We start from the raw sequence: 54,051 nt of genomic DNA, 5'->3' as shown, positions 1-54,051 counted from the left end.
TCGACCGACGGGTTCGTCGCCCTCGGGACGACTCAGCTCACAGCAGGCCGAGCTTGGCCGCGCAGCCGGGCCACTGGCCCCAGCCGGACTGCGCCTGGAGCGCCTGGGCGCGCTGCGTCTGCTCGGCGGCCGAGGCGTCCGAGGGCAGGCCGCTGCCGCCCATGGCCACCCAGGTCTGCGCCGAGAACTGGTAGAGGCCGTAGTAGCCGTTGCCGGTGTTCGTCGTCGGGTCGCCGCCCGACTCGCACTCGGCGAGCTGCGCCCACACGCCCGCAGGCGCGGAGCCGCCGGAGGAGGATGACGAGTCGTCGGAGGAGGACGAGTCGTCGGAGGTGTCCTCGACGGGCGCGGGCTCGGGCTCCGGCTCGGGCTCGGGGCGCTCCTTGGTGCCCTCGACCACGACCTCGGTGACCGGCTTCGTCGTCACCTTGTCCGAGAGCTTCTCGCGCTCGGTGACCTTGCCGTCGACGGTCGTCACGCGGAAGACCTTGGTGCGCTCGCCGTCCTTGCCCTCCTGGCTGACGGTGCTCCCCAGGTCGGCGTACCGGTCGGCGTCGGTCTCCGTGCGCGACTCGTGCTCGATCGCGCTCTTCTTGGCGACCTTCTTCGTGTCCACGCGCTCGATGACGACCCGCACCGAGGGATCGCCCTCGGCCATCGCGGCCTGGCGCTCGACGTAGACGTTGTCGTCGCGGTCGACCGTCAGGTCGAGCCCGGCAAGGATCCCCTCCAGCCCGACGCTGCCGTCGTCGACGACGGTCGTGGTGCCGTCCGCGACGATCGCGACCGGCTCCTGGGCGTCGAGGCGCAGCGGCAGCGAGGCGCGGTCGCCGGACCGGGAGGCGACGAGCGCCACGTCGGAGCCGCGGGCGTCGAGGCCGCGCAGCGCCTCGTCGGCGTCGAGCGCGGTGACCCACACGTCGTCGCGCTCGCCGTCGACGTCCACGGTGAGCTCGCGCCCGTAGCGGACGACGACGTCGGAGCCGTCACGCAGCGCGGCGTCCGCGCCGGGGGTGACGGCGTCGCGGTCGCCGACGCGGACGCCCTCGGACTCCAGCAGCCCGGCGACGGACCCGGAGTACGTGTCGACGGTGCGCGTGGCGCCGTCGATGTCGAGGGTGACGGTCTTGTGGGCCTGCCCGTAGGCGGCGGCTCCGCCGCCGGCCAGGACGATCGCTCCGGCCGCGAGGCCCGCTACGAGGGGCCAGCGCCGCCGCGTCCGGGTCGAGGTCTCGGCGGTGGCGGTCTCCTCGGGGGTCGGCGCGGGCGGCGTGGTCGGGGTGTCGTTCGTGGGGTTCACTCGGGTCCAGTCGTCGCGGGTTCCGGTCACGACGGCGGGGTCCCGGCTGGCGGTCGGGTCCGGCATCGATCCGGTGGCACCGACCGACCGTAACCGGATCGTGACCATCTACCAAGCCCGGGTGTGGTAGAGATGCCCGCCTCTGTCATGCGCTGTCCGGAAAGTGAGTGCGTCCGGCGACGCCTGCGCCGCCCTGAGCCTGCCGAAGGGTCGAGACCATGTGGTCTCGACAGGCTCGACCGACGGAAGGTCAGTACCAGCCGACGTCGACGGAGTGCGACCACGCTCCGCAGGGGGTGCCGTAGCGGCCCGCGATGTAGCCCAGCCCCCAGGAGATCTGCGTGGCGGGGTTGGTCTCCCAGTCGGCCCCGGCGGTCGCCATCTTGGAGCCCGGCAGCGCCTGCGGGATGCCGTAGGCGCTGCTGGCGGGGTTGTCCGCGTTCCAGCGCCAGCCCGACTCCTTGTCCCACAGCTGCTCGAGGCAGGACCACTGCGAGCCGGCCCAGCCGCGCTCGGCCGCCATCGCCTGCCCGATCGCCTTGGCCGAGCCCGGGTCCGGGGTGGCCGTCGAGACGTCGAGGGTCCCGATCAGGATCTCCTCGTCCACCGGCTCGCGGGTGACCTCCCGGGACTTCACCGTGCGCTCGATCTCGGTGCCGTCCAGGGTCTTCACGGAGTAGGTCGTGACCCGCTCCCCCGGCACGCCCGCCGTGCGGACCACCTCGTAGCCCTCGGGCAGCTCGTCCGACTCGATCGTCGTGGACTCGAACGGGATGACCTCGGTGACCGTGTCCGAGCCCGCGTCGCCCCGGCTCACCAGCACGACCATCCCGTCGACGGCGGCACCGTCCAGCGGCGCGGAGGTGCGGTCGTGCTTGCCCAGCGTGATCCCGGCGACGTCGAGCACGTCGCGCACCGTCGACTGCGACGTGCGGATGGGCAGCACCGAGCCGTCGACGGCCACGTGCACCGTCTTGACCGTGGACACGCGGACCGGGTCGCGGTCGAGGACCGAGGAGCGCGACGCGGACGTCACCGCCCCGTCCCCGCGCGGGCCGAGCGCGGCCAGCAGCTCGCCCACCGTGTGCGCCGTCGTGGCGAACGTCGTCGTCGCGCCGTCGATCTCGACCGTCACCTCGCGGCTGGTGCGGACCACGACCTCGCCGCCGTCGCGCGCCGGCCCGTTCGGCGCGGGCTGCACGAGGTCGTCGGGGCCGACGGCGATGTGGTGGTAGGCGAGCAGGTCGCCCACGGAGTCGCCGTACGCGTCCACGGTGGCGACGTGCCCGTCGTAGTCGATCGTCACGGTCTTCTGCTCGTGCGTGACGGCGAGGGAGCCGCCCACCAGGGCGAGGAGGACCACGCCGTGCACGACGTGCCGGGAGCCCGAGGGCAGCGGGTCGCGGCGTCGCCGCGGGCGACCACGCCCCGTCGTCCCGCTCACCCTGGCCACGAGCACCAGACCGTAGCCGAACCGTGACCTCGGGGGGAAGCCCCGGTCACGCGCCGGGCGGCCGGACCGCCACGCGGAACCCCGCCCGGCTCACCACGGGCCGTAGACCTGCTCGGACGTGGCCGAGACCGCGGCGCACACCGCGTCGAGCGGCCGGTCGAGGACCTCGGCCATCGCCCGCACCGTGAAGGCGGCGACGTAGGGCGCGTTGGGCCGGCCCCGGTACGGGTGCGGCGGCAGGTACGGCGCGTCGGTCTCGACGAGCACGAGCTCGAGCGGCACCGCCCGGAGCGCCGCCCGCAGGTGGTCGTTCTTCGGGTACGTCACGGGTCCGGCGAAGGACAGGTACCACCCGTGCTCCGCCGCGAGGGCGGCCATCTCCTCGTCGCCGGAGTAGCAGTGGAAGACGGTGCGCTCGGGGGCGCCGTCGCGCAGCAGGACGTCGATCACCTGCGCGTGCGCGTCGCGGTCGTGGATCTGCAGCGCGAGGCCCAGCTCCTTCGCGAGCGCGACGTGGGCGCGGAACGCCTCCCGCTGGGCGACCTCTCCGCGCGGGCCCGTGCGGAACAGGTCCATGCCGGTCTCGCCGATCGCGCGCACCCGCGGATTGGCACGGGCGACGTCCGCGACCCGCGCGAGGGCGTCGTCGAGCGACGTGGCGTGGTGCGGTGCGGGGTCGGGCTCGAGGCCGTCGGGACCCACCTCGCGCACGCCCGCGTGCAGCACCGCCTCGTTGGGGTGGATCGCCACGGCTCCCAGCACACTCGCCGCTCGGGCCCCCGCCGGTCGAGCCCCCGCCGGTCGAGCCTGTCGAGACCCGGTCTCGACAGGCTCAGCCAACGGGGTCTCGACAGGCTCGACCGACGAGGCGAGGGCGCGCAGGAGGGCGTCGGTCCACTCGATGCCGGGCAGGTCGCAGCCGACCTGCACCACCCGGTCGACGCCCGCCGCCGCGGCGCACGCGAGGTGCTCGGCCACGGCGGGCGCGACCACGCCGTCCGGCAGGACGCCTGCGATCGCGTCGAGGTGCGTGTGGTTGTCGACGACGGGCAGGGGCAGCGGCTCGGGGTCCGGCGGGAACCCGCGCTCGCGCTGGCGCGCCACCCGGTCAGGCCTTCTCGCGCAGCCGCTCGAGCTCCTCCTCGACGATCGAGTCGTCGAGCTTGGTGAACACCGGCACGGGCTTGTCGATCGGCGTGCCGGGCACGACCGCGCGCGACGTCCAGGCCGGGAAGCCGGCCTCGCCGCGGTAGTCGCCCGTGATCACCGGGTACTGCCGCGAGTCGTCGTCGAGGTCCGTGACCTCGTCGATGCGCGGCTGCGGCGCGAACGTGCCGGCGCCGCCGAGGGTCTCGTGGACCTTCTGCGACGAGTGCGGCAGGAACGGGCTCAGCAGGGTGTTGCAGTCGCTGACCGCCTGGGTCACGGTGTGCAGCACGGTGGCGAGCCGGTCGGGGTCGGACTTGAGCTTCCACGGCTCGGTCTCCGACACGTACCGGTTGACGTCGCCGACGACGCGCATCGCCTCCGCGACCCCCGCCCGCTGGCGGTTGGACTCGACGAGCGAGCCGATCGTCGTGAACGCCTCGTTCGTCGACTTGAGGACCGCGCGGTCGACGTCGGCCAGCTCGCCGGGCGTCGGGATCTCGCCGAAGTTCTTGTGCACCATGCTCGCCGTGCGGTTGACGAGGTTGCCCCAGCCGGCGACCAGCTCGTCGTTGGTGCGCCGCAGGAAGCCGTCCCACGTGAAGTCGACGTCCTGGCTCTCCGGCCCGGCCGCGGCGACGTAGTACCGGAACGCGTCCGGCTGGTAGCGGGCGAGCATGTCGCGCACGTAGATGACGACGCCGCGCGAGGAGGAGAACTTCTGCCCCTCGACGTTGAGGAACTCGCTGCTCACGACCTCCGTCGGCAGCTGGAGCCCGCCGTACTGGCCCGGCGCCCCGCCCTTGTTCCCCAGCCCGTCGTAGCCGAGCAGCTCCGCCGGCCAGATCTGGGAGTGGAACGTGATGTTGTCCTTGCCCATGAAGTAGAACGACCGGGCGTTCTCCTGCGTCCACCAGGCGCGCCACGCCTCCGGGTCGCCCGAGCGGCGGGCCCACTCGATCGACGCGGACAGGTAGCCGATGACGGCGTCGAACCACACGTACAGCCGCTTGGTGGGGTTGTCCTCCCAGCCCGGCAGCGGCACCGGGATGCCCCAGTCGATGTCGCGCGTCATGGCGCGCGGGCGCACGTCGTCGAGCAGGTTCCGGCTGAACTTCAGCACGTTGGGCCGCCACCCGGAACGGGTGTCGAGCCAGGAGCTCAGCGCGTCGACGAACGCCGGCAGGTCGAGGAAGAAGTGGTTCGACTCGACGAACTTCGGCGTCTCGCCGTTGATGCGGCTGCGCGGGTTCACCAGGTCGATCGGGTCGAGCTGGTTGCCGCAGTTGTCGCACTGGTCGCCGCGCGCGCCGTCGTAGGAGCAGATGGGGCAGGTGCCCTCGATGAAGCGGTCGGGCAGCGTGCGGCCCGTCGACGGGGAGATGGCGCCCATGGTCGACTTCTCGACCATGTAGCCGTTCTTGTGCACCGTGCGGAACATCTCCTGCACGACGGCGTAGTGGTTGCGCGTGGTGGTGCGCGTGAACAGGTCGTAGGACAGGCCGAGCGACGTGAGGTCCTCGACGATGACGCGGTTGTACCGGTCGGCCAGCTCCTGCGGGGTCACGCCCTCCTGCTCCGCCTGCACGAGGATCGGCGTCCCGTGCTCGTCGGTGCCGGAGACCATCAGCACGTCGTGACCCGCCATCCGCATGTACCGGCTGAAGACGTCGGAGGGAACGCCGAAGCCGGCGACGTGGCCGATGTGCCGCGGGCCGTTGGCGTAGGGCCACGCCACGGCCGAGAGGATGTGGGTCATGCGGGCGATTCTATGGGGCCCGCGTGGCCGGTTCGCCCGGCGCGGGGGTCGCGTCCGGCGACGGGACGTCGAACGCGGCCACGACGTCGTCGGTGCACCGGTCGGTCCCCGCGTCGCAGAGCCGGTAGGTGAGCGAGTCCCGGTAGCCCGGTCCCAGGTCGGTGTACCGCCCCGTGTTGGGCACCGTCGCGACCACCCTGCCGTTGCGCACCACGTCGACCTCGGCCGAGGTGGCGCCCTCCCACTCGAGGTCGACCCAGCGCAGCCCGTGGAGCTCGTGCGCCGCGGCACGGGCCACGAAGCGGGCGCCCACCCGCACCTTGACCACCCTCCCCGGCGCCGTCTGGGTCCCGAAGTAGGCGTGCTCGCCGCGCGGGTCGATCACTGCGGAGACCAGGCCGTCCTCGCCGTCCGGGAGCGCCACCGAGCCGACGGGTTCGAACCGCTCGAGGTCGACCGTGACGACACGTCCGTGCGTGGCGAACGACGCGAAGTCGCCCTGCGGATCCATCACCGCCGAGAACAGAGCGCCGGCCTCCAGGTTCAGCGCGGCGTCCCGCTCGAACGATCCGAGGTCGACCCGCACCACCCGGCCGCTGGTGCCCTCGCCGGTGCCGAAGTAGGCGTGCTCGCCGTCCGGATCGACGACCGCCGAGCGCAGGTAGCGCTCGCCGGGCTCGAACGTGACCGTGCCGGCGTGCTCGAAGGTCTCCAGGTCGATCCGCACCACCTGCCCGGCCGGATAGGTCATCGTGCCGAAGTAGGCGTACTCGCCGCTCGGATCCATGACGGCGCTGGCGAGGAACTCCGCACCCGGGCCGAGCACGACGGCGCCGACCCTCTCGAACGTGCGAAGGTCGACCTTCACCACCCGTCCGGGGTTCGTACCGGTCCCGAAGTAGGCGAACTCCCCGGCGGGGTCGATCACCGCCGACCGCACGTTCACCTCGCCCTCGCCGAGGACCAGGATCTTGTCGAGCGTGAACGTCTCGAGGTCGATCCGCACCACCCGGCTCGGAGAGGTGGCGACCCCGAAGTAGGCGTACCGGCCCGCGGGATCGATGACGCCGTCCTGCAGGCGCCGCTGGCCGACGCCGACCGACACCGCGCCCACGCGCTCGAAGGTCTGCAGGTCGACCTTCACGACGTAGCCGGGCAAGGGGTTGGAGACCCGGTCGGTGCCGAAGTAGGCGTATCTCCCGGCGGGGTCGATCACCGCGGAGCCGAGGTTCTCCTCGAGACTGCGGGCCTGCACCGCCCCGATCCGCGCGGGGACGGTGGTCCCGCTGCCGCGGAGCGAGACCGCCGCCGGCCGCCCGCCGTCGCTCAGCACGGAGAAGGTCGCCTCGACCGGCTCCTCGGCCGTCGGCCGGAACGAGTACTCGAGGGTGCAGCTCTCCAGCCGCCCGAGCCGGAACGGCAGGTGGTCGCAGGTGCCGCCGGACCGGACGAAGCCGGACCCGGGCCGGGACACCCACGCGACGGTCACCGGGCGGGAGCCCGTGCTCGTCAGCGTCACGCTCATCGGCCCGCCGGCCGTCCCGATCGGCACCGTGCCGAAGTCCAGCGACGCCGGGCCGACGTCGAGGCCACGACCGGCCGGGGCGGCCAGCGCGAGGTCGCGCGAGGTGGTCGCGTCCTGCACGACCGACGTCGCCGCCGTCCCCGTCACGTACGCGAGGGCGGAGGCCGCGACCGTGTAGTCGCCGACCGGCAGCCGGACGTCGTAGCGCCCGTCGGCGTCGGTGCTGCGGGGCAGCCCGACCGGGCCGGAGGCATCGGCGACGGTCACGGTCGCGCCGGCGACCGGCGCCCCCGTGGCGGCGTCCGTGACCACGCCGGTCACCAGGCCGGCCGGCCCCCGCGGCGCGCGGTCCACCGCCGCGTAGGCGTCGAGCCTGCCCTCGCCCCAGACGTTGTTGTTCCCGGCCGTGCCCCCGCAGGTCCGGTCGTCGACGTCGGCCGCGGTCCGGTCCAGCAGCAGCCGGGTCTCGACGACGTCGCGGGAGACGGCGGGCGCCGCGGACCACATCAGCGCCACGGTGCCGGCCACGTGCGGCGCGGCCATCGACGTGCCGTCCGAGGCCGCGTAGCCGTCGCCGGGGACCGACGACCGCACCGCCACACCCGGCGCGGCGATGTTCGGCTTGACCAGGCCGCCGAACTCCGACGGCCCGCGGCTCGAGAACTCCGCGATGGTGCCGTCGGCGGCGTACGCGCCCACCGCGTAGCTCTCGGGCATGTTGCCCGGGTTGCCGTCCGTCCCGCACACGGGACCCTCGTTGCCGGCGGAGAACACGGGGAAGATGCCCGCGGCGACCCAGGCCCGGACGGTCTCCTGGAACCAGGGGTCGTCGGCGGCGGCGGCGCTGCCCCAGGAGTTGTTGATGACGTGGGGCCGCAGCGCGGGGTCCGGGTCGTCGCCGTCGATCTCGGTCGGCGCGAGCATCCACTGGCCGCTGGACAGGAGCGCGTTCTGGGTGCAGGACCGGCCGGCGCAGCCCTTCGCGGCGATCCACCGGGCGCCGGGCGCGACGCCGATGTGGTTCTCGCCGTCGTCGCCGACCATCGTCCCCATCGTGTGGGTGCCGTGCCCGGCGCTGTCGCACGGGGTGCGCCCCAGGATGCCGCAGCTGCGGGTCGCGTCCCACCAGTTGTGGTCGTGGTCGACCGTGCCGTCGCCGTTGCTGCCGCGGTACTGCGCGACCAGGGCGGGATGGTCGTACTGGACCCCGGAGTCGATGTTGCCGACGACGATGCCCTCGCCGGTCACGCCCCACTGCTCCCAGACCCGGGGTGCCCCGATCTGGTCGACGCCCCACTCGACGCCCGCGGCCGCCGTCGGCGCGTCGGCCGTCGGCGCGTCGGCCGTCGGGGTCGGCTCCGGCAGCTCGTAGACCCGGTCCGCGGCCACCGTGGCCACCTCCGGCAGCGCCACGATCCGCTCCAGGAGCCCGGCGTCACCGGTGACCTCGACGGTGTTGGCGATCCAGAACGTCTCGTAGTCGGCGCCCTCGGCGTCCAGCAGCTCGACGAGGTCCGCCTGGCTTTCCTCGGCAGCGGCGGTGAGCCGCTGGTAGACGACGCGACCCTGGCGCGAGCGGCCGTCGATCGCGGCCGCGCCGCTGAGGTCCGCCTCCTCCTTCAGGTAGACCCAGAACGTGGTGGCTCCCCCGTCCTCGAGCTCCGCCGTCACCCGCCGCTCGACCGTCGGCTCCGCGGAGGGGGCGGCCGGGTCGGTGCCGGCCTGCGCGTCGGTCGCGACGGCGGCGGGCTCGGCCGCCGCCGGCGCTCCCGCCGCGAGCACTGCCGCGCACCCGACGGCGAGGACCGACGCTACCGACCGATGCAGGCGGTCTCTGGTGAGTCTCACGGGGGTTCCTCTCGCGCGCCGGCCACGGTGGGTCGGAGCGGCACGACGTGGTCGACGTCGACGCTCCGGCGCTTCAGCGTCGCCGCGACGCCGCGTACGGCGCGAGTGTGCAGATGACCCATCAATTACCCGGGCCCGGTCGGGGGCGTCAGCGCAGCGCGACGCGCACCAGACGGTCGTCGCCGCCCGCCGGCGAGCCCCGGCCGTCCGTGTTGCTCGTCAGCACCCACAGCCCGTCGCCGTCGCCCGCGCCGACGGCGACGACGGCGCGCAGGCGGCCCAGCTCGCCGGCGAGCAGCGCCTGCGGCCGCCCGAGGCCCGGGCTGTCGCCGTCGGTCTGCACGTCGGTGCCGGCGTCGGCCGTCTCGAGGAACGGCACCCGCCACAGCGTCTCGCCGCGCAGCCCCGCGAGGTAGACGGCGTCGCGCGTCACCGCAAGGCCCGACGGCGACGCCTCGGCGGGCGCCCACCACGCCACCGGGTCGACGAAGTCGCCGTCCCCGCCGCCCGGCCCCTCGACGTCGGGCCAGCCGTAGTTGCCGCCGCGCTCGATGACGTTGAGCTCGTCGTAGGCGTTCTGCCCGAACTCGCTCGCGAACATCCGCCCGCCCGGGTCCCACCCGAGGCCCTGCACGTTGCGGTGCCCGAGCGTCCACACCGGCGAACCCGCGTCCGGGTTGCCGGGGGCGGGGTCGCCGTCGGGCTCCAGGCGCAGGATCTTGCCGCCGAGCGAGCCCGGGTCCTGGGAGTTCGCCGGGTCGGCGGCGTCACCGGTGCCCACGTAGAGGTAGCCGTCGGGGCCGAAGGCGAGGCCGCCGCCGTCGTGGTTCCCGGCGCGGGGGATGCCGTCGATCACCGTGGTGAGCTCGCCCAGGGTCGTGCCGTCGAGGCTGCCGCGCAGGACGGCGTTGTCGTCGGCGCCCGTGCGGTAGACGAACACCTCGCCCGGCCGGTCGGCGTCCGGCGGAGCGATCGCGACCCCGAGCAGGCCGGCCTCGCCGCCGGGCACCGTCTCGGCGGCGAGCAGGTCGGCGCCCGGGCCGGTGACGTCGGTCGTCGTGCGGGCGGCGGGGTCGACCACGACGAGCCGTGCGGCGTCGCGCAGGGTGACCAGCAGCGTGCCGTCGCCGAGCGGGGCCAGTCCCCACGGGACGTCGAGCGACTCGACCACCGTCTCGGCCACGGCCCGCGGCGCGGGCTCCGCGTGCAGCGTCGTGGAGGTGCCCGTCGGCTCGGGCGACAGCGGCGTCTCGAGCGTCGGCCGCACCGGGCTCCGCGTCGTCCCGTCCTCGGGCGTGTCGCCCGGGCCCGAGCAGCCCGCGGCGGCCAGGACCGCGAACGACGACGCGACGACGACGCGGCCGAACCGGGACGGGGAGCGGGTCATGGCCCCATCCTGGGGCCTCGCCCACCGACATCGGGCGGAAGCGCGCCGCGCCACCACGCGGGCGTCGTGCGCAACGTCGGCATCGTGCGCTACGTCGCCGGGGATCCGGTGAGCTCGACGCCCGCCGCGGCGAGCTCCCGCCGGGCCAGGACGCCCTGCTCCGCGCTGACGGGGATGGTGAGGTCGGTGAGCACGCGGGTGGCGAAGCCGAGCCCGACGGCGTCCAGCGCGGTGCGCTTGACGCAGTGCGACTCCACCAGCCCGACGACGTCGACCGCGTCGACGCGGGCGTCGCGCAGCGCCTGCTCGAGCGTCCGCCCGTCGCCGTCCGTGCCCTCGAAGCCGGAGTAGCCGTGGGCGTACTGGCCCTTCTTCACGGACACGTCGGGGTCGAGGTCGGCCAGCGCCGGGTGAAGCTCGGCGTTCGGCGTTCCCGCGATGCCGTGCGGCGGCCAGGAGTCGACGAAGTCGGGGGTGTCGCTGAAGTGGTCGCCGGGGTCGACGTGCCAGTCCTGCGTGGTCACGACCAGCGCGTACCGGCCGCGGTGCGCCGCCACGTACGCCGCGACGTCGTGCGCGACCCGGTTCCCGCCGTCGACGGCGAGCTCGCCGCCCTCGCAGAAGGTGGGCTGCACATCGACGACGACGAGGGCGCGGCGCGTGGTCGGCGGGGTGGCCGTGGTGTCGCTCATACGCCCACTGTGCCACCGTCCGACCAGGTCGGGCTGGGACGGGCGTGGTCGGGCGACCTCAGTAGGCGCCGTACCCCCCGACGTCGGGGGGCCGCAGCGGCTCGACGCACATCGTCCCCGCCATCGGCCGCGCGCCGTCCGGGGCGGGCGGGACGAACGGGACGTCACGGGGGCGCTCGAGCGGCGGCTCCTTCGCCCGGCGGAACCAGGCGCGGATGCGGCCTGCGATACCTCGGTCGTCACCCATGTGGACCTCCGTCTTTGGCACGGTCTTGACCTCAGCCTGCCAGGACCTCGACCCGCGGTCCACCGCGACCGGCCGAACCCCCGCTACCTCGCGGCGAGCGCGGCGGCGTAGAGGTCGCGCTTGGGCACGCCCGCCGTCGTCGCGACGTCGGCGACCGCCGCCTTGAGCCGCTCGCCCGCCTCCACGCGCGCCAGCACCTCGGCGACGAGGTCCTCGGCGCTCGGCGCCGCGGCGGCCGGTGCCCCGCCGACGACGACGCAGATCTCGCCGCGCAGCCCGTCGCCGTCGGCGTCCCGCGCGTCCACGAGCGCCACGAGCTCTCCGAGCGGCCCGCGCAGCGCCTCCTCGTAGGTCTTGGTCAGCTCGCGGCACACCGCGGCGGGGCGGCCGTCGCCGAACGCCTCCGCCATCGCCCGCAGCGCCTGGCCGATCCGGTGCGGCGCCTCGAAGAACACCATCGTGCGGTGCTCGTCCGCGAGCGCCCCGAGCCAGCGTGCCCGCTCCCCAGCCTTGCGCGGCACGAACCCCTCGAACGTGAACCGGTCGGTCGGCAGCCCGGACAGGGCGAGCGCGGTGAGCACCGCCGACGGCCCGGGCGCGGCCGTCACGCGCAGGCCGCGCTCCACCGCGCGCGCCACCACCCGGTAGCCGGGGTCGGACACGGCCGGCATCCCGGCGTCCGACACGACGACGACGGTGCCCCCGCCGGCGACGACGTCGAGCAGCTCGTCCGCGCGGGCCGCCTCGTTGTGCTCGTGGTACGACGTGACCCGCCCGCCCACCGTGATCCCGAGCCGGGCGACGAGGGCGTGCAGCCGGCGGGTGTCCTCGGCGGCGACGACGTCGGCGTCCGCGAGCAGCCTCCGGAGCCGGGGCGACGCGTCCTCGACGTTGCCGATCGGGGTCGCCGCCAGCACGATCGACCCGGCCTCCGGCGTCGGGCGGCCTCCGTCGCCGGCGCCGGGGCCGGACGGCGGGGCGGGGGCGGGGCGGTCGACGGGCGGCTCGGGGGTCATGGTGACCAGCGTCCCACGCCCCTACGATGTGCCGGTGACCGACCCCGACGCCGCACCCGCGCCCGGAGAGCAGCCGTCCTTCGACGCCGAGCCGCCCGCCGACGCGGAGAGGCCGGTCGAGGCGGAGCCGCCCGCCGAGGGCCGCCACCTCGCCACGGACGACGGCACCCCGCCGCCGGACCCGTGGGCGCGGCCCGCGCCGCCGTTCGCCAGCACGGCGGACGCGCCCGCCGACGAGCGGTCCACCGAGACGCGGCTGCTGGAGCGGCTGCTGGGACGCCGCCGCATGCAGCTCGACCTGCGCCGCCGCGACCGGTTCTGGGGCTGGTTCGGCACGATCGTCGTGACGCTGTTGGCGGCCGCCGCACGGCTGTGGCAGCTCGGCCAGCCGCACGCCCTCGTCTTCGACGAGACGTACTACGTCAAGGACGCCTTCACCCTGGGCGAGCTGGGCTTCGCTGCCCAGTGGCCGGACGAGCCGAACCCCGCGTTCGAGGCGGGCGACGTCTTCACGTTCCTGGAGAAGGCCGCGTACGTCGTGCACCCGCCGGTCGGCAAGTGGATGATCTGGCTCGGCATGGAGGCCGGCGGCGGCGCCACGAGCGCGTTCGCGTGGCGGCTCGCGAGCGCCGTCGTCGGGGTCCTCGCCGTCTTCCTGCTGGTGCGGATCGCGCGACGGCTGTTCTCGTCGTCTCTGATGGGGGTGGTGGCAGGGCTGCTGCTCGCCGTGGACGGCGAGGCGATCGTGCACTCACGCGTCGCGCTGCTGGACCAGTTCCTCATGTTCTGGGTGCTGGTGGCGTTCGGCTGTCTCGTGATGGACCGGGAGCAGGCCCGACGGCGGCTCGCCTCGCGCGTGGCGGCCGTGGTCGACGCGGGCGGCGTCGTCGGCCGGTACGGGCCGCGGGTGGGCTTCCGGTGGTGGCGGCTGGCGGCCGGCGTGAGCCTCGGCCTGGCGTGCGGCACCAAGTGGTCCGGGCTGTGGTTCGTCGCGGTGTTCGGCATCCTCACGGTGCTGTGGGACCTGGCCGCGCGCCGCCAGGTCGGCGTCGGGCGCTGGTGGGAGGACGGCCTCGTCGTCGACGCCGTCCCCGCCTTCCTGACCATCGTGCCGACGGCGTTCGTCGTGTACGTGGCGTCGTGGTGGTCGTGGTTCGCGCACCAGGGCGCCTACCTGCGGCAGTGGGCGGCCGAGAACCCCGGCGAGGGCGTGACCTGGCTGCCCGCCCCCCTGCGCAGCTTCGTCGAGTACCACCGACAGATGTGGGACTTCCACACGGGGCTCGACTCCGAGCACAACTACGCGGCGCACCCGCTGGGCTGGATCGTGCAGTGGCGGCCCACCTCGTTCTTCTGGGAGAAGGAGGCCCCCGGCCAGGGCACGTGCCCCGCCGACGCGGCCGAGGCCTGCACCCGGGCGGTGACGTCGCTCGGCAACCCGCTGCTGTGGCTGCTGGCCGCGCTGGCGATCGTCGCGACGGTCTGGCTGGGCATCCGGTTCCGCGACTGGCGCGCCGTCGCCGTGCTGTCGGGCACCGTCGCGGGCTGGCTGCCCTGGTTCGCCTACGCCCCGCCGTTCAGCGACCGGACCATCTTCACGTTCTACTCGATCGCGTTCGCGCCGTGGGTCGTGCTCACGCTCGTGTACCCGATGGTGGTGGCGCTGGAACGTACGGAGGGCCGGCGCGGCCGGGGTCGGGTCGTGGCGGTGATCACGATCGTGCTCACGCTGATCGTCGCCGTCTCGGTGGCGTTCTACCCGTTGTGGTCCGGCCTGCAGGTGCCGTATTCGTACTGGCAGACGCTGATGCGCCTCGAGTCCTGGATCTGACGTCATCGGTGGTTGAGCTTGTCGAAACCACGGACCGGGTTTCGACAAGCTCAACCAGCGGGTCCTACCAGTCGACCTGGGGGGTCGGGTGGAACTCCCATCCGACGGCGCGCCAGGCCGGGGCCTGGGCGGCCGTGCGGGCGCGGAAGCCGTCCCAGTCCTTGCGCTCCGGCGTCGTCCACGCCACCTCGGCGACGGCGCCCAGGCGTGGCAGCAGCATGGAGAACAGCTCGTCGCGGGTGCTGATCGTCTCGGTCCACACGGCGGCCTCGACGCCCTCGACGGCGTCCGCGGGCAGGCCGTCGATCACCTTGGTCGGCTCCCACTCATAGGAGTCGCGCAGCTCGACGTACCCGGCCCAGTGCAGGCCCAGCGGGTGCTCGGGCGTGTACTTCATGTCGAGGTAGGCGTGGTTGCCGGGCGACATGACGAACCGTGCCCCGGCCCGCGCCGCGCCGACGAACCGGCCGAACTCCTCGCCCTTGGGCTCCCAGTACTGCAGCAGCGTGCCGGGCTCGACGGGGCCGCGAGCGCCCTCCTGCCAGAAGATCGGCGTCTTGCCGGCCTCGCGCACGATCCGGCCCGCGAGCTCGACGAACTTCGCGAACTCCTCGAGCTCCATGGTGTGCACCTCGTCGCCGCCCACGTGCACCCACTCGCCGCGCGTCATCGCGGCCACGTCGCCGATGACGTCGCGCAGGAACGGCTCCGTCGCCGGGTTGTCGAACCACAGGCGCGAGAAGCCGACCTCGATGCCGTCGTAGGAGTCGGTGGCCAGCCCGTCCTTCGTCAGGCCGCCGTAGACGTGCGTCGCGGCGTTGACGTGCCCCGGCATGTCGAACTCCGGCACGATCGTCACGAACCGCGCCGCGGCGTAGTCCTGCAGCTCTCGGTAGTCGTCGACGGTGAGGAAGCCCGCGGTGCCGCCGCCCACCTGGTTGTCCGACGCCTTCTCCAGCTCCGGCCGCGACGGGATCTCGAGGCGCCAGCCCTGGTCGTCGGTGAGGTGCAGGTGCAGCACGCGCAGCTTGAACGCCGCGACCAGGTCCACCACCGCGCGGATGTCGTCGGGGCCGAACCAGTGCCGCACGACGTCGAACGACAGCCCGCGCCACGGGTAGCGGGGGGCGTCGTGCACGACGACGGCGGGCACGGACCGCGGCTCGGCCGCGACGCCGGCCTGCGTGGCGGGGCCCGACGCCGCGGGCACGAGCTGGCGCAGCGTGCGGACGGCGTGCAGCAGGCCGACGCGCTCGGGCGCCGTCGCGACCACGCCGTCGGCCGACACCCGCAGCGTGTACCGCTCCGGGTTGTCCGACCCGTCGGGGCCGGCCGCCTCGTCGAGCCGCAGCACGACGTCGACGGCCCCGTCGGCGTCCGCGCCGTCGGCCTGGGCGACCGGCAGCCCGGCGGCGGCGAGCTGCTCGGCCGCCAGCGCCGCGAGCTCGTCGTCGGGCGCGGCGACGTGCACGGCCCTCGCTCGTAGCGCGGGCCCGTCGTGCTGGTCGACGACGGTGGGCCAGGGGATCAGCGGCAGCAACGCGATCAGTCTCCAGACAGGGGTGGGCCAGGGGCGGAAGGCAAAACGTTAGTGAGCCTGCCGAATCGCTGTCAACGAGCCGGGGCGGGTCGCCTCACGACGCGGCGACGAGCACGGGCGCGGGCTCCGACGGAACCGACCCGGCCACCCCGGGGTACGGGTACTCCGGGCCCGACCATCCGAGGTGCACGCCCGGGGGCACGTCGGCGGTGACCTGCTCCCACACCCACTCCCCGGTCGTGGTGCCGCCGGTGCGGTCGGCCGCGAGCACGACCTCGACCTGCGGCGCCGGCCGCAGCGCCCCCCGGTCCGTGACGGACTCGGGCCGGGTCTGGTGGACGACGAGCAGGGTCGGCGGCAGGCCCTCGCGCGTCATCGTCTCTGCGAGGAGGTCGATCACCGCCTGCACCTCGGCGGCCGTGACCTCGTGGCTCGGCGTCGCGTACCCGTCGCCGAGCCGTCGCTCCGGGTGCACCGCGATCCCGACGCCGGGGTCGCGCAGCAGCGGCTCGACGGCGCGCACCTCCTCGACCAGCGGCGCCGACCCGGCGCCGACGTCGAGCAGCACGTACAGCCCCGCGGCGCGCGCCGCGTCGAGCAGCGGCCCCAGGACGTCGAGCTCCTCCTCGTCGACCCAGTCGCCGTCCTCCCCCGGGACGGACGACGACGTGCTCGCCGTGACGACGAGCGTGGGCACCACCGGGCCGGCGTCCTCGGCGGCATCGTCACCTTCGGCGTCCTCGGTCGCGTCGCCGTCGACGGCGGAGTCGTCGTCCTCGGACGCGTCCTCCGCGGATGCCGGGTCCGCGCCCTCGTACGCGGCGGCCGCGGCCTGGGCCCGGGCGACGGCGGCCTCCGGGTCGTCCCACCGGTCGGCGGTCGTCGTGACGTACCGCGCCGGCAGCAGGTGCTGCGAGCCCGTCGGGAGCACCGCCGCCCGCTCGGCGGCCGCGACCCGCCAGGCGAAGTCGCCCGGGTCGCCGAACGACGGCCCCACCCCCACGACGGTGAGCGCCTGCGCCTCGTCGAGTGTCTGCACCGCGTGCAGGGCACCGAGGTCGCCGCCCGCGACCTCCGACGCGACCGCGCCCGCCGCCCGCAGGGACGCGATCGCGGCCTCCTGCCCGGGCATCGGGTCGACGACGACGAGCACCTCGCGCAGCAGCTCCGGGTCGGCCGCGCCGTCCTCCCCCGCCAGGGCCACCGGCGCGCCGACGACGTCCTCGAGGTCCGCGCGCAGGTCCGCCAGGTCGTCGTCGTCGAGCGCCGGGTACCCGCCGGCGTCGGCGTCCGGAGAACCGGCCGGCCCCACGACGTCGGCCGCGACGTTCACGACCTGCACCCCCGCCGCCTCGGCGGCCACCGCCGCAGCGCTGTCGGCGTCGCCGACCACGACGGCGGCGCGGGCGCCGAGCCGCTGCAGCTCCTCGCCGAGGCCGCCGTCGGCGCCGTCCGCCCGCGCCAGCAGGGCGGGTCCTCGCACGGCGACGGCTGCCGCGGCGAGAGCCCCGCGGGCGTCGGCGTCCTCGGCGTCGGCGAGCACCACCGTCTCGGCGCGCGCGTACACGGTCTGGCTCGCGGTGAGCGCGAGCTCCGCCGGGTCGGCCGAGTCGAGGAGGACGGCGTGCTCCTCGATCTCGCGCACCGCGACCGACGGCGCGGACTCCTCGGGCCGGGCGGCGTCGTCGGGATCCGCCGCGCTGCACCCGCCGAGCGTCAGGGCACCGGTCGCGACGAGGGCAGGCAGGACGAATCGGACGTTCCGGAGGGGCACGACCCACATCTTTGCGTATCCGACCGCCCCTGGTCGACGGCCTCGAGAACCTGGGCTCGCCGCAGCAGCGCGAACTTCTCGAACTTGGGCATGCACACCCCTTGAAGGGCGAGCCGTGCCCAGCGATCGTACGGTTGACCGGGTCACGTTCCAGGCCGCCGACGCTGGGGGCAGAGATGCACACGGCCATGATCGTTCGACGTATCGGCTTCGGCATGCTCGCAATCGCGGCGGCCACGGTCTTCTTCGTCGCTGCACCGGAGAGCGTCGACACGGGCGGCCATGCCGGCGAAGTGGCCAGCATCGAGGCCGAGGACGATCTCAACAACGCGTCGGCAGAGGGCGCGCCTCAACAGGCTGTGGTGAACGGGTGGACGACGAACCGCTATCTCGGGCTCCTCACCGACCAGATGGACGACCAGCTCCAGCGGCCGGTCGGCGACCCCCGACTACCGGCGCTTCTCCTGGTCCTCGTCCTTGGTGCCTGCCTGCACTGGGGCACCTCGGACACCACACGCTCCCCGGCCCGCACCGCGAAGCCGGGTCTGGCCGACATGCCAGCTCGTCCGGACCCGGCAGGGCCCCGCGCGCCAAGGCTCGACCAGTCCGACTGAGCCGCGGACCCACATGGGGCCGGTGACGATTCGATGGTTTGAAATCTCGCTGACAACGAGGCCGTACCAAAACGACGAAGGCCGCCGACCTGACGGTCGACGGCCTTCGCTTCGGTGGAGCTAGGGGGATTCGAACCCCCGACCTTCTCATTGCGAACGAGACGCGCTACCAACTGCGCCATAGCCCCGAGAGCGGTGCCAACATTAGCACCACGGCCCCGCAGGTCGCCAAATCGGCGTCACCCCGCCGCCCGGCGTCGGGCCAGGATCTGCTCGAGCGGCAGACCGAGCGTCTCCGTGCGTGGCCGGGGCTCGTCGCCGGCGTGGGACGACCCGCCGTCGGAGGGATGCTCGGGGGCCGTGCGCGCGGGCGTCACGGTCGGGCCGAGCGCCTCGTGCATGGTGGCCGCGAGCGATGCGGCGGCCGACCCGGTTCCCGCGGACGGGACGGCCGGGAGCGGCCTCGGCTCGCGCCGCGGCGCCGAGGGCTTGGTCACGTAGGTGGGCAGAGGAACGGGCACGGGGTCCCACGGCTCGCCGCCGACGGGCGCGCGTCCCGTCGTGGTGGTCGCCGCGCCGGGCTGTGGCCCTCGGTCGACGTCGCCGCCGTCGGTCTCCGCGCGGTCCCCGACCGCGGCCGTGGCCGGCTCGCGACGCGCCGGCCGGGCCTCCGCCGGCGTCACGACGTCGATCGGCACGGGCGTCCCCGCCCGGACGTCGACCCGGAACCCCTGGTCGGCGCGCGCCGACGACGGCGCCGGCACCCGCGGGATCATCTGGGTGTGCGCGGCCGACGGGCGCACGGCGTGACCCGTCACCCGGGCACGGTTGCGCGGCGCGTACGGGCCGCCGTTGGCGAGGGCGCGCGCCTGCGTGGCCTCGCGCTGCGCGGTGCGCCGCTCCGCCGTCCAGCGCGCGTCGGCGCGGCGCGCCGAGCGGGCCGCCAGCCGTCCGAGAGCCAGCACGACGAGCAGGAGCGCCGACGGCACTGCGCCCGCGTACCAGTCCACGAGGCCCGTCGCGACGACGGCCCAGCCCGCGATCGTCGCGAGCAGCAGCAGGACCGTGAGCAGCAACCGGCGGCGGGCCCGGGCGGCCCGCAGCTCGAGCTGCGCCAGGCGAGACGCGCGCTGCTCGGGGCGAGGTCGCGCGTCGGCGGCTCCGCCCTCGCCGGGCGGCGCGCCGCGCGACGCGCCCGGACCGCGCGACGCGTCCCTGTGCTCGTCGTGACCCATCGGTCGCTCCCCTCCTGCGTCGTCCGACGACGGGCCGGGCGCCAGGAGCGGCGCCGACCCGCCGGGCAGCATCGTCGAACCGGTCACGGGCCCCGGCGCTGCCCCGCGCTGTCCTGAGCCCGCGTCGTCCTGAGCCCGTCGAAGGGTCGAAGGGCCGTCGGCCACCGCCAGCACCCGCAGACCGGTGGAGAACCTGTCGTCCACGCGGGAGTCGAGCAGCTGCTGGCGGAGCCGCAGCCGGTGCGGCACCCAGAACCCCAGCCACAGGACGAACAGCGCGAGCGCTGCTACCCCTGCCGCCGACGATTCCACGTCACGACGGTAGGGGACGCCACGACCACACCGACGGCACCCGGGGCGGCGTGTCCGGTGTCGGTGCCGGCGGCGTCTCGTGCTGCGTCGCGTGCTACACGGCGTCGCGGGTGGCCTGCCAGCGGGCGAGCAGCCCCTCCGGGACGTCCTCGGTGGTGAGCGCGAACGTGCGGTGGTCGCGCCACTCCCCCTGGATGTGCAGGTAGCGGCGGCGCACGCCCTCGTCGCGGAAGCCGAGCTTGGCCACCACGCGCAGGCTCGGGGCGTTCTCCGGCCGGATGTTCACCTCGATGCGGTGCAGGCCGAGCACGCCGAGGCAGTAGTCGCCCGCCATGGCGACGGCGGTGGGGATCACGCCACGCCCGGCCACGTCCTGCGACACCCAGTACCCGATGCTCGCCGAGCACAGGGACCCGTACGAGATCTGGGAGACGGTCAGCTGGCCCACGAGCGCGCCGTCCAGCTCTACCGCGAACGGGAGGGTGGTCCCGGCGCGGGCCTGCGCCGACAGGGCGCGCAGGTACTCCCCGAAGGTCGCGACGCTCGGCCGCTCGCCGGGGCTGGTCGCCTCCCACGGCTCGAGCCACCGCGCGTTCTCGCCGCGCAGGCGCAGCCACTCGGTCCCGTCGCGACGGCGCAGCGGACGCAGCACGACCGCGCCCGCTGACCCGTCCTCGCGCAGGGTGACCGGCCAGGGCCGCGACACGGTCAGCCCCCGGACGTGCTTGTGCGTCATGCCACCCCGATCCGCCGGTCGTCCCGGCGCTCGATCCCGTGCCCGATCCTCTGCCCGATCCCGGAGAGCCCTGTGATCCGGGCCACCTCGGCGTCGCCCGGCGCGGGCCGGGCCCCTCGGCACGGGACCCTGCCACAATGGCCCCATGCGCGGCGACCGCAAGGGATCCTCACTCCATCAGCCGTACCCGCTCCTCGCCGGGATGGAGCCCTCCGAGGCGAAGGAGGAGCTGCGCAGGGCCGTCCGCGCGCACCGCGCGGAGCGCTCGCCCCGCCTGCGGGAGGAGGCGGCCGTCGCCTTCGCCGACGTGCTGGACACGCTGCCGGCCGTCCGCGACGCACAGACCGTCGCGACCTACGTCTCGCGGCCCACCGAGCCCGGCACGGGCGAGCTGCTCCGACGTCTCGAGGCGCGCGGCGCCCGCGTGCTCCTGCCCGTGCTCGGCGCGGGTCTGGCCCGCGACTGGGCGGAGTACGCCGGCCCCGACGACCTGCTCGAGCGCGCCCCCGGCCGCCCGCCCGAGCCGTCCGGACCCACCCTCGGCGCCGACGCCATCACGCAGGCCGACGTCGTCGTCGCCCCCGCGCTCGCCGTCGACAACCGCGGCGTGCGGCTCGGACAGGGCGGCGGCTGGTACGACCGGCTGCTGAAGATGCGGCGCCCCGACGTGCCGGTGGTCGTGCTCGTCTTCCCCGAGGAGGTCTACGACGCCGCCGCTCGGCCCCTGCCGCAGGAGGACCACGACGTGACCGTGCACGCCCTCGTCACCCCGGCCGGCTGGCAGCCGCTGCCGGCGCCCGCTCCCGCCCCCGCTGGTTGAGCCTGTCGAAACCGGGTCTCGACAGGCTCGACCGACCGGATCGTCAGGGCGTCAGGGTCGTCCGCACGTCCGTGGCGGCCTCGACGGCCCCGCGCGAGAACGGCCAGGCGAACGTCTCCCCCGCCGCCCACTCGTCGAGCTGGTCGTCGTAGTGGGACGACGCCGGGTGCCCGGCGGTGCCGGTCGCCGTCACCCACGTCGAGGCGTCCAGGTCGGCCAGGTCCACGACCATGCGCATCGACGGCCCGGTCGTGACGGCGAAGCTGCCGGAGCCGGCGTCCCACCCGGTGGCGTTGACGATCGACGACCCACCGGGCATCCGCACCGGGTCCGGGTTCACGTAGTCGCGCACGAGCCCCGGCACGCCCGGCCCACCGAGCACCGGGTGCTCCAGCGCGAGGGTGTGCAGGCTGCCCCAGTCCCAGTCCTCGGGCTCCTTGGACAGCTCGACCGTCAGGTCGCGGCGGGCCGTCGTGAGCGCCCGCGTGAGAATCTCGTCCCGCGTCTCCACGACGTTGACCGTGGTGCGGTCGTCCCAGAACGTGTCGTCGGGGCGCTCCAGCATGGACTGCACGACCTGGAGCCACTGCGACCCGCCGGACGGGCGCATGCTCTCCGGCAGGTCGTCCCAGAACGTCTCGGCGAGCAGGTTGCGCCACACGGCCGCGAAGTAGGCCGCGGCCGGCGAGTCGGCGCCGGTCCGGTAGTCCCAGTCCGCCAGCAGCTCCTGCCCCGCGGCGTCGAACGAGTCGTCCACCTCGAGGTCGAGCAGCACCGGGACGAGCATCCCGGCGAACGGCGACCAGTCGTCGTTTTGGATGCGGTTCATGTCCGCCGCGTCGAACGGGCGGCCGGCGTCGATCTGCTCGGTCAGGAGGGTGCGGATCCGCTCCGAGCGGTAGCCGAAGTCCCAGTCGGACGTGAGGTACGGCCCCGATCCGCCTGGCAGCACCGCCTGGTTCGCGGCGACGATGAAGCCCTTCTCCGGGTCGAGGGCGCGCGGCATCTCGTCCGACGGCACCCAGTCCTGCCAGTCGTAGCGCGGGTCCCAGCCGGGTCGCGGCCAGGTGCCGTCGGACGGCACGGGGCCCTCGACCTCGTCGCGCACCGGGATGCGGCCCGGGGCCTGGTAGCCGATGTGCCCGTCGGCCGTCGCGAAGACGATGCTCTGCGCGGGCACGTCGAACTGGGCGGCGGCGTCCTGGACGTCGCCGGCGTCACCGGCGGCGTCCATCGCGAAGATGGCGTCCGCGGTGCGGCCCGGCTGCAGGGCGGTCCACTGCAGCGCGACGTCGTACTCGCCGAACTCCGTCCCGGACTCGGTCGGCGACCCGACGACGTCCTCGACGCCGAGGACGTCGGACACGAGCGGTCCGTGCGTCGTGCTGCGCACCGTGAGGTCGACGGGGCTGGCGCCGGCGACCCGGATGGTCTCGGTGCGGACGTCGAGCGGCTCCCACTCCTCCGCCTGGGCGTCGCGCAGCCACGTGTCGCCGCGGACGCGCTCGACGAAGAAGTCGGTGACGTCGGCGCCCATGTTCGTCAGCCCCCACGCCAGGTCGGCGTTGTGCCCGATGACGACGCCGGGGAAGCCCGCGAAGGAGAAGCCCGCCACGTCGAACGGGCAGGCGTCGCTCACCTCGTTGCAGTGCAGGCCCACCTGCGACCAGATGCCCGGGGCGGACAGCGCGAGGTGCGGGTCGTTGGCGAGCATCGGCTCGCCGGACGCCGTGTGCTCGCCCGAGACGACCCAGGAGTTGGACCCGGCCGCGTCGCCGCGCCCCACCAGCACCGGTACGGAGTCCAGTGCCGTCCGCGCGGCGTCGACAGCCTCCTGGACGCCGGCGGAGGCGTAGTCGCCCACGGAGCCGGTCGTGACGTCGTCGGGCGACGCCTCCGCGGAGTCGCGGTTCGCCAGGTCGCGGGAGCGCAGGATCGGCGCGTTCCCGCTCTCGTCGTAGGCGGGGAAGAGCTCGTCGACGAGCTCGCTGTCGCCGAGCGTGCTGTACGCGAGCGCCCGGTCGAGCTCGGAGTCGTAGTTGCCGCGCAGGTCCCAGGCCATGGCCTTGAGCCAGGCGAGCGAGTCCACCGGGTCCCACGGCTCGGGCTCGGCGATCTCGACGTTCGCCCCCAGCACGGTGTACTCGACGGCGAGCTCCTCGGGGTCGCGGTCGTCGAGGTAGGCGTTGACGCCCTCGGCGTAGGCCTGCAGGTAGGCGCGGGTGGAGTCGGACACGAGGCGCCACTCCTCCTCGGCGACCCGCCGCCAGCCGAACGTCCGGGTGACCTTGTCCGCCTCGATCGCCTCCGGGACGTCACCGACGAGCTCGGCGAGCCGGCCCGCGGTCACGTGACGGCGATAGTCCATCTCGAAGAAGCGGTCCTGCGCCTGCAGGTAGCCCTGGGCGCGGAAGAGGTCCTCGGCGGAGTCGGCGTAGACGTGCGGAACGTCCTGCGCGTCGCGGCGGACCTCGACCGAGGCCGACAGGCCGGGCACGGTCTGGGTGCCCTCGTGGTCGGGCAGCGGCCGCCGGACGGTCACCACGGTGAAGGCGGTGGTGGCCACGACCGCAAGGACCACGACGACGGCGACGCCCACGGCGGCGCTCCGCAGCCGCGACCGACCGCGCGGCGCGAGCTCCTCGTCCGCCCGTTCCTCGTCCAGGTCGAGGTCGGTGTCGAGGTCGGGACCGAGGTCGGCGCCGAGGTCCGTCGGCGCCGACGTCGGGTCGTCGTCGGGAGAGCTGCCGGGTGCTGCGGGGTGGGCGGTCGATGACACGCAGGCGAGACTACCGCCCGCGTATGCTTGGCACTCGCATGACTTGAGTGCCAGCGATCCCCGCGGTCGCGGCGTCCGCCCCGAGGAGATCACGTGCCCACCTACGCGTACCGGTGCGCCGACTGCAACCACGTCTTCGACGTGCACCAGGCGTTCACCGACGAGTCCCTTACCGTCTGCCCCGAGTGCGGCGGAAGCCTGCGCAAGCAGTACGGCTCCGTCGGCGTGACGTTCAAGGGATCCGGCTTCTACCGCACCGACTCGCGCAAGGGGGCGTCGAGCTCGACCGCCTCGTCGAGCTCGTCCGGGTCGTCGTCCAGCGCGTCGACGTCGTCGTCCGGGTCGGGTTCGTCCGGGTCGGGTTCGTCCGGGTCGTCGTCGTCCGGGTCGTCCGCCGGGTCCGGCAAGGCCGCGTCGGCCTGACGGCCGGCCCCGAACCCGTCCCCAGGCGAGCGTCGTCCACAGCCGTCCGGCACCGCTCGCCTCCGGAGCTCAAGGCGCCCCTACCGTCGCGGCCATGCCCGACCGTAGCCCGCGCCCCCGCTCCCCCCGCACCCGCCAGGCCCCCGGCCGCGACCCGGCCGCCCGCCGGCGTGCCGCGCGCCGGCTGCGGTCCGTGCTCTGGCGCACGCGGTTCGTCCTCGCGGCAGCCTGCTGCGGCCTCGCGGCCGCCGTCGTCGTGCAGGCGTTGCGGCCCGAACCCCCGCCCACCGTCGACGTCGTGGTGCCGGCGCACCCGCTCGCCGCGGGGGAGCCCGTGCAGCCCTCCGACCTCTCGACCAGGACCGTCCCGGCGGAGCTCGTCCCCCCGGACGTGCTGACCGAGCCCGGCGCCGTCGTGGGCCGCGCGCCCGCCGTGCCCCTCCCCGCCGGCCTGCCGCTGCACGCCGACCTGCTGCCCGGCGGCGGGATCGTGGCGCAGGCGCCGAAGGGCGCCGTCGTCGTGCCCGTGCGTCTCGACGAGACCGCCGCCGGCTGGCTGCGCCCCGGCGACCGGGTCGACCTCCTCGCCCGGGACGACGGCGGCGTCGTGCCGGACCCGGGCACGGACGACGACGGTGCCGACGACGACGGCGACGTCTACCTCGCCCGCCGGGCGCTGGTGCTCCCGGGGCCTGGCACGCCCACGACCGACGGCGGCGGGGGCGGACTCCTCGGCGTCGACGACCCGGCGTCCGCGGCGCGGGACGTCACTCTCGTGGCCGTCGCGCCCGACGACGCGGTCCGGCTGTCCGCCGCGTCCGGGTGGGGCACCGTGGGCGCGGTCCTGGTGCCCTGAGGCTTGGTGCCCTGAAGCCTGGTGCCCTGAGGCGTCCCCTCGTTGCGGTCCGTGCCGAGCCCGGCGAGAATCGGCCACCGTCACCCAGGCAAGCGTCCGGCGTCCGCGCCGGCGACGCCGTCCGAGGCCGACTCCCAGGGGGAATCACATGAAGAACGTGCTGTCCGGGTTCAAGGAATTCATCATGCGGGGCAGCGTCGTCGACCTCGCCGTCGGCATCATCATCGGCGGCGCGTTCACCGCCGTGGTCACGGCGCTCGTCGACAACATCCTCAACCCGATCATCGGGGCGATCTTCGGCAAGCCCGACCTGACGAGCCTGTGGAACATCACCCTGCGCGCCGAGCACGACGGCATCCCGGCGTCGGTCCTGTCGGTCGGCGGCTTCCTCGACGCCGTGCTCAACTTCCTGATCATCGCGGCCGCCCTGTACTTCGCCGTCGTGCTGCCGCTGAACAAGCTGGCGGAGCGACGGGCCCGGGGTCAGGAGCCCGAGCCGGAGCCGCTGGCGCAGGACGTCGTGCTCCTGCAGGAGATCCGCGACCTCCTGGCCGCGCAGGCCGGCCGGCAACAACCCTGACGCGCCCGGCCCGTCCCCGTCCGGTCACGCCTCGCACGGTCGAAGGGTCCGTGCCTCCTCCGAGCGAGGTTGCCTCAGGTCCGGCCCGACGCCGTCACCAGTGGGGCGGGACGTCCCGGTGCAGCCGCTCGTCGTTCGACCCGTGGCCGCCGCGCTCGTCGTTGGTCACGCCGAAGCCCGACTCGCGCTCGGTCCCCCGACGCACGGCACGACGCGGTCCGCGCCGGCGCGCCGGCGGCGTGTCGCCGGGCGCGCGGCCGCTCTCGGTCCCGTTCTCCTGCTCGGTGTCGCGGTCGCTCACCGCACCATTCTCCACCCGCACCCGAACGCCTCCGAGAACGGGACAGGTCCCGCCGTCGAGCCCCGCGACGCGACCGGTCCCGTCCTTCGGAGCCGTCCCGTCGGTGGCGGCTCAGTCGGTGGCGGTTCGGTCGGTGGCGGTTCGGTCGGTGGCGGCGTCGCGGCGCCGCTCGGCCAGGGGCTCCGGCGTCTCGCCCGACGCCGTCTGCGCCTCGTCCTCGGCGGTGGCGTCGTCGGCGGTGGCGTCGTCGTCTGCCGTGGCCTCGGCGGCGGCCGCGACCTCGCCGTCGGCCGCGACCTCGGCGCTGCCCTCGACCACCTGAACGTCGGGCTCGACGACCTTGTCGTCGGGCTCGCCCTCGGGCACGACCTCGTCCTCCGCGGGGGGCCCGTCGGCAGGTGCACCCTGGGCCACGACCCCGCCGTCCACGACCCCGCCGTCCACGATCCCGCCGTCCATGACCTCGCCGTCGACGACGACGCTCAGCGGCTCGCCGTCCCGCTCGTCGTCCTCCTCGTCCGGGAGCACCGGCACGACGACCTCGCGCGGCGGCACGACGCCGCCGGCGGTGCCGACCCGCTCGTCGCGCACCCGCTGCACGAGGGCGCGCACGCGGTCGGCCTCGCTCGCGGGGTCGAGGAACGCGGCCGCCGACCAGACCTGCGTCACGACCCACCCCACGCGCTCGAGCCGCTGGGCGAGCTGCCGGTCGCGCACCCGCACGGACGGCTCGGCCACGTACGCGGCGTCGTCGGAGAGCACGGCGACGAGCAGCTCGCCCGGCAGGTCGGGGTGCCCGACGACGAGGGGGATGCGGTCGCCGTCCTCGGCGCCGTAGTCGGTCTCCACGAGGTAGCCGAGCTTCCAGAGTCGCTCGCCCAGGTCGACCAGGAGGCGGTCCGGCACCCGCCCGACGTCCACCCCGTTGCCGAGACGCACCTGGTCGGCGACGCCGGAGCGCCGCTCGGCCAGGTCGAGCACCTCGGTGAGCAGCCGGGGCCCGGCCCCGCGCAGCCGCTCGGGGTCGAGCGCGTCGGCGCGGAAGCAGGTGACGACGTGCAGCCGCTTGCGCGTGGCGCCGAGCGCGCCGAGCAGCATGGCCTCTCCCCCCGCCTCGCCGAGCACCCCGAACCGGTGCAGCACGCGGCCGTGCGGCGTCCGGCCGAAGCCCACGGACAGCAGGATCGTGTCGCGGGACAGGCCCGCCACCCCGGTGATGTCGGCGACCACCACGGGCTCGGGGCGCGACCCGGAGAAGAAGGGTGCGAGCGCGGGGTTGGCGCGCACCTCGGCGAGCAGCGCCTCGCGGACCCGGTCGGCGTGCGCCGCGGTCACGGTGACGATCGCGAACGTCTCTTCGGGCCGGGTCAGGGCGTGCTCGATCGACGCCTCGACGACCCGCTCCACCTCGGCCTGCGTGCTCTCCACGCTCCCCGAGACCGGGTCGGGCATGCCGGTGCCCTCGACGACGTCGAGGTGAACGAGCTCCTCCGCCCGTGGCAGCGGCGCCGGGCGCAGCAGGCCCTCGTAACCGTGCGCGGCGAGCAGCCGCGTCAGCTCGGGGTCGCGCCGGTTCTCGTACGGCTGCAGGGTGACCGCGGGCAGCAGGGCCGCGAGGTCGTGCACGCTCGACCCGGACGCCGAGCGCGGGTCACCGACGACGACGACCTGGCGGCCGCGCGCGAGGGCCGGGACCACGACCTCGGTGGGCACGTGCTGCACCGCGTCGAGGATCACGAGGTCGGCGGTGCGGTGCGCCGGCAGCAGGTGCGGCACGAGGGTGGGCGTCGCGACGAGCGCCGGCCGCAGCCGCCGCAGCACGTCGCCGTGCCGGTCGGCGAGGTCCCGCAGCGTCGTCAGGCGCCCCTCGATGAGCTCGGTGAACAGCGCCTCGGCCCCTTCGCGGTCCTCGCGCATTGCGGTGCCCAGGTGGGCCCGCGCCGCGACGCGCACCGGCTGGGAGAGCGCCGCCAGGTGCTGCCGGTCGAGCTCGCGGAAGCGCCCCGCGAGCGCGTCCAGCCCGGCGCCGTCCTGCCCGGCCAGCGCCGGGTCGGCGGCCAGGAGCTGCTCGAACACCGACGACCACCACGCCAGCTCGATCTCCGCCCCGACGAGCGCGGCGGGCGCCCGGCGGTGCGTGAGGTCGTCGACGAGGTCCCCGACGCCGGCCGTGCGCGCCCCGCGCAGGAGGCGGGTGCGTTCCGGGAGAGTCGCCAGCGCGCCCGCGTCGCCCGCCAGCCGCTGCAGGCGCGCCGCCAGCGCGTCCAGGTCGAGGTCGAGCAGGTGGCCGCCCAGCGTGGACGGGGCCAGCACCGGCTCGAGCGCCTCGAGGTCGATGCGCACCGCCTCGTAGGTGTCCTCGATCGACGCGAGCCCCTCGGGCAGCGTCGGCCAGCCGCCGCGCTGCGCGTGCTCGGCCCAGACCTCGCGCTGCTCCTGCACCTTGACGAGGGCCGCGTGCAGGTCGGGCACCCGGACACCGGGGCGCACCATGTCCTTGGCGCGCTTGCGCAGCCGGCGCCGCGCGAACCAGCCCATCTCGATGCCGTGCTCGGCCCGCCAGCGCCGCGACGCGGTCGCCTGGACCAGGTCGGCGGCGGTGCGCTCGAAGACCATCGGGTGGAAGAGGTCGAGCGTGCTGCGCATGCCGCCGAGCATGGTGAGCTGCTCGCCCCACCGGCGCACCGTCGTCGGCGTCGTCAGCCCGGTGACCTCTCCCGTGTACGTGACCTGGCGCCGCAGCTGCGGCAGCGTGACGTCGCGCAGCCGCTCCACGCGCACGAGCGCCTGCCGGGCGTCGTCGTCGGTGAGCAGGTGGGCGCCGAACCACGGCGTCGACGACGGCCGCAGCGTGAAGGCGCCGAGCTCGGCCGCGCGCACGAGGTCGGCGGCGATCGCCCGCCGCCGCTCGGCTCCGAGCGCCAGCACGGCCTCCGACGGCAGCCGCACGGGGGTCGACGGCGCGGGCTGCTCGGAGGTGAGGCGGGCGAGGGCCTGCAGCGCGTCGTACGCGGAGACCTGCCAGGGGCTGCGGCGCTCGTGCAGCGCCTCGATGTACCCGGTGAGCTGGGCGCGCGTGCCGATGAGCGCGTCGCGCACCCGCGCCGTCGCGTCGACGTCGACCTGCTCGGGCTCGCTCGCCATGGCCGCGAGGAGCCTGCGGGAGACGGTCTCGCGCCAGGTGGGCTGGGGCGGGACGTCGAGCAGCAGCGAGTCCAGGCCCAGGTCGTCCAGGCGCAGCGCGAGCCGGTCGGCCGCGCGGCGGTGCCCCGTCACGTACAGCACGGACCGGCCGGCCGACGTCGCCTCGGCGACCACGGCCGCGAGCGTGCCCGCCACGTCGGAGCCGACGGGGGCGTCGACGAAGAAGTGACCGCCCGTGGCCAGCGCGTCGAGCACGTGCCGCTGCTGCGGGTCGAGGTCGCCCACCCCGCGCTCGCGGGTCGGGTCTGCGTCGCCGCGCCGCGGCTCGGGCAGCTCCAGCGCCCCGAGCCGCGCGGCCGACTCGTCCACGCCGGCGAGCGCCGACACCACCTCGTGGCGCTGCAGCGACGGGGCCAGCTCGTCGAGGTCGTCCACGAGGATCTGCCCGGGGTGCACGAAGGTGCCGACGAGCACGCGCCGGTCGAGCCGGAAGTCGTCGAGCACGGCCTCGCCGAGCGCCGCAACCCGCGCGAGCACGTCCGTCGGGTCGAAGCCCGCGAGGGTGAACGTGGCCTTCGCGAGCGCCGCCGGGTCGAGGAGCGCGCCGTGCGCCCGCAGGGTGCGCGCGACGACGGGGTTGATCTCGACGGTGGGCTCGAGCGTGAGGTCGTAGTCCGCGCCGCCGTCCCCGCGCGGGGTGAGCGTCACCGGCCGCAGCACGACCGGCGCGTGCACCACCCGGCCGCGGGCGGGCGCGTCGCCGGCTCCGGCCTCGCCGTCAGCGGTCGGCCCGGCGGGGGGCGCAGGGCGCGGGGGCGGCTGGTCGCCGTGCTCGCGGGACGCCATCGACACGACCGGGATCGACGTCGTGAGCGCGGGTCCCTCGTCGTCCGTGACCGGGGGGACGTGGGTGGCCGACGGCCGGTCGTCCGGCGCGGCGCCGTCCTCGGGCTCGCCGTCCTCGTGCCAGGCGTCGTCGGCCGCGTCGTCGTTGACGGCGGCCGCGCGGACCGACGGCCCCGACGCGACGCGGGCGAGCGCCGCCACGTCGTGCCGCTGCGGCCCGCCGCCGCCGAACGGCACCTCCGGGGCGTCCTCGTGCTCGACCCAGGTGGCCACGCCGATCGCCAGGTACGTGGGCGCGACCCCGTACCGCGACGCGTGCTCGGCGGAGCGGGCCGCGACCGCCCGGGCGCGACGGCGCGCCGCCGGGAGGGCGTCCCCCTCGCGCACCAGGTTGGACAGGCGGGTAGGGCGGCCGGCGAACAGGCCCGCCACGCCCGAGGGGTGCGCGGCCGAGAGGTCGACCACCGCCTCGCCGAGCAGGCCGACGTCGGACAACGACGAGCCGCCCACCATCTCCACCAACGAGGCCCGCCACCGCCGGGTCGCGGACTCGACGGCGTCCGCCGCCGCGGGCGGCGGCACCGGACCTGCGGACCGCGCGTCCCTCCCGGCGCCGTCCTGGTCGCCCCGCGCACGTGGGCGCGCGGCGTCACCACCGGCGGGGCGGTCGGGGGTCGTCGCGTCGGGGCCGTGTCCCCCCGTGCCCGGGCGCACGTCACCCGGGCCGCCCCCGGGGGAGGCGGCCGGCTCGGCGGGCTCCACGGCCGAGGGGGTGACCGCGGTCGTGGCGGTGGATCGTCGGGCGGCTCTCACGCCAGCACGGTAGAACGGCGGGCGGGCCGCGAGGGGGTCGGCGCGCCGACGGCGGCGTGACGGGCCCGATACGAGTCGACGCCCCCTCGGCGGGGGGTCCGAAGGGGCGTCGCGACCGGGCAGGCCCGGCGTGGGACAGCGCGCACCGCGCAGGGGGCGGGCGATGCGCGCTGCCATCGAGAGTGTGCCGCCCGGCGCGGCAGTCCGTCAATACCCGGGACCCGGCGTCCTCGCAACTCGAACGACGAGAAAACGTCGTCGCGATGCGATGCTCCGGGCACCTAGGCTGCTCGCTCGTGAGACGAGCGGTGGCGAGGACGGTCGAGGCGGTGGCCCCGGCACGCATGGGTACGGGCTTCCGGTGGCTGCTGTCGTCGTCGTGGACCAGCAACATCGGCGACGGTGTCGCCCTCGCCGCGGGGCCGCTGCTCGTCGCGTCGCAGACGGACTCGGCGTTCCTGGTCGCGCTGGCGGCCATGCTGCAGCGCCTGCCCTGGCTGATCTTCGGCCTGTGGGCGGGCGTGCTCGCCGACCGCCTCGACCGGCGCCGCCTGGTGATCGTCGCCAACCTGCTGCGCACGGTCGTCGTCGCCGCCCTGTGCGTCGTCGTCGCGACCGGGCACGTGAGCATCGGCGTCGTGCTCGCCGCCATGCTGCTGATGGGCGTCGCCGAGGTGTTCGCGGACACCACGTCCCAGACGCTGCTGCCGATGCTCGTGCGCCCCGCCGACCTCGGCATCGGCAACTCGCGGCTGCAGGCCGGGTTCCTCACCGCGAACCAGCTCGTCGGCCCGCCGCTGGGCGCGTTCCTCTTCGCCGCCGGGATGGCGTGGCCGTTCGTCGTGCAGGTGCTGTGCGTCGTGCTGGCGGTGCTGCTCGTCGCCCGCGTCGTGCTCCCGCCGGTTCCCGACGACCCGCACGCCTCGGGGGCAGCACGCAAGACGCACGTGCGACAGGACGTCGCGGAGGGACTCCGCTGGATCTGGAACCACCCCCCGGTGCGCACGCTCGCCCTCGTGATCCTCGTCTTCAACATCACCTGGGCGATGCCCTGGGGCATCCTCGTCAAGTACTCGCTCGACCACCTGCACATGGGCGAGGTCGGGTTCGGCCTGCTGACGACGGCGTCCGCCGTGGGCGGCCTCATCGGGACCTTCGCCTACGGCCGGCTCGAGCGCCGGTTCTCGATGGCGACCCTGATGAAGGTCTGCCTCTCGCTCGAGGTGGTGTTCCACCTGGCCCTCGCGCTGGCGAGCACCGGGTGGGTCGCGCTGGTGATCCTGTTCGTGTTCGGCGCGTACGCGTTCGTGTGGGGCACCGTGTCGAACACGGTGCGCCAGCGCGCGGTACCCACCCGGTTCCAGGGGCGCGTGGCGTCGGTCTACATGATGTGCGTGTTCGGCGGCATCGTCGTGGGCAACGCGCTCGGCGGCGTCATCGCCGAGCGATGGGGGCTCACCGCGCCCATGTGGTTCGGCTTCGTCGGTGCCGGTGTCACGCTTGCGCTGGTGTGGCGGCAGCTCGCGAACATCGCCCACACCGAGTCGACCGACTGACGAGGTAGTCCGGGCTCCCGCCGAGGCAGTCCGGCTTACTCGCCTGTCGCGCCGTCCGCGAGCTCGCGTGCGACGTCGAGATGGCCGGCATGGCGGGCGTACTCCTGCAGCACGTGGAAGCAGATCCACGCGAGCGTGGGCGGGGTCCCGTCGCCTGCGACGAACCGGCCGCCGACGGCGCCGCGCTCGGCGAGGTCGTGGTGCGCGACGATCTCGCGCGTGCGCATGCCGCCGGCGTCCAGCGCCTCGACCAGCGCGTCCAGGCCGACTCCGTCGGTCACGTGCCAACGGCCCTCGGGCTCGCCGGTCTCGTTGTCGCCCCACGGGTCCGCGACCTGCTCGCCGAGGAACCCCCACACGAACCAGCGGCGCTCCATGTGCACGAGGTGGGTCAGCATCTCCAGCGGCGTCCACCCGCTCGGCAGCAGGCTCGTACGCAGCTGGGCGTCCGTCATGCCCTCGAGCTTCCGCACCACCGCGGCGCGGTAGTAGTCCAGGTAGGCCACGAACTGGGCAGCCGGGTCGGCGGAGTCCAGGCGGGGTTCGACGTCGGAGAGTGGCATGCGGGCAGCGTACGACGCCGATGCGCCGGGCCCGAGCGTGGCGACTACGCCGGCTCCGCACCGTCCTGGGAGGACAACGAGGTCGAGACGAGAGAGTCGCTCGTCCTGCTCTCTGCATCGTCCTCAGGCACAGCCCTGACCCTCGGCGGCGCCGCGGACCAGGCCTTGAGGTGCTGCATCACGTCGGCGTAGGAACCGTCCACCGTGTCGAGCACCGAATCGATGAAGCCTCCACGACCACGACCTCGCTTCGCACCCATCGGCGCGGACATCGCGACCCTGAACGACCGAAGCTCCTTCTTGGGGTCCACGATCAGGAGAGCAGGGTCCTCTCGCACGTCGCGGAGAAGCTCAGCGGCACCCGCGCCCCGCGAATGCGCGACGAACGCCTCGACCCTGACGGACTCGGGCGCGTTCCTGAGCTGCCGGACCAGCCATTTCACCCGGGTTGCCGGCCGCCCCTCGCGAGGGGCGTCGATGTCCACGTGGCACGTGATCGTGCGTGCGCGCAGGTCCGCAGTCACCACCAGGTTCCCGACGGTGTCCGGAATCCGGACCGCTCCGCTCAGCCCGCCGTCGCTCACGAGCGAGGCGATCAGGCCCTGGGTCCGCACGGCGGGTTCGGCGAGCTCCTTCCGCGAGAGCACGGTGGTCACCTCGGCTCCCAAGGTTCGGCCGAGCTCGAGGCCGGCGAACCGCAGCAGCGCGTCGAAGCGCGCAGCCACCTCGTCCACGCCCTTGTCGTTCGGGCGGAGCGTGCCCGCTCGCACGCCGTCCCGGATCGCGACCCAGGACTCCCCCATGTCCTCGAACTCGAGAGCGCCCGACCGCGGATGCTCTAGGTACCGGACCAGCTCGCCGAGGATCCAAGCCTGGTCCGGGTCAGCGACGCCACGGAACTCCTTCTGCATCACCGCCTCGGCGAGGACCTGTGTCCACGAGAGGTGATGGAGGGCGACCTTCCGCAGTAGTCGCTTGTCGACCTTGGTCGGGTGCTGCCCGACGACCGGAGGGATTTGGTTTGAGATCGTGATGACGGCGTCGAAACCTTGCTCCTTCGCGATATCCAGGTAGTTCTCGATCTGCTCGATACCGAGCTCGTTGCGACCGGTCTTGACCTCGATCAGTGCGGTCCAGCTCTTCTGCCCTCGTCGCACCCGGAGCAGGCCGTCGGGATAGAGCCGCCTCTCGCCCAGGACGAACGGGACCTCGATGAACGCGTCGAGGTTGCCGGACGGGGCGCTGAAGGGCTTCGTCAGCGCCCGCCCGAACTCGCGCACGGCCACCATGACGGCCGGCAGCGCCGACGTGGCGCGCCGTTCTTGCTCCTCGGCGCCGTTGATCCCCGACGTCGGGATCAGCCGTGCCTCGTGCCAGGGCTCCTCGGCCATGAGGGATCAGCTCCGTTGCTGTCGACCGCACCTTCCCAGACCGTAGCCCCGGGCGCCGGCTGTGGCACGACGGAACCCCAAAACGTCACCCGTCGTGACACCCGGTCTCGCCGAGGGACCGAGCATCGGCCGTCGCCCGGTGTCCCCAGCGCGGCAAGTCTTAGCACCGCCGACGCGCCTTAACGGCACTTGTTAAACCTACCGGACGTCGTTAACTTCGTGGCATGGATCGTGCCCGGAACCCCTATACGCCCAACGCTGGGGCGCCACCGCGCTACTTCGCTGGCCGTGCCGCTGAGGTCGAAGACTTTCGCGTCCTGCTCAAGCGGCTGGCGGCCGGCTACACCGAGCAGTCGGTGGTCGTCACCGGGCTTCGTGGGGTCGGCAAGACGGTCCTCCTCGGGGAATACCGACGTATCGCTGAGGAAGAACGCTGGGTCGCCATCGACGCGGAGGTCTCCAAGGGCAGCGACTTCGGCCCGCAGATGGCGAACCTTGCGCGACGAGCTCTGCTGCAAGTGTCACCCAAGGTTCGGTGGGGCGACCGGGCGAGGGCTGCCGCGGCCGCGATCAAGTCCTTTTCCCTCACTGTCCAGCCCGACGGCTCGCTGACTGGGGGCCTGGACGTCGAGCAGGCCTGGGGCAAGGCCGACACGGGGATCCTGAACGAGGACTTGGCGGATGTCTTCGAGGCGATCGGCGAGGCTGCCAAGGAGAAGGATAGCGGAGTAGTCTTCCTTTTCGACGAGATCCAGTTTCTCCATAAGAATGCGCTCGAGGCGCTTATCGGTGCTGTGCATCGCACCGTGCAACGCAGGTTGCCGGTGACCTTCGCCGGTGCCGGCCTTCCGCAGCTGCCCGGTCTGGCAGGCGAGGCGAAGTCCTACGCGGAGCGACTGTTCAAGTTCCCCCTCATTGGCGAGCTGCCGGAGCCCGCCGCGCGGGAGGCATTGGTCCTTCCCGCGCGAGCCGAGGGCGTCGACTACGAGGTCGCCGCAGTCGACGAGATCCTCCGCTACACGGAGGGATATCCGTACTTTCTGCAGGAGTACGGACGAGCCGCATGGAACGTCGCCGAGGGTTCGACGATCACACGAGCTGACGTCGCCGCCGCTGGCGACGTCGTCGACGCTGAACTGGACGAGAGCTTCTTTCGCGCACGCGTCCAGCGGTCGTCTCCTGAGGAGCTGCGTTACATGCGAGCGATGGCCGAGCTCGGACCGGACGCTCAGAAGGCCGGCGACGTGGCCAGTGTCCTGAGCAAGACCTCTGAACAAGTCGCGCCAATCCGGGCACGCCTCGTCAACAAGGGTCTGCTGTACACGCCACGACATGGATACGCGAAGTTCACGGTTCCCCAGTTCGACCGCTTCATGACGCGCTACATGGAACTCGACTCCGTGCCGCCGGCATAGCGGCCCATCCCCATCAGGCAGCCCGCGAACGGCGGGCACTCGGCGAACAGGTGCCCGCGGCGCGACTCGAACGCGCGACCTACCGCTTAGGAGGCGGTTGCTCTATCCACTGAGCTACGCAGGCGTGGCCGCCGGTGCGGCCTGCCGCAGGGCCGACGGGGACCTGGCGACGCCGTACAGCCTAGCGGCCGACACCAGTCGCCCAGGAATCACACCCAGCCGGCCGGGTCGGACACGACCGCCCGCAGGACCTCACGCGCCCCGCCAGAGAGGGCGGCGTGCGGACCGGCGGCGGCGGGGCGCACGTCGATCGGCGCGAAGGGCGCGGCGAGCGCGCGGGACCGCACGGTCTCGGCCACGACCTCCCCGAGCCAGTCGAAGAGCTCCGCGTACGCGCCGCCGAGGACGACGGTGCTGACGTCGACCAGGTTGACGAACGTCGCGAGCGCGGCGCCGAGCGCCTGCCCGCCGCGCCGGACGGCGGCCGCTGCGGCGTCGTCGCCGGAGCGCAGCAGGTCGGCGACGGCGCCCAAGGGGGCCGAGACCGACAGGCCGGAGTCGCGCAGCAGCACCTCCTTGCCGGCGTACTGCTCGAGGCAGCCGTGGTTGCCGCACGAACATCGAGGGCCTGACGGGTCGACGACGACGTGCCCGATCTCGCCGTTCCAGCCCCGCTCGCCGAGGAACAGGCGCCGGTCGACGACGATCCCCGCGCCGACGCCCACGTCCCCGGAGACGTACAGGAACGACGACGGCACGTCGCCGGCCAGCTCCGCGAGCGCCGCGAGCTTGGCCTCGTTGGCGACCTCGACGGCGAGCGGCTCACCGTCCCCGGTGTGCAGGTCGAGCACGTCGACGGGGTCGATCAAGGACCAGCCGAGGTTGGGCGCCACCTCGAGCCGTCCGCGCCGCGAGTCGACCAGCCCGGGCAGGGCGAGACGTGCCCCCGCGACGCGCATCCCGCCGCCGTCGACCTCGGCGATCGCCTCGAGGGCGAGGCCGCGCAGCCGACCGAGCACCCCACCCGGGTCGGAGTCGTGGAACGAGCCGCTCACCACCCGCTCGGCGACGACGTCGCCGACGAGGTCGAGCGCGCGCACGCCCAGGTAGTCGACGTTGACCTCGAGCCCGAGGCCGACGACGGTGCGCGCGGCGGGGACGAGGGGCACGGCGGGGCGGCCGGCCCGCTGCACGGCGACGGGCGGCAGCTCGACGACGAGCGCCCCGGCGAGGAGCCGGTCGACCAGGGTCGAGACGGTCGCCCGGGTCAGCCCCGTGGCGGCGGCGACGTCGGCGCGCGAGGGTGGTGTGGTGGCGCCGAAGACGGCGGACGCGACGAGCCGCAGGTTGCGCTCGCGCAGCGTGTGCTGGCGCGAGGCGGCGGGACCGGACGGCGGGCCGGTCTGCGCGGAGGTCGTCGAGGTGGCTGGCACGTGTTGACTCTAGCCGAGCGACACGTAATAGTTCAGCGGTACAACAAACCGTCGCGCGGACGCGGCCACGGCATGCACCGGCACGACGCGACCCACCACGACTCGACGAGGAGAACCCCGTGAGCGACATCAAGTACTCGTTCGGCCTGTGGACCGTCGGCTGGCCGGCCGCCGACCCGTTCGGCACCGCCACCCGCCCCGACCTGGACCCGGCGGAGTCGATCCGCAAGCTGGCCGACCTCGGCGCGTGGGGCTTCACCTTCCACGACAACGACGTCTTCCCGTTCGGGACCGAGGGCGCCGAGCGCCAGAAGCACATCGACGCCGTGAAGAAGGCGTCGCAGGAGACCGGCCTCGTCTGCGAGATGGTCACCACCAACACGTTCACGCACCCGATCTTCAAGGACGGCGCGTTCACGTCGAACAACCGCACGGTGCGCCGCTACGGCCTGCGCAAGGTGCTGACGAACGTCGACCTGGCCGCCGAGATGGGCGCCTCGACGTTCGTCATGTGGGGCGGCCGCGAGGGCACGGAGTACGACAACTCCAAGGACCTGCACGCCGCGCACGCCCGCTACGCGGAGGGCATCGACACCGTCGCCTCCTACATCAAGGAGAAGGGCTACGACCTGCGCATCGCGCTCGAGCCCAAGCCCAACGAGCCCCGCGGCGACATCTTCCTGCCGAGCATCGGCCACGCGATCGCCCTCATCGACACGCTCGACCACGGCGACATCGTGGGCCTCAACCCGGAGACGGGCCACGAGCAGATGGCGGGCCTCAACTACACGCACGGCCTCGCGCTGGCGCTGTACGCGGGCAAGCTCTTCCACATCGACCTCAACGGCCAGCACGGCCCGAAGTACGACCAGGACCTCGTCTTCGGCCACGGCGACCTGCTGAGCGCCTTCTTCACGGTCGACATGCTGGAGAACGGCTTCCCGAACGGCGGCCCGCGCTACGAGGGCCCGCGCCACTTCGACTACAAGCCGAGCCGCACCGAGCACCTCGACGGCGTGTGGGAGTCGGCCAAGGCGAACATGGAGACGTACGACCTGCTCGCCGCCAAGGCCAAGGCCTACCGCGACGACGCCGAGGTGCAGAAGGCGTTCGAGCACGCCGGCATCTTCGAGCTCGGCCAGCCCACGCTGGCCGAGGGCGAGTCGTTCGACGACTTTCTCGCCGACCGGTCCGCCTACGAGGACGTCGACATCGACGCGGTCGCCGAGCGCGACTACGGCCTGGTGCGCCTGCACCAGCTCGCGCTGCGCCACCTCATCGGCTGACCGCCCTCACGATCGCCGGTTGCGCCTGTCGAAACCTCGGGAGCCGGGTTTCGACAGGCTCAACCGGCAGCCCCTGTACCGAGAAGGAAGCGAAGATGCCCCTCGTCGCCGGCGTGGACACGTCCACGCAGTCCTGCAAGATCGTCGTGCGCGACGCCGGCACGGGCCGGCTGGTCCGCAGCGGCGCGGCCAGGCACCCGGACGGGACGTCGGTCGACCCGCGGCACTGGTGGGACGCCTTCCTCGCCGCGGCGCGGGATGCCGGCGGGCTGGACGACGTCGCGGCCCTCGCCGTCGGCGGGCAGCAGCACGGCCTCGTCGCGCTCGACGCCGAGGGGCGCGTGGTCCGCGACGCGATCCTGTGGAACGACACCCGTTCCGCCCCCGCGGCCGAGGATCTGGTCCGCGAGCTGGGGGACGGCGACCCTTCGACAGGCTCAGGGCAGCGCCGCGAGGCCGGCGCCCAGGCCTGGGCCGACGCCGTCGGCTCGGTGCTCGTCGCCTCGCTCACCGTGACCAAGCTGCGCTGGCTGCGCGACGCCGAGCCCGGGAACGCCGCGCGCGTCGCGGCCGTGGCACTCCCGCACGACTGGCTGACCTGGCGCATCGCCGGGTACGGCCCCGAGGGCGAGTCGCCGCTCGGCCCGCAGCTCGACGCGTTGGTCACCGACCGCTCCGACGCCTCGGGCACCGGGTACTACGACGCCGAGGCCGACGGCGGCGCCGGCGCCTACCGGCGCGACCTGCTGCGGCTCGCGTTCGGGCGTGATGACGTCGTGCTTCCCCGCGTCCTGGGCCCCGCGGAGCCGGCCGGCCGCGCGCACGCCTCGCACGCCGGCAGGGACGTCGACCCCTCGACAGGCTCAGGACGGCGCGCCGGGGCCCTGCTCGGCCCCGGCGCCGGCGACAACGCCGCCGCCGCGCTGGCCCTCGGCATGGGCCCCGGCGACATCGCGATCTCCATCGGCACGTCGGGCGTCGTGTCCGCCGTCGCGCCGAGGCGCACCGCCGACGGCTCCGGCGCGATCAACGGCTTCGCCGACGCCACCGGCAACGCGCTCATGCTCGCCGTCACGCTCAACGCCGCGCGCGTGCTCGACGCCGCGCGCGCGGTGCTCGACGTCGACGTGCACGAGCTGGCCGACCTCGCGCTCGCCGCGCCACCCGGGGCGGACGGCCTCGTGCTCGTCCCCTACCTCGAGGGCGAGCGCACCCCCAACCGGCCCGACGCCACCGGGACGCTGCACGGCGTCCGCCTCGCCACCTCCACCCGCGAGCACCTCGCCCGCGCGTACGTCGAGGGCATGCTGTGCGGGCTCGCGGACGGGCTCGACGCCCTGCGCGCCCAGGGGGTGCCGGTCGAGCGGGTCAGCCTCATCGGCGGGGCGGCGCAGTCGCCGGCGGTCCAGCGCATCGCGACGCAGGTCTTCGGCCTTCCCATCGGCGTCCCGGAGCCGGGCGAGTACGTCGCGGACGGCGCGGCCCGGCAGGCCGCCTGGGTGCTGGCCGCCGCGACCGACCGCGCCGCCGGCCCGCCGTCGTGGTCGACGACGATCGCCGCGACCCTGGACGCCGACCTTCAGCCCCTCGTCCGGGAGCAGTACGCGGCGGTCCGCGACCTGGGGGTTCGGTGACCACGTCCGACCCGACCGCGATCGACGCCGGCCTCGCCACCCTGGCGCGGCGGGCGCACGCGCTCGACGTCGCCGTGCACACCGTCCAGGCGACCGTCGGCGGCGAGCCCGTCGCCACGGCCGCGTGCGCGCCCCTCGGTCTCGACGTCCCGCAGCGGATGTACTCCGTATCCAAGACCGTGACGGGGCTGGCCGTGGGCCTCCTGGCCGCGGAGGGGAAGGTCTCGCTGGACGACCCCGTCGTGCGGCACTTCCCCGAGATGGCCCCGGTGCACCCGTGGCTCGAGGCCACCACGCTGCGGCACATGCTCGCGATGCGCGGGCCGCATCGCTCCACCACGTACGAGGTGCGCGACGGCGGGTGGCTGGAGTCGTACTTCCGGGTGCCGCCCAGCCACCGGCCCGGCACGATGTTCACCTACGACACCAGCGCGTCGTACACGCTCGCGGCGCTCGTGGAGCGCACGGCCGGGTCCTCCCTCACCGAGTACCTCCGGCCGCGCGTCTTCGATCCGCTCGGGATGTCCCCGGGCCTGCGGTTCCTCACCGGGCCGGACGGGTTCAGCCACGGCGGGTCCGGGCTGGTCTGCACGCCGCGCGACCTGCTGCGGCTCGCCCACCTGCTGCTCGACGACGGGGTGGCGGGCGGCGAGCGGCTGCTCCCCGCCGACTACCTGCGCGCCGCCACGTCGCCGCAGACGGACACCGCGACCGCGACGTGGGGGGCCGAGTTCCGCGGCGCCTACGGCTACCAGCTCTGGCTGCCCCCGCGTGGCGGGTGGCTGATGTTCGGCCTCGGAGGGCAGGTCGTGTACGGGCACCCGGGCCACCAGCTCGCCGTCGTGGTCACCGCGGACGCGCAGGCGGCCGGCTCCGGGGACACGAAGCTCCTCGACCTGGTGCTCGCGCACGTCGTCGACCCCGCGGTCGACGGCCCGGCGGCGTCGCGGGGCCCGGCACCGGCGCACGACGCCGTCGAGCTCACCTGGCCGGCACCGCGGCACGACGCCGCCCACGCCCGCCCGCTCACCGGCCGCTGGTCGGGCCGCACCGCCGACGGCGACCCGGTCGAGCTGGCGCTACGCCTCGACGAGCGCGGTGGCACCGTGAGCTCGACGGCGGGCCTGGTGCTCGAGCTGTCCTTCGACGGCCCCGTCCGCACGACCGTCGCCGACGACCCGGCGGTGATCACCGCGGCCTGGTCGGCCCCCGGCGTCCTCGACGTGCGCTGCGCGGGGCACGGCGACGAGCTCGCGACGACGCGGATGCGCCTGGTGGCGCCGGGCGACGGCACGCTCACCGTCCAGTCCCAGGGCTTCGGCGAGACGCTCGACCCGCGGTGGACGTTCCTCGCCACCTGCTCCCCCGCCGGCTGAGCCCGTCGGGACCGAGCCTGGACGGGCTCTTACCTCGCCGGGACGTAGGTCCGGATGCGGTAGCGCAGCGCGCCGGGGCCGGACGACGACGCCCAGGCTCCGGTCCCGCCCGAGCCTGTCGAAGGGCCGTCCAGGGGCCGCCACACCGCCGGGTCGACGCCCGGCGCGAACGCGTCGCCGGCGACCTGGAGATCGATCTCGGTGACCACGAGCCGGGCCGCGAGGGGCAGCGCCGCGGCGTAGACCTCGCCGCCGCCCATGACCCAGATCTCGTCCCCGCCGGGCGACGCCGCGGCGACGGCCAGCGCCTCACGCAACGACCCCGCGGCCACCGCTCCCGCCGCGGTTCCCGTCGAGGTGCCCCAGCCCGCCTGCCGGGTGACGACGACGTTGGTCCGCCCGGGCAGCGGGCGCCGCGGGAGCGACTCCCACGTGCGGCGCCCCATGACCACCGGGTGCCCCGCCGTCGTGGCCTTGAAGTGCGCGAAGTCCTCGGGCACGCGCCACGGGATGGCGCCCGCCGCGCCGATGACAGGGCGGCCGGCGGCGTCGCGCGCCTGCGCCCAGATCAGGCCGATCATGCCGTCAGACCGCGACCGGGGCCTTGATGCCCGGGTGGTGCTGGTAGCCGAGCACCTCGATGTCCTCGTACGTGTAGTCGACGATCGAGTCCCGCGGCGCGAGGCGCAGCGTCGGGTACGGGTACGGGTCGCGCGCGAGCTGCGTGCGCACCTGCTCGACGTGGTTGTCGTACACGTGGCAGTCGCCGCCCGTCCAGACGAACTCGCCCACCTCGAGCCCGGTCTGCGCCGCGACCATGTGCGTGAGCAGCGCGTACGACGCGATGTTGAACGGCACGCCGAGGAACAGGTCGGCCGAGCGCTGGTAGAGCTGGCAGCTGAGCTTCCCGTCGGCCACGTAGAACTGGAACAGCAGGTGGCACGGGGGCAGGGCCATGTCCGCGAGCTCGGCTACGTTCCACGCGCTGACGATCAGCCGCCGCGAGTCGGGGTTGACCCTGATCTGGTCGATGACGCCCTGGATCTGGTCGATGTGCTGCCCGTCCGGCGTCGGCCACGAGCGCCACTGCACGCCGTACACCGGCCCGAGCTCGCCGTCGGCGTCCGCCCACTCGTCCCAGATGGAGACGCCGCGCTCCTGCAGCCAGCGCACGTTGCCCTCGCCGCGCAAGAACCACAGCAGCTCGTAGGCCACCGACTTCAGGTGCACCCGCTTGGTGGTGATCAGCGGGAAGCCCTGCTGCAGGTCGTACCGCAGCTGGCGCCCGAACACGCTGCGCGTGCCGGTCCCGGTGCGGTCGTCCTTGTGCGTGCCGTGGTCCAGCACGTCGCGCAGGAGGTCCTCGTACGGGGTGGGGATCGCGGCCATGCCAGAACCCTACGACCAGCCACCGACCCCCGGCGTGACGCGCGGCCCGGTCGCCGAGAACCACCCTGGTCGGCAGGGGGCGGCCGCTGCCATACTCGGCCCACCTCACAGACAGGAGCACCTGTGTCCCAGCCCGACGGCCTCATCGATCTCCGCACCACGCGCCGGCGGCAGGTCGTCACCGGCGTCCTCATGACCGCAGTGCCCTTGGCGCTGCTCGGGTACAAGGCATGGTCCAACTGGCAGGACGGTGACGGCCCGGTCGTCGTCATCGTGGTGACATTCGCGATCCTCGTCGTCGCCGCATTCGTCGCGGTGACGACCAAGAAGACCCAGCAGACCTTCCGTGTGCTGCGCCACGAGGCCCGCTCGGGCCGCCCGCACGTGACGGTGCTGCTGGGCAGGCAGACGACGATGACCAAGCGAGACGCCGCAGAGGCAGGCGTCCCCGCCCGAGGCATCGGAACCGATCGCGGCGCGCCCATGGCCGTTGTCCGCGACCGGGACGTGGTCGAGGTCTGGTTCCCCCAGGACTCCCGGCCGCGATGGCGGCTCCGCTGGACCGGGGACGCCGTCCGGGTAGTGCGCGGGACCGTGGGCCGGGCGCCCCAGACGGTGCTGGAGATCGCTGACGACAGGTCTTCGGTCCACCTGCTCCCCTATTTCCTCAAGGAGGACGTCGGCGCGTCGACTCACCGGTACGCGATCGTGCACGCGCTCCGCCTGCTCGGCGTCGATCCCGAGCGTCACGTGAAGCTCCCCGAGGTTCCGGTCCCTGGGCTCCTCGAGTAGCTCCTCCCGTCCGCGCCGACGAGTGGGAGGATCACCTCATGACGGACCAGAACTCCACGCCCGAGACGGCCGCCGCCGAGACCGACGCCCCGGCCCCCGTGACGCCGTCGCCCACGGACCCGCTGTGGGTCGAGCGCACCGGCACCCGCACGTACCGCGGATTCTCGGCGCGGGGGGCGACCGTCGAGGTCGGGCCGGCCGAGGCGGGCGCCGTCTTCACGCCGGGCGAGCTGATGAAGATCGCGCTGGCGGCGTGCGCGGGCATGAGCAGCGACACCAAGTTCTCCCGCGTGCTCGGCGACGACTACGAGGTCACCATCCGCGTCGAGGACCCCAAGGACATGGACACCGACACCTACCCCGTCCTCACCGAGCGCTTCGAGATCGACCTGTCCTCGCTCGACGAGGCGGCGCGCGACAAGACGCTGCTGCTCGCGCAGCGCTCCATCGACCGGGCGTGCACCGTGGGCCGCACGCTCAAGGCCGGCGCGCTCGTGCCGCCCGCGACGTTCGAGCAGCCGACGGCGGGGGCGACGGACGGCGTGGGCCACGACGCGGAGGAAGCGGCGTCGTGACGCCGCGCCGGGAGGGCACAGCGCCGGGCGACGAGGTCACGCCACACGGCACCGCCGACGGCGGGCAGGTCGCGACGTCGGGCGACGTCGGGGCCAGCCGGGAGGAGTGGACCCGGTACAGCCCCACCCCGGTGCTGGACGCCCTGCTCGACAAGGCCGTGACGATCCCGTCCGCGTCGATCCACCGGCACGTGGACAAGCTGCGGGCGCGCAACCCCGAGGCGGACCCGGCGCAGATCGTCCGCCTCCTCGAGAAGGAGTACCTCACGCTGCTCACGACGGCGGGGGGCGCCGTGGGCGCCGCCGCGGCCGCGCCGTCGGTCGGCACCGCGGCCGCCACCGCGCTGACCACGGGCGACATCGCCACCTTCTTCGCGTCGTCCGCGGCGTTCGCCCTGGCCGTGGCCGACGTGCACGGCATCGAGATCGACGACGTCCCCCGGCGGCGCGCCCTCTTGCTCGCGACCGTGCTCGGCGACCGGGGCGCGCGCGACGTCGAGAACGCCATCGGCGGCTCGACCGTCGCGTGGGGCAAGGTGCTGCTCACGTCCATGCCGCAGACCACCATCAAGCGCGTGAACCGGACCCTCGCCCGCCAGTTCCTCAAGCGGCAGGTCGCCAAGCAGGGGTCCCTGGCGCTGGGGCGGCTGCTGCCGTTCGGCGTCGGCGTGGTCGTGGGCGTCGCAGGCGGGCGCGCGCTGGGGCACGGCGTGGTCGCGCAGTCCCGCCGCGCGTTCGGGCCGCCGCCGGACCACTTCCCCTGGACGGTCGCCGGTGCGGTCGTCAGCGGGGTCGACGGCGCGGCGGTCGGGGGCGGCGTCGAGGGTGCCACGGTGCGCCCGGCGCTCGACCCCGCGGGAGACGGTCGCAGGACCTCGAGCCGGTGGCGGCCGCGCCGCCGGTCCAAGGGCTGACGGCGATGCCGACGCCGCACCGGCCGGCCCGGCGGGTCGAGGTGGCGCGCCTCGTGCCCGTGGAGGCGTCGGTCGCGTTCGCGTGGGTCGCCGACCCGCGGACGCACCCGCGCTGGATCCCGCTGACCCGGATGGCCTCGCCGGTCCCCCCTGAGCCTGTCGAAGGCTCGCCGCGCGGTCCCGAGAGCGGCGACCGGATCACGATGGTCAGCGGCCCGGGCGTGGGTCTGGCCGGCGACGGGCGCCTGCGCGGGCTCCTGGCCCGGGCGGCGGTCACCGACTCGATGGTGATCGAGTCGATCGAGCGCCCGTCCACCTCGGCGTCGCGCGTGGGACGCACGCGGCTGCGCAAGCTCGGCCCGGTCCTGCTCGGCGACGCGGGCTTCGACGTCGTGCCCGTGGACGCCGACCGGTGCCGGGTCGTGTGGTGGGAGGAGGCCTATCTCGCGGAGGGGGCCGCCGGTCCGCTCCCCCGGCGTCTCACCGACCCGCTGGTGCGCCTCGGGCTCGGCGCGATGATGCGCGTCTCGCTGGCACGGCTGGCCCGTCGGCTGGCCGGCAGGGGCCGGTAGAGTCGCGGTCGTGAGCACCGAGCCGTCCTCCGCGCCGTCGTCCACCACCCCGCCGGTCCCCCGGGAGCCCGTCGACGGCTCCGCCTCGACCGCGACGTCCGGCCTCGCCGCCCGCCTCGACGACCTGCGCCGGGAGTACGCCGCGCTGCAGGCGCGCGGGCTTCGTCTGGACCTCACGCGGGGCAAGCCGTCCGCCGAGCAGCTCGACCTCTCCGAGCCGCTGCTGGCCCTGCCCGGCGAGGGCGCGCACACGGCCGAGGACGGCACGGACACCCGCAACTACGGCGGCCTCGCCGGCCTGCCCGAGCTGCGTCGCATCTTCGCCGAGCTGCTGGGCGTCCCGACCGAGCAGCTGCTCGCGCAGGGCACCGCCTCCCTCACCCTGATGTACGACACCGTGGTCCAGGCGCTGCTGTTCGGCGTGCCCGGGTCGGAGCGCCCCTGGTCGCGCGAGGAGCAGGTGACCTTCGTCTGCCCGGTGCCCGGCTACGACCGGCACTTCGCGATCTGCGAGGAGCTCGGCATCCGGATGGTCACGGTGCCGATGACCTCCGACGGGCCCGACGCCGAGGCCGTCGCGGAGCTCGTCGCCTCCGACCCGAGCATCAAGGGCCTGTGGGTGGTGCCGACGTACGCCAACCCCGACGGCTCCGTCGTCTCCGAGGCCGTGGCCCGCCGCCTGGTGTCCATGCCCGCGGCCGCCCCCGACTTCCGCATCTTCTGGGACAACGCCTACGCCGTGCACCACCTCACCGAGCACGAGACCAAGACGGCGAACGCGCTCCAGCTCGCCGAGGAGGCCGGTAACCCCGACCGGGTGCTGATGTACGCGTCGACGTCGAAGATCACCTTCGCGGGGTCCGGCGTCGCGTTCTTCGCCGCCTCGCCCACCAACGTCGCCTGGTTCACGAAGCACCTCGGGATCCGCTCCATCGGCCCGGACAAGGTCAACCACCTGCGGCACGCGAGCTTCTTCGGCGACGCCGAGGGCGTGCGCGCCCACATGCGCAGGCACCGCGAGATCCTCGCCCCCAAGTTCTCCGCCGTCACGTCGATCCTCGCCGAACGGCTCGGCGACCTCGGGGTGGCCTCCTGGACCAACCCCGACGGCGGCTACTTCGTCTCCGTCGACGTCGCGCCCGGCACGGCGTCGCGCGTGGTGCAGCTGGCCAAGGAGGCCGGCATCGCCCTCACCCCGGCGGGCGCCACCTTCCCCTACGGCCGGGACCCGCAGGACCGGAACATCCGGCTCGCCCCGACGATGCCTCCGCTGGAGGAGGTCCAGGTGGCCATGGACGGCGTCGCGACGTGCATCCTGCTCGCCGCGGCAGAGGCCGCCACCCCCGTCTGACCGGTGCCGCGTGGCGGGTGCGGTCTTGGCGCCGTCCGAGGCCGGACGGCGCCAAGTGCACCCCGCACGACGCCCCCGGGAGCGTGCACACAGGATCTCCGCGGACTCTCACGGGCCGGTCACCTGCGCCCGGGGCGGCCTGCACGCGCCCCCGCCTAGGCTGATCGGGACGCCCGCGGCCGACGCCGGTCCCGCGGCGCGCGGCGACGCAGGCCGGCGGGGGCAGGGCGTCCTGCAAGGACCCGCCTCGACCTGGACGTAGCCCGTGACAGCACCTCCCTCGATCCCCCCGGCCCCCGCGGGGCCCGACGACGCCCCGCGTCGCCCGCCCCGGCCCGCCGACCCGACGCCGCAGCACGCGCCGGACGACGACGCAGCCCGCACGGCGCACGACGGGCTGAGCCCTGAAACCGCGGGCGGTTCGCGGGACGGCTCCGGGGACGGCCCCGGCGACGGCCCCGGCGACGGCCCCGGCGACGGCCCCGGCGACGGCCCCGGCGACAAGGCTGCCGCCGCGCCGACCCGTCTCTCGCTGACCCAGGTCGTGGCGAGCGCCCTGGCGGCCGTCAGCGCGACGGTCCTCATGTCGTTCTTCGGGATCGCGGGCACGATCATCGGCGCCGGTCTGGCCAGCGTGGTGACCGTCGTCGGCAACTTCCTCTACACGCGGTCCATCGAGAAGACGCAGGCCCAGCTGGGGCCCGTCGTCGCGACCATCAAGCCCGGCATCCGAACCCGGCCGGCCGGCGCGACCCCGGCGACGGCGCGCCTCCGGGACGCCGGCATCGCGACGCTCGCCGCGGACGCCCCGTCCACGACGTCCTCGGGCCCGACGGCGCACGCCGATGCCGCGGGGTCCGGCGGGGCCGGCGCTAGCACGTCGGACGCGCCCGACTCGTCGGCGCAGCCGCGCAACCGCTGGCTGCGGCTCGTCGACAAGCACGGCAAGGCCAAGGTGCTGACCGTGTCCGCGCTGGCGCTGTTCGCCGTCGTCATGGGGGTCGTGCTCGCCGTCGAGCTCGCCATCGGCAAGCCGATCTCCGACGCCGTGCGCGGGCAGGAGGGGTCGGGCACGACGATCAGCACGATCCGCGGAGCCGACGACAGCACGGACCCGACCGGCACCGAGCGCGGGTCGACGGGCGACACGAGCGAGCAGGACGTGCCGACCGAGGACGCGCCCGCGGACGACCCTGCCAACGTCCCGGACAGCGGTCCCACCGAGGGTTCGTCCGACGGCACCGGCGGGGCGGGCGACCCGACCGGCACCGGGTCGGTCGACGGCAGCACGGACGGGTCCACCGATGGCACGGACGGTACCGACACCTCGGACGGCTCCGGCACCTCGGACGGCTCCGGCAGCTCGGGCGACACGGACGGGACGGACGGCGGCGGGACGGACACGGGCACCGACTCCGGGTCGGGGACGGACACCGACACCGGAACGGACACGGGAACCGACACCGGAACGGGCACGGGAACCGACACCGGCGCCGACGGGACGGGTGGCGACGCCACCACGGGAGGCTCCGGCGCCACCGGCACGGACGGTTCGGGCGCCGGCACCGCCCAGGAGGACGCCGCCGCGGCGTCCGGATGACCCGGTCCCAGAACGCCGAACAGGCGGTTGCTCCCGCGATGGCACGTCTCGCGACGGCGTAGCGGGAGCAACCGCCTGTTCGGCGGGGTTCCTCAGCCCAGGACGGCCTTGAGGAACTCCTGGGTGCGCTCGTGGGACGGGTTCGTGAACATCGTCTCGGGGTCCGCCTCCTCGACGATCTGCCCGTGGTCGAACATCAGGACGCGGTTGGAGACCTCCCGCGCGAACTGCATCTCGTGCGTGACGAGGAGCATCGTGATGTCGGTGGTCCGGGCGATCTCGCGCAGGACGCCGAGCACGTCGGCGACGATCTCGGGGTCGAGCGCGGACGTCACCTCGTCGAGCAGCAGGATCTCCGGGTCCATGGCGAGCGCCCGCGCGATGGCGACGCGCTGCTGCTGGCCGCCCGAGAGCTGCGTGCAGCGGGCGTCGCGCTTGTCGGACATCCCGACCTGCTCGAGCAGCTGCTCGGCGCGCTCGACCGCGTCCTTCTTGGAGAGCCCGAGCACATGCACGGGAGCCTCGATGATGTTCTCCAGCACGGACATGTTCGGGAACAGGTTGAACTGCTGGAACACCATCCCCACCCGGTTGCGCACCACGCGGCGGCGCTTCTCCGGGATCTCGACCCACCTGTCGCCCTTGTACTCGTGCGTGTAGGGGTCGCCGTCGATGAGGATGAGCCCGCCGTTCGCCTCCTCGAGCGTCATCAGCAGGCGCAGGATGGTCGTCTTGCCGGAGCCCGACGGCCCGATCAGGGTGACGCGGTCGCCCTTGGCGACGCTGAAGTTGAGCTTGTCCAGCACGACGTTGTCGCCGAAGCGCTTGACGACGTCGCGGAACTCGATGGCGGGGGTGCCGTTCGAGGTGGTGGTCATGGCATGGCTCCCTCGGGAGGTCGTCGGGTCGGGCGGCACCGGGTCAGGCAAGGCGCATCTCCATCCGGCGCACCAGCAGCGACGTCGGGTAGCTCACGATGAGGAAGAGCAGACCCACCATCGTCAGCGGCTCGATGTACGAGAACGTGTTGGCGCCGAAGTTCTGCGCGGCCTGGTACATCTCGACCACGGTGATCGCGAAGAGGAACGGGGTCTCCTTGAACATGGAGACCGCGTAGTTCCCCAGGCCCGGCAGGGTCTTGCGGATCGCCTGCGGCAGGATGATGGCGAACCAGGTCCGCCCCTTCGGGAGGTTGAGGGCCGTGGCCGCCTCCCACTGCCCCGCCGGCACCGCCTCGATGCCGGCGCGATACACCTCGGACATGTAGGTGGCGTAGTGGACGCCGAGCACACCGAACCCGATGACGAGCGGTGGGATGTCGACCAGCAGCAGCCAGACGAACACGAGCTGCACCAGCAGCGGCGTCATGCGGATGAAGTCGACGACGAACCGCAGCGGCCCGCGGACCCACCGGGTGGGCGCACGCATCGCCAGGGCGATGAAGAGCCCCAGGATCGAGGCGATCACCATGCCCACGACGGTCGCCTCGATCGTGACGACGAGGCCGCGAAGGAGGTCGGGCAGGACGTCCCACGCCGTCTCCCAGCTCCAGAGGCTGTCCTCGTTCATGCCACGCCTCCCTTCACGCGAGCGATCTCGGTCGGGACGCCCGGCTTGAGGCCGAACACGTCACGCAGCCGCGGACGCGTGCCGCGACCGAGGCGGCGCTTGGCCCGCTCCTCGAGGTAGTTCATGCCCCACGTGAGGACGTAGGAGATCACGAAGTAGACGATCAGGCCGGCGCCGAAGCTGAAGAACGTGTCCCGCGTCTCCCGCTGCAGCTGGTCGGTCCACCAGTACACGTCGTGCAGGGAGATGTAGAACGCCAGAGCCGACCCCTTGACGAGCTGGATCAGCAGGTTGGCGAGCTGCGGGATCATCAGCGCCCACGCCTGGGGGAAGATCACGCGCCGTACCTTGTGGGCCCAGCCCAGGTTGAGAGCCGTCGCCGCCTCCCACTGGCCCTTCGGCACGGAGTCGATGGAGCCGCGGACGACCTCGGCGGCATAGGCCCCGTAGTTGAGGCCCAGGGCGACGATGGCGACGGCGAGCGCCTCCATCTTGAAGCCGAGCTGGGGCAGCACGTAGTAGATCCAGAAGACCTGGACCACCAGCGACGTGCCGCGGAAGAACTCGATCACCACGCGGGACGGCCCGCGCACCCACAGGGAGCGAGTGCGCGAGCCGAAGCCCAGCACGAGCGCGACGACCATCGCGACGGCCGCGCCGCCCAGCGCCATCTCGAGCGTGACGGCGACCGCGGATCCGAGGTCGGGAAGACTGTCGATCAGCGCTTGGAGATTGTCGGACATGCGGTCAGGAGAGGCCCAGCTCGTCGGAGATCTTCCCGAGGTCGCCCTCGCAGAGCATCTCGGCAGTCAGGCCCTCCGGCGGGTACTCCGCCTCCGTGAACCCGAACGGCTCCATGATCTCGAGCCACTTCGCCTTGTCGCCCGTGATCTTGGCGAGCTCCTCGTTGTAGGCGTCGAGCAGCTCGGTGTCGCCCTTGCGGAAGACCTCGGCGCCGGCGCCGATCTGCGGCACGCCGTCGATCGTGGCGACGAACGCCTCGGTGGCCTCGACGGGCTCGTCGGTGCTGTCCGCGAGCGCGCGGATCGAGATGCCGGTGAGCGCGAACGCGTCGGCACGGCCCGTCACGACGGCGTTCAGGCCGTCGGTCGAGTCGCCGACCGTGATCGTCTCGACGCCGGTCTTCTGGGCGTAGCCGTCCTCGATCGCGCCGCTGGTGACGGCGAGGGTGAGGTCGGAGCCCTCCACCGACTGCCAGTCGGTCAGGTTCTCGGGGTTGCCCTCCGGCACGAGGAAGGCCGTCGTGTACATGATGGTCGGCTCGGCGAACGCCGCCTGCTCGCAGCGCTCCGGCAGGATCGACATGCCGGCGGAGACCGTGTCGTACCGGTCCGCGTTCAGACCCGGGATGAGCGAGTTCCACTCGGTCTGGGTGCCCTCGACGTCGTCGACACCGAGCGCCCCGAAGATCTCCTTGTCGAGAGCGATGGTCGCTCCGGTGAGCTCACCGCCGTCCTCGTAGCTGTAGGGCTCCTCGCCGTTGAACGCGACGTTGATGGTGCCGGCCTCCTGGAGGTCGGCGAGAGCCGACCCACCGCCCTCGCCCGAACCGCCGTCGTCGACGCTGGAGCAGGCTGTGAGGGCGGTCATGGCAAGGACGGAGCCGGCGGCGAGGAACGCGCGGCGACGAGTCGTGGTCCTGGTGGACGACACGGGTGTCTCCCTTCCGTGGCCCGGCGTCGGAACCGTCGCCGGCTCCGTCGTCGCGACCTGGGGTACGTGGACGATCGGCCACGGTAGCGCCGATGCTGACGGTGCGACAATCTACGTGTCCGCCTGTCCGATTGTCTACAATCACGGGTGGCGGGTGGCTCGCCACCTCCGCTGCCTGCGTCGTCGCAGGTCAGCGCGTTGCACCGGCCGGCATGGCCAGAGTGGTCATGGACGCCACCGGACCTCGAAAACGCTTCGTCACAGTCTGGTCACGATCTGGAATCGTCCGGATCGCGAGAAGATATGCCGGCCGGGATGCGCCGTCCCCGGCCTCGCGGAAGGAGAGCAGATGACCCCGTCGTCGCGGGTGCCCGTCGGCACCGCGCCGTTCCTGACGCCGGTGACGCGACCGTCCACGGTCGACCTCATCACCGTCGAGCTGCGCAACGCCATCTACTCGGGCGCGCTGCCGGTCGGCTCGCCGATCCGCGAGGTCGAGATGTCGGGCCAGCTCGGCGTGAGCCGCGGCCCGTTCCGGGAGGCGGCGCAGCGCCTGGTCCAGGAGGGCCTGCTGCTCTCCTCCCCCGGCCGGGGCCTCCGGGTGGTGCAGATCGGCCGCGACCGGGTCCGCGCGCTGTACGAGGCGCGGGCCACCGTCGAGACCTCGGCGGCGCCGCTCGCCGTCGAGCGCGCCACCACCGTGCAGGTGGCCGCCGTCCGCGCCGCGCACGACACGCTCCTCGCCGCCGAGCGCAGCGAGGACGCGCGCCGCGTCGGCGACGCGGACCTCAACGTCCACTGGACCCTGGTCGCGGCGAGCGGCAACCCGTGGCTGCTGCGCTGGATGACGACGCTCATCGTCGAGGTCCGGATCGCGAGCTTCACGACCAGCGAGGACTACGCCGTGCGCAAGGACGCCGCGGAGTCGCACCTCGAGCTGGTGGAGCGGTTCGAGGCCCGCGACGCCGACGGCCTCGTGGCAGCGATCCGCGCGAACCTCGACGAGGCCGTCGTCCGGCTGCTGGCACCCGAGAGCCTCGAGGTCGAGACCTTCGACGAGCCCCGCCCCGCCCCCGCCCCGCGGCTGGAGCCGATCACGCCCACGTTCCCCGAGCCCTGAGCGTTGTGAGCATGAGACACGCCGTGCCGGCCGTGGCCGACACGGCGTGTCTCATGCTCACAGCAGTCACCCGGGGCGGTCAGCGGAGGCGGGCGAGCTGGGCCTGACGCTCCCGCTCGTAGTCCTCGACCGGCCACGACGTCATGCCGCCCATGACGATCGCCGCAGGCCGGCCGTCGGCGCCCCGCAGCACCTCGACCGGCTCACCCACCGGCCCGAACCCTGCGTGCGGCAGCGGCCGGAGCGCGTCCCCGTCGATCGAGACCTCCTCCGCGCCGCCGAGCGGGTCCGCCTCGCGGGGGTCGATCAGCCAGAGCCGGCGGCCGAGGCGCACGACGTCGGTCTGGCCCCAGAGGTTGGCGAAGCTGCCGGTCCACCGGTCGAGCTCCGCGACGGACGGCGCCGGCGTCGCACCCGGGCACGCGGCTGCCGGCGCGGTCCCGTCGAGCGCCGTCGCGACCAGCTCGAACAGGCCGGTCGCGATCGCGTCGGCCGGCCCGTCCACGGCGTTGGTGAGGACGGAGACGGCGACCCGCCCGGCCGGGTCGGCCCACGTCCGTGTGAGCTGGCCCGGGAAGCCGCCCGAGTGCCCCACCACGCGCCGTCCCTCGATGTCGCGCACCTCGAAGCCGAGGCCGTAGGCCCGCCGGCGCGCGTGCGGGCGCTCGACGACGGACTCCTCGCGCTGCAGCAGCCGGCGCGTCTCCGGCCGCAGCAGCGCCCCGACGCGCGCGTCGTCCCCGTCCGCGGGCGCGCCGGCGTCGAAGTGCGCCGACGCCCAGCGGACCAGGTCGTGCGCGGTCGAGCAGAACCCCGTCGCCGCCGCGAGCGCTCCCGTCGTCGGCACCGGCGCGACCGGCAGCC

44 protein-coding genes and 2 tRNA genes are annotated in these 54,051 nt (G+C 74.1%); 18 read left to right on the top strand and 28 right to left on the bottom strand.

Going from position 1 to position 54,051, the window contains the following annotated elements:
* Nucleotides 1–37 precede the first annotated feature (37 nt).
* The 9 genes from ABD254_RS14715 to rsmI all read right to left on the bottom strand — a co-directional run bounded on the left by ABD254_RS14715 (nt 38) and on the right by rsmI (nt 12,373).
* Nucleotides 38–1,330 carry a resuscitation-promoting factor gene (locus ABD254_RS14715; protein WP_344249169.1) on the bottom strand — a complete coding sequence of 431 codons (1,293 nt, stop codon included), beginning with the start codon at nt 1,328–1,330 and terminating at the stop codon, nt 38–40.
* A 220-nt stretch (nt 1,331–1,550) separates the two neighbouring features.
* The gene (locus ABD254_RS14710) at nt 1,551–2,753 is read right to left on the bottom strand and encodes a resuscitation-promoting factor (protein ID WP_344249168.1); all 1,203 of its coding nucleotides are present in this window, start codon (nt 2,751–2,753) and stop codon (nt 1,551–1,553) included.
* 90 nt (nt 2,754–2,843) lie between these two features.
* Nucleotides 2,844–3,857: a TatD family hydrolase gene (locus tag ABD254_RS14705; protein WP_344249167.1), complete on the bottom strand. Its 1,014-nt coding sequence runs from the start codon at nt 3,855–3,857 to the stop codon at nt 2,844–2,846.
* A gap of 4 nt (nt 3,858–3,861) precedes the next feature.
* Complete coding sequence (gene metG / locus ABD254_RS14700) at nt 3,862–5,658, bottom strand: methionine--tRNA ligase (protein WP_344249166.1); 1,797 nt, start codon at nt 5,656–5,658, stop codon at nt 3,862–3,864.
* A gap of 10 nt (nt 5,659–5,668) precedes the next feature.
* Nucleotides 5,669–9,031 (bottom strand): S8 family serine peptidase, encoded by a 3,363-nt coding sequence (locus tag ABD254_RS14695; RefSeq protein ID WP_344249165.1) that lies wholly within the window; start codon nt 9,029–9,031, stop codon nt 5,669–5,671.
* 148 nt (nt 9,032–9,179) lie between these two features.
* Nucleotides 9,180–10,418 (bottom strand): PQQ-dependent sugar dehydrogenase, encoded by a 1,239-nt coding sequence (locus tag ABD254_RS14690; RefSeq protein WP_344249164.1) that lies wholly within the window; start codon nt 10,416–10,418, stop codon nt 9,180–9,182.
* Between the two features lie 89 nt (nt 10,419–10,507).
* The gene (locus tag ABD254_RS14685; protein ID WP_344249163.1) at nt 10,508–11,110 is read right to left on the bottom strand and encodes an isochorismatase family protein; all 603 of its coding nucleotides are present in this window, start codon (nt 11,108–11,110) and stop codon (nt 10,508–10,510) included.
* Between the two features lie 58 nt (nt 11,111–11,168).
* On the bottom strand, nt 11,169–11,357 hold the full coding sequence (locus ABD254_RS14680) for a hypothetical protein (protein ID WP_344249162.1): 189 nt from the start codon (nt 11,355–11,357) through the stop codon (nt 11,169–11,171).
* 83 nt (nt 11,358–11,440) lie between these two features.
* The gene (gene rsmI / locus ABD254_RS14675; RefSeq protein ID WP_344249161.1) at nt 11,441–12,373 is read right to left on the bottom strand and encodes a 16S rRNA (cytidine(1402)-2'-O)-methyltransferase; all 933 of its coding nucleotides are present in this window, start codon (nt 12,371–12,373) and stop codon (nt 11,441–11,443) included.
* Nucleotides 12,374–12,407: 34 nt separating this feature from the next.
* Here rsmI and ABD254_RS14670 point away from each other — a divergent pair, with 34 nt between their 5' ends.
* On the top strand, nt 12,408–14,204 hold the full coding sequence (locus tag ABD254_RS14670; RefSeq protein ID WP_344249160.1) for a dolichyl-phosphate-mannose--protein mannosyltransferase: 1,797 nt from the start codon (nt 12,408–12,410) through the stop codon (nt 14,202–14,204).
* 64 nt (nt 14,205–14,268) lie between these two features.
* On the opposite strand, the gene ABD254_RS14665 is transcribed toward ABD254_RS14670, so the two are convergent.
* Entirely contained in the window at nt 14,269–15,744 is a 1,476-nt protein-coding gene (locus tag ABD254_RS14665; protein ID WP_344249159.1) for a family 20 glycosylhydrolase, read from the bottom strand.
* A 94-nt stretch (nt 15,745–15,838) separates the two neighbouring features.
* Complete coding sequence (locus ABD254_RS14660) at nt 15,839–17,518, bottom strand: hypothetical protein (RefSeq protein WP_344249158.1); 1,680 nt, start codon at nt 17,516–17,518, stop codon at nt 15,839–15,841.
* Between the two features lie 188 nt (nt 17,519–17,706).
* Here ABD254_RS14660 and ABD254_RS14655 point away from each other — a divergent pair, with 188 nt between their 5' ends.
* Entirely contained in the window at nt 17,707–18,132 is a 426-nt protein-coding gene (locus ABD254_RS14655; RefSeq protein WP_344249157.1) for a hypothetical protein, read from the top strand.
* Nucleotides 18,133–18,247: 115 nt separating this feature from the next.
* Here ABD254_RS14655 and ABD254_RS14650 read toward each other — a convergent pair.
* The 3 genes from ABD254_RS14650 to ABD254_RS14640 form a co-directional block, all read right to left on the bottom strand.
* A tRNA-Ala gene (locus ABD254_RS14650) sits at nt 18,248–18,320 on the bottom strand.
* Between the two features lie 51 nt (nt 18,321–18,371).
* Entirely contained in the window at nt 18,372–19,679 is a 1,308-nt protein-coding gene (locus tag ABD254_RS14645; RefSeq protein WP_344249156.1) for a hypothetical protein, read from the bottom strand.
* 94 nt (nt 19,680–19,773) lie between these two features.
* On the bottom strand, nt 19,774–20,415 hold the full coding sequence (locus tag ABD254_RS14640; protein ID WP_344249155.1) for a GNAT family N-acetyltransferase: 642 nt from the start codon (nt 20,413–20,415) through the stop codon (nt 19,774–19,776).
* 145 nt (nt 20,416–20,560) lie between these two features.
* Between ABD254_RS14640 and ABD254_RS14635 the strand changes: the two genes are divergently transcribed.
* On the top strand, nt 20,561–21,235 hold the full coding sequence (locus tag ABD254_RS14635) for a 5-formyltetrahydrofolate cyclo-ligase (RefSeq protein ID WP_344249154.1): 675 nt from the start codon (nt 20,561–20,563) through the stop codon (nt 21,233–21,235).
* Nucleotides 21,236–21,278: 43 nt separating this feature from the next.
* On the opposite strand, the gene ABD254_RS14630 is transcribed toward ABD254_RS14635, so the two are convergent.
* Nucleotides 21,279–24,014 carry a penicillin acylase family protein gene (locus tag ABD254_RS14630; RefSeq protein ID WP_425553801.1) on the bottom strand — a complete coding sequence of 912 codons (2,736 nt, stop codon included), beginning with the start codon at nt 24,012–24,014 and terminating at the stop codon, nt 21,279–21,281.
* A 93-nt stretch (nt 24,015–24,107) separates the two neighbouring features.
* Between ABD254_RS14630 and ABD254_RS14625 the strand changes: the two genes are divergently transcribed.
* The 3 genes from ABD254_RS14625 (at nt 24,108) to mscL (ending at nt 25,873) form a co-directional block, all read left to right on the top strand.
* Nucleotides 24,108–24,437, top strand: coding sequence for an FmdB family zinc ribbon protein (locus ABD254_RS14625; RefSeq protein WP_344249153.1), 330 nt, complete (start codon nt 24,108–24,110; stop codon nt 24,435–24,437).
* A 94-nt stretch (nt 24,438–24,531) separates the two neighbouring features.
* The gene (cpaB, locus tag ABD254_RS14620) at nt 24,532–25,293 is read left to right on the top strand and encodes a Flp pilus assembly protein CpaB (protein WP_344249152.1); all 762 of its coding nucleotides are present in this window, start codon (nt 24,532–24,534) and stop codon (nt 25,291–25,293) included.
* A gap of 148 nt (nt 25,294–25,441) precedes the next feature.
* A complete protein-coding gene (gene mscL, locus ABD254_RS14615; protein WP_344249151.1) occupies nt 25,442–25,873 on the top strand; it encodes a large conductance mechanosensitive channel protein MscL in 432 nt (143 codons plus the stop codon).
* A 94-nt stretch (nt 25,874–25,967) separates the two neighbouring features.
* On the opposite strand, the gene ABD254_RS14610 is transcribed toward mscL, so the two are convergent.
* Complete coding sequence (locus ABD254_RS14610; RefSeq protein ID WP_344249150.1) at nt 25,968–26,174, bottom strand: hypothetical protein; 207 nt, start codon at nt 26,172–26,174, stop codon at nt 25,968–25,970.
* Nucleotides 26,175–26,285: 111 nt separating this feature from the next.
* Complete coding sequence (locus tag ABD254_RS14605) at nt 26,286–30,977, bottom strand: hypothetical protein (RefSeq protein WP_344249149.1); 4,692 nt, start codon at nt 30,975–30,977, stop codon at nt 26,286–26,288.
* Between the two features lie 308 nt (nt 30,978–31,285).
* Here ABD254_RS14605 and ABD254_RS14600 point away from each other — a divergent pair, with 308 nt between their 5' ends.
* Nucleotides 31,286–32,533 carry an MFS transporter gene (locus ABD254_RS14600; protein ID WP_344249316.1) on the top strand — a complete coding sequence of 416 codons (1,248 nt, stop codon included), beginning with the start codon at nt 31,286–31,288 and terminating at the stop codon, nt 32,531–32,533.
* A 35-nt stretch (nt 32,534–32,568) separates the two neighbouring features.
* On the opposite strand, the gene ABD254_RS14595 is transcribed toward ABD254_RS14600, so the two are convergent.
* Both ABD254_RS14595 and ABD254_RS14590 read right to left on the bottom strand, forming a co-directional pair.
* Nucleotides 32,569–33,096 carry a DinB family protein gene (locus tag ABD254_RS14595; RefSeq protein ID WP_344249148.1) on the bottom strand — a complete coding sequence of 176 codons (528 nt, stop codon included), beginning with the start codon at nt 33,094–33,096 and terminating at the stop codon, nt 32,569–32,571.
* Nucleotides 33,097–33,140: 44 nt separating this feature from the next.
* Nucleotides 33,141–34,487, bottom strand: a complete 1,347-nt coding sequence (locus ABD254_RS14590; RefSeq protein WP_344249147.1) for a hypothetical protein — start codon at nt 34,485–34,487, stop codon at nt 33,141–33,143.
* Nucleotides 34,488–34,711: 224 nt separating this feature from the next.
* Between ABD254_RS14590 and ABD254_RS14585 the strand changes: the two genes are divergently transcribed.
* On the top strand, nt 34,712–35,902 hold the full coding sequence (locus ABD254_RS14585; protein WP_344249146.1) for an AAA family ATPase: 1,191 nt from the start codon (nt 34,712–34,714) through the stop codon (nt 35,900–35,902).
* Nucleotides 35,903–35,953: 51 nt separating this feature from the next.
* Here the strand turns inward: ABD254_RS14585 and ABD254_RS14580 are convergent.
* Together ABD254_RS14580 and ABD254_RS14575 are read right to left on the bottom strand one after the other, a co-directional pair.
* Nucleotides 35,954–36,026 (bottom strand) — tRNA-Arg (locus ABD254_RS14580).
* Nucleotides 36,027–36,111: 85 nt separating this feature from the next.
* Complete coding sequence (locus tag ABD254_RS14575) at nt 36,112–37,335, bottom strand: ROK family protein (RefSeq protein WP_344249145.1); 1,224 nt, start codon at nt 37,333–37,335, stop codon at nt 36,112–36,114.
* Nucleotides 37,336–37,454: 119 nt separating this feature from the next.
* On the opposite strand from ABD254_RS14575, the gene xylA reads away from it, so the two are divergent.
* From xylA to ABD254_RS14560, 3 genes are all read left to right on the top strand, one after another.
* Nucleotides 37,455–38,621 carry a xylose isomerase gene (gene xylA / locus ABD254_RS14570; RefSeq protein WP_344249144.1) on the top strand — a complete coding sequence of 389 codons (1,167 nt, stop codon included), beginning with the start codon at nt 37,455–37,457 and terminating at the stop codon, nt 38,619–38,621.
* A gap of 95 nt (nt 38,622–38,716) precedes the next feature.
* Nucleotides 38,717–40,255, top strand: a complete 1,539-nt coding sequence (locus tag ABD254_RS14565) for an FGGY-family carbohydrate kinase (RefSeq protein ID WP_344249143.1) — start codon at nt 38,717–38,719, stop codon at nt 40,253–40,255.
* Nucleotides 40,252–41,631 (top strand): serine hydrolase domain-containing protein, encoded by a 1,380-nt coding sequence (locus ABD254_RS14560; RefSeq protein WP_344249142.1) that lies wholly within the window; start codon nt 40,252–40,254, stop codon nt 41,629–41,631. The genes ABD254_RS14565 and ABD254_RS14560 overlap by 4 nt, the downstream gene beginning before the upstream one ends.
* A 29-nt stretch (nt 41,632–41,660) precedes the next feature.
* Here ABD254_RS14560 and ABD254_RS14555 read toward each other — a convergent pair whose 3' ends face one another.
* Complete coding sequence (locus ABD254_RS14555) at nt 41,661–42,212, bottom strand: dihydrofolate reductase (RefSeq protein WP_344249141.1); 552 nt, start codon at nt 42,210–42,212, stop codon at nt 41,661–41,663.
* 4 nt (nt 42,213–42,216) lie between these two features.
* Nucleotides 42,217–43,020: a thymidylate synthase gene (locus ABD254_RS14550; RefSeq protein ID WP_344249140.1), complete on the bottom strand. Its 804-nt coding sequence runs from the start codon at nt 43,018–43,020 to the stop codon at nt 42,217–42,219.
* A gap of 123 nt (nt 43,021–43,143) precedes the next feature.
* Between ABD254_RS14550 and ABD254_RS14545 the strand changes: the two genes are divergently transcribed.
* The 6 genes from ABD254_RS14545 (at nt 43,144) to ABD254_RS14520 (ending at nt 48,824) form a co-directional block, all read left to right on the top strand.
* Entirely contained in the window at nt 43,144–43,812 is a 669-nt protein-coding gene (locus ABD254_RS14545) for a hypothetical protein (RefSeq protein ID WP_344249139.1), read from the top strand.
* Nucleotides 43,813–43,850: 38 nt separating this feature from the next.
* Entirely contained in the window at nt 43,851–44,387 is a 537-nt protein-coding gene (locus ABD254_RS14540; protein ID WP_344249138.1) for an OsmC family protein, read from the top strand.
* Nucleotides 44,384–45,301 carry a hypothetical protein gene (locus ABD254_RS14535; RefSeq protein WP_344249137.1) on the top strand — a complete coding sequence of 306 codons (918 nt, stop codon included), beginning with the start codon at nt 44,384–44,386 and terminating at the stop codon, nt 45,299–45,301. Before ABD254_RS14540 ends, ABD254_RS14535 begins: the two co-directional genes overlap by 4 nt.
* A gap of 5 nt (nt 45,302–45,306) precedes the next feature.
* Complete coding sequence (locus tag ABD254_RS14530; RefSeq protein ID WP_344249136.1) at nt 45,307–45,873, top strand: SRPBCC family protein; 567 nt, start codon at nt 45,307–45,309, stop codon at nt 45,871–45,873.
* A gap of 10 nt (nt 45,874–45,883) precedes the next feature.
* A complete protein-coding gene (locus ABD254_RS14525; protein ID WP_344249135.1) occupies nt 45,884–47,224 on the top strand; it encodes an aspartate aminotransferase type Ic in 1,341 nt (446 codons plus the stop codon).
* A gap of 265 nt (nt 47,225–47,489) precedes the next feature.
* Nucleotides 47,490–48,824 (top strand): hypothetical protein, encoded by a 1,335-nt coding sequence (locus tag ABD254_RS14520; RefSeq protein WP_344249134.1) that lies wholly within the window; start codon nt 47,490–47,492, stop codon nt 48,822–48,824.
* Nucleotides 48,825–48,916: 92 nt separating this feature from the next.
* Here the strand turns inward: ABD254_RS14520 and ehuA are convergent, their stop codons facing one another.
* Genes ehuA through ABD254_RS14500 form a run of 4 tightly spaced genes read right to left on the bottom strand, consistent with a single transcriptional unit; the run spans nt 48,917 to nt 52,067 of the window.
* Nucleotides 48,917–49,702 (bottom strand): ectoine/hydroxyectoine ABC transporter ATP-binding protein EhuA, encoded by a 786-nt coding sequence (gene ehuA / locus ABD254_RS14515; RefSeq protein ID WP_344249133.1) that lies wholly within the window; start codon nt 49,700–49,702, stop codon nt 48,917–48,919.
* 43 nt (nt 49,703–49,745) lie between these two features.
* Nucleotides 49,746–50,393, bottom strand: coding sequence for an ectoine/hydroxyectoine ABC transporter permease subunit EhuD (ehuD, locus tag ABD254_RS14510; RefSeq protein ID WP_344249132.1), 648 nt, complete (start codon nt 50,391–50,393; stop codon nt 49,746–49,748).
* The gene (locus ABD254_RS14505; RefSeq protein ID WP_344249131.1) at nt 50,390–51,136 is read right to left on the bottom strand and encodes an amino acid ABC transporter permease; all 747 of its coding nucleotides are present in this window, start codon (nt 51,134–51,136) and stop codon (nt 50,390–50,392) included. Before ABD254_RS14505 ends, ehuD begins: the two co-directional genes overlap by 4 nt.
* Before the next feature lie 4 nt (nt 51,137–51,140).
* Complete coding sequence (locus ABD254_RS14500) at nt 51,141–52,067, bottom strand: transporter substrate-binding domain-containing protein (protein WP_344249130.1); 927 nt, start codon at nt 52,065–52,067, stop codon at nt 51,141–51,143.
* A 349-nt stretch (nt 52,068–52,416) separates the two neighbouring features.
* On the opposite strand from ABD254_RS14500, the gene ABD254_RS14495 reads away from it, so the two are divergent.
* Nucleotides 52,417–53,187 (top strand): GntR family transcriptional regulator, encoded by a 771-nt coding sequence (locus ABD254_RS14495; protein ID WP_344249129.1) that lies wholly within the window; start codon nt 52,417–52,419, stop codon nt 53,185–53,187.
* Between the two features lie 79 nt (nt 53,188–53,266).
* On the opposite strand, the gene ABD254_RS14490 is transcribed toward ABD254_RS14495, so the two are convergent.
* Nucleotides 53,267–54,051, bottom strand: a 785-nt coding sequence (locus ABD254_RS14490) for a serine hydrolase domain-containing protein (protein ID WP_344249128.1), incomplete at its 5' end; no start/stop codon positions are given.

Origin of the sequence: Isoptericola hypogeus (assembly GCF_039531145.1) — a bacterium.
GTDB lineage: Bacteria > Actinomycetota > Actinomycetes > Actinomycetales > Cellulomonadaceae > Isoptericola > Isoptericola hypogeus.
Note: the sequence above shows the minus strand (reverse complement) of the source record. Positions and strands in the feature narration are given on the sequence as shown.

Excerpts from the sequence above, each read along its gene's own strand:
- metG (WP_344249166.1), bottom strand. The coding sequence starts at position 5,658 with ATGACCCACATCCTCTCGGCCGTGGCGTGGCCCTACGCCAACGGCCCG.
- ABD254_RS14690 (WP_344249164.1), bottom strand. The coding sequence starts at position 10,418 with ATGACCCGCTCCCCGTCCCGGTTCGGCCGCGTCGTCGTCGCGTCGTCG.
- ABD254_RS14685 (WP_344249163.1), bottom strand. The coding sequence starts at position 11,110 with ATGAGCGACACCACGGCCACCCCGCCGACCACGCGCCGCGCCCTCGTC.
- ABD254_RS14680 (WP_344249162.1), bottom strand. The coding sequence starts at position 11,357 with ATGGGTGACGACCGAGGTATCGCAGGCCGCATCCGCGCCTGGTTCCGC.
- rsmI (WP_344249161.1), bottom strand. The coding sequence starts at position 12,373 with ATGACCCCCGAGCCGCCCGTCGACCGCCCCGCCCCCGCCCCGCCGTCC.
- ABD254_RS14655 (WP_344249157.1), top strand. The coding sequence starts at position 17,707 with ATGATCGTTCGACGTATCGGCTTCGGCATGCTCGCAATCGCGGCGGCC.
- ABD254_RS14640 (WP_344249155.1), bottom strand. The coding sequence starts at position 20,415 with ATGACGCACAAGCACGTCCGGGGGCTGACCGTGTCGCGGCCCTGGCCG.
- ABD254_RS14635 (WP_344249154.1), top strand. The coding sequence starts at position 20,561 with ATGCGCGGCGACCGCAAGGGATCCTCACTCCATCAGCCGTACCCGCTC.
- cpaB (WP_344249152.1), top strand. The coding sequence starts at position 24,532 with ATGCCCGACCGTAGCCCGCGCCCCCGCTCCCCCCGCACCCGCCAGGCC.
- mscL (WP_344249151.1), top strand. The coding sequence starts at position 25,442 with ATGAAGAACGTGCTGTCCGGGTTCAAGGAATTCATCATGCGGGGCAGC.
- ABD254_RS14595 (WP_344249148.1), bottom strand. The coding sequence starts at position 33,096 with ATGCCACTCTCCGACGTCGAACCCCGCCTGGACTCCGCCGACCCGGCT.
- ABD254_RS14590 (WP_344249147.1), bottom strand. The coding sequence starts at position 34,487 with ATGGCCGAGGAGCCCTGGCACGAGGCACGGCTGATCCCGACGTCGGGG.
- ABD254_RS14585 (WP_344249146.1), top strand. The coding sequence starts at position 34,712 with ATGGATCGTGCCCGGAACCCCTATACGCCCAACGCTGGGGCGCCACCG.
- ABD254_RS14565 (WP_344249143.1), top strand. The coding sequence starts at position 38,717 with ATGCCCCTCGTCGCCGGCGTGGACACGTCCACGCAGTCCTGCAAGATC.
- ABD254_RS14555 (WP_344249141.1), bottom strand. The coding sequence starts at position 42,212 with ATGATCGGCCTGATCTGGGCGCAGGCGCGCGACGCCGCCGGCCGCCCT.
- ABD254_RS14550 (WP_344249140.1), bottom strand. The coding sequence starts at position 43,020 with ATGGCCGCGATCCCCACCCCGTACGAGGACCTCCTGCGCGACGTGCTG.
- ABD254_RS14540 (WP_344249138.1), top strand. The coding sequence starts at position 43,851 with ATGACGGACCAGAACTCCACGCCCGAGACGGCCGCCGCCGAGACCGAC.
- ABD254_RS14530 (WP_344249136.1), top strand. The coding sequence starts at position 45,307 with ATGCCGACGCCGCACCGGCCGGCCCGGCGGGTCGAGGTGGCGCGCCTC.
- ehuA (WP_344249133.1), bottom strand. The coding sequence starts at position 49,702 with ATGACCACCACCTCGAACGGCACCCCCGCCATCGAGTTCCGCGACGTC.
- ehuD (WP_344249132.1), bottom strand. The coding sequence starts at position 50,393 with ATGAACGAGGACAGCCTCTGGAGCTGGGAGACGGCGTGGGACGTCCTG.
- ABD254_RS14505 (WP_344249131.1), bottom strand. The coding sequence starts at position 51,136 with ATGTCCGACAATCTCCAAGCGCTGATCGACAGTCTTCCCGACCTCGGA.
- ABD254_RS14495 (WP_344249129.1), top strand. The coding sequence starts at position 52,417 with ATGACCCCGTCGTCGCGGGTGCCCGTCGGCACCGCGCCGTTCCTGACG.